Source organism: Acinetobacter entericus (assembly GCF_026168575.1).
GTDB lineage: Bacteria > Pseudomonadota > Gammaproteobacteria > Pseudomonadales > Moraxellaceae > Acinetobacter > Acinetobacter bouvetii.
On sequence record NZ_JAPEQW010000014.1, the window covers coordinates 57,672 to 98,267 of the forward strand.

The 40,596-nt window shown below is 44.2% G+C and carries 25 protein-coding genes and 2 pseudogenes; 20 read left to right on the forward strand and 7 right to left on the reverse strand.

Annotated features, from left to right (window positions below):
* Positions 1–53 precede the first annotated feature (53 nt).
* Positions 54–224, forward strand: a pseudogene (locus tag OKC24_RS20115) (phage integrase central domain-containing protein); the annotation flags it as partial.
* Between the two features lie 20 nt (positions 225–244).
* A pseudogene (locus OKC24_RS11980) lies at positions 245–379 on the forward strand (hypothetical protein); the annotation flags it as partial.
* A 65-nt stretch (positions 380–444) separates the two neighbouring features.
* Here OKC24_RS11980 and OKC24_RS11985 read toward each other — a convergent pair.
* From OKC24_RS11985 to OKC24_RS12000, 3 genes are all read right to left on the reverse strand, one after another.
* The gene (locus OKC24_RS11985; protein WP_131276978.1) at positions 445–1,854 is read right to left on the reverse strand and encodes an aminotransferase-like domain-containing protein; all 1,410 of its coding nucleotides are present in this window, start codon (positions 1,852–1,854) and stop codon (positions 445–447) included.
* Positions 1,855–2,063: 209 nt separating this feature from the next.
* Positions 2,064–3,068, reverse strand: coding sequence for a cytochrome d ubiquinol oxidase subunit II (gene cydB / locus OKC24_RS11995; protein WP_131276975.1), 1,005 nt, complete (start codon positions 3,066–3,068; stop codon positions 2,064–2,066).
* Between the two features lie 4 nt (positions 3,069–3,072).
* Positions 3,073–4,518 carry a cytochrome ubiquinol oxidase subunit I gene (locus OKC24_RS12000; protein WP_131276972.1) on the reverse strand — a complete coding sequence of 482 codons (1,446 nt, stop codon included), beginning with the start codon at positions 4,516–4,518 and terminating at the stop codon, positions 3,073–3,075.
* A 292-nt stretch (positions 4,519–4,810) separates the two neighbouring features.
* Here OKC24_RS12000 and OKC24_RS12005 point away from each other — a divergent pair, with 292 nt between their 5' ends.
* From OKC24_RS12005 to OKC24_RS12020, 4 genes are all read left to right on the forward strand, one after another.
* Positions 4,811–5,632, forward strand: coding sequence for a hypothetical protein (locus tag OKC24_RS12005; protein ID WP_131276969.1), 822 nt, complete (start codon positions 4,811–4,813; stop codon positions 5,630–5,632).
* A gap of 69 nt (positions 5,633–5,701) precedes the next feature.
* Entirely contained in the window at positions 5,702–7,354 is a 1,653-nt protein-coding gene (locus tag OKC24_RS12010; protein WP_131276967.1) for a nitrite/sulfite reductase, read from the forward strand.
* 1 nt (position 7,355) lies between these two features.
* Complete coding sequence (locus OKC24_RS12015) at positions 7,356–7,772, forward strand: CidA/LrgA family protein (protein WP_131276964.1); 417 nt, start codon at positions 7,356–7,358, stop codon at positions 7,770–7,772.
* Entirely contained in the window at positions 7,765–8,475 is a 711-nt protein-coding gene (locus OKC24_RS12020) for an LrgB family protein (protein ID WP_131276961.1), read from the forward strand. The genes OKC24_RS12015 and OKC24_RS12020 overlap by 8 nt, the downstream gene beginning before the upstream one ends.
* Before the next feature lie 80 nt (positions 8,476–8,555).
* Here OKC24_RS12020 and OKC24_RS12025 read toward each other — a convergent pair whose 3' ends face one another.
* Positions 8,556–8,744: a hypothetical protein gene (locus OKC24_RS12025; protein ID WP_131276958.1), complete on the reverse strand. Its 189-nt coding sequence runs from the start codon at positions 8,742–8,744 to the stop codon at positions 8,556–8,558.
* A 510-nt stretch (positions 8,745–9,254) separates the two neighbouring features.
* Between OKC24_RS12025 and OKC24_RS12030 the strand changes: the two genes are divergently transcribed.
* From OKC24_RS12030 to OKC24_RS12040, 3 genes are all read left to right on the forward strand, one after another.
* A complete protein-coding gene (locus tag OKC24_RS12030; protein WP_265465308.1) occupies positions 9,255–11,345 on the forward strand; it encodes a TonB-dependent siderophore receptor in 2,091 nt (696 codons plus the stop codon).
* A 112-nt stretch (positions 11,346–11,457) separates the two neighbouring features.
* Entirely contained in the window at positions 11,458–12,168 is a 711-nt protein-coding gene (locus OKC24_RS12035; protein ID WP_438800941.1) for a type 1 periplasmic-binding domain-containing protein, read from the forward strand.
* Between the two features lie 549 nt (positions 12,169–12,717).
* Complete coding sequence (locus tag OKC24_RS12040) at positions 12,718–23,535, forward strand: ESPR-type extended signal peptide-containing protein (RefSeq protein WP_265465311.1); 10,818 nt, start codon at positions 12,718–12,720, stop codon at positions 23,533–23,535.
* A 419-nt stretch (positions 23,536–23,954) separates the two neighbouring features.
* Here the strand turns inward: OKC24_RS12040 and OKC24_RS12045 are convergent, their stop codons facing one another.
* Positions 23,955–24,755 carry an undecaprenyl-diphosphate phosphatase gene (locus tag OKC24_RS12045; protein WP_265465314.1) on the reverse strand — a complete coding sequence of 267 codons (801 nt, stop codon included), beginning with the start codon at positions 24,753–24,755 and terminating at the stop codon, positions 23,955–23,957.
* Between the two features lie 449 nt (positions 24,756–25,204).
* On the opposite strand from OKC24_RS12045, the gene OKC24_RS12050 reads away from it, so the two are divergent.
* From OKC24_RS12050 to OKC24_RS12080, 7 genes are all read left to right on the forward strand, one after another.
* On the forward strand, positions 25,205–26,191 hold the full coding sequence (locus OKC24_RS12050) for a quinone oxidoreductase family protein (RefSeq protein ID WP_265465317.1): 987 nt from the start codon (positions 25,205–25,207) through the stop codon (positions 26,189–26,191).
* 13 nt (positions 26,192–26,204) lie between these two features.
* A complete protein-coding gene (locus OKC24_RS12055; RefSeq protein WP_005011126.1) occupies positions 26,205–27,053 on the forward strand; it encodes a TauD/TfdA dioxygenase family protein in 849 nt (282 codons plus the stop codon).
* Between the two features lie 58 nt (positions 27,054–27,111).
* Positions 27,112–28,161: a beta-keto acid cleavage family enzyme gene (locus tag OKC24_RS12060; protein WP_005011125.1), complete on the forward strand. Its 1,050-nt coding sequence runs from the start codon at positions 27,112–27,114 to the stop codon at positions 28,159–28,161.
* 130 nt (positions 28,162–28,291) lie between these two features.
* Positions 28,292–29,635, forward strand: coding sequence for an MFS transporter (locus tag OKC24_RS12065; RefSeq protein WP_130144880.1), 1,344 nt, complete (start codon positions 28,292–28,294; stop codon positions 29,633–29,635).
* Positions 29,632–30,288, forward strand: a complete 657-nt coding sequence (locus tag OKC24_RS12070) for a DsbA family oxidoreductase (RefSeq protein WP_265465323.1) — start codon at positions 29,632–29,634, stop codon at positions 30,286–30,288. Before OKC24_RS12065 ends, OKC24_RS12070 begins: the two co-directional genes overlap by 4 nt.
* On the forward strand, positions 30,285–30,611 hold the full coding sequence (locus tag OKC24_RS12075) for a Rieske (2Fe-2S) protein (RefSeq protein ID WP_265465326.1): 327 nt from the start codon (positions 30,285–30,287) through the stop codon (positions 30,609–30,611). The genes OKC24_RS12070 and OKC24_RS12075 overlap by 4 nt, the downstream gene beginning before the upstream one ends.
* Positions 30,604–31,632 (forward strand): YeiH family protein, encoded by a 1,029-nt coding sequence (locus OKC24_RS12080; RefSeq protein WP_265465329.1) that lies wholly within the window; start codon positions 30,604–30,606, stop codon positions 31,630–31,632. Before OKC24_RS12075 ends, OKC24_RS12080 begins: the two co-directional genes overlap by 8 nt.
* 137 nt (positions 31,633–31,769) lie before the next feature.
* On the opposite strand, the gene OKC24_RS12085 is transcribed toward OKC24_RS12080, so the two are convergent.
* Both OKC24_RS12085 and OKC24_RS12090 read right to left on the reverse strand, forming a co-directional pair.
* Entirely contained in the window at positions 31,770–32,774 is a 1,005-nt protein-coding gene (locus OKC24_RS12085; RefSeq protein ID WP_131276915.1) for an AraC family transcriptional regulator, read from the reverse strand.
* Positions 32,775–33,082: 308 nt separating this feature from the next.
* The gene (locus OKC24_RS12090) at positions 33,083–34,186 is read right to left on the reverse strand and encodes an OmpW/AlkL family protein (RefSeq protein ID WP_131276912.1); all 1,104 of its coding nucleotides are present in this window, start codon (positions 34,184–34,186) and stop codon (positions 33,083–33,085) included.
* 456 nt (positions 34,187–34,642) lie between these two features.
* Here OKC24_RS12090 and OKC24_RS12095 point away from each other — a divergent pair, with 456 nt between their 5' ends.
* From OKC24_RS12095 to OKC24_RS12110, 4 genes are all read left to right on the forward strand, one after another.
* Positions 34,643–35,230, forward strand: coding sequence for an RBBP9/YdeN family alpha/beta hydrolase (locus tag OKC24_RS12095; RefSeq protein ID WP_130144868.1), 588 nt, complete (start codon positions 34,643–34,645; stop codon positions 35,228–35,230).
* A 270-nt stretch (positions 35,231–35,500) separates the two neighbouring features.
* Positions 35,501–37,336, forward strand: coding sequence for a DUF1302 domain-containing protein (locus OKC24_RS12100; protein WP_265465336.1), 1,836 nt, complete (start codon positions 35,501–35,503; stop codon positions 37,334–37,336).
* 194 nt (positions 37,337–37,530) lie between these two features.
* The gene (locus OKC24_RS12105) at positions 37,531–38,556 is read left to right on the forward strand and encodes an AraC family transcriptional regulator (protein ID WP_131276906.1); all 1,026 of its coding nucleotides are present in this window, start codon (positions 37,531–37,533) and stop codon (positions 38,554–38,556) included.
* Positions 38,557–38,884: 328 nt separating this feature from the next.
* Complete coding sequence (locus OKC24_RS12110; RefSeq protein ID WP_130144862.1) at positions 38,885–40,522, forward strand: long-chain-fatty-acid--CoA ligase; 1,638 nt, start codon at positions 38,885–38,887, stop codon at positions 40,520–40,522.
* The last annotated feature ends 74 nt before the right edge of the window (positions 40,523–40,596 follow it).

Below are 40,596 nucleotides of genomic sequence, written 5' to 3' on the forward strand. Positions count from 1 at the left end.
CATTTAAATTAATAGCAGATGAATAGCGAAAGGCAAAAGAGTTCGAGTCAAGTATTCAACGTCGAAATAATTGTGTTTTGGGGACGTTATATGCTGCAATTGGTAATTATCAAATAGACAGTATTGCACCATCGCAAATTTTAGAAGTATGCCGACTGTATGAGCGGCAAAGAAAAATAGAGTCAGCAAAGCAAATGAGGAGTAAGGCCTCTCAAGTCTTTCGATATGCAAAGGCATTTAAACCGGCGGCAAGCGTATTTCTTATAGCGCGTGCTGTTGTAAAAGATAGTTTCAACTCGCTGCCTAAATTGGCTCTTTAATTGGTGATAATGCAGGCTTCCTCAACTTCGCAAAAATCAAAGGCTCACACACTGCCATGGTTTGTATGGCAATCGAGTTTAAAGCTGCAAGTATGATGATCTATCTGTTTAAACAAATTAGCTGTCAAGATCGTAATCCTATTTCTAAAATTTGTACGATCATTAGATCAAGTGCTTGAATGATGGTTTCATTCATTTCAAATGAACAATTGATACGGATGTGGTTCTGTTTTTTATTTTCACGATAAAAGAGAATACTTGGCGCGATACCAATATTGTTTTGGATCATGCTTTCGTAAATTCGGCTGCTGTCTGCTTCTTCAGGCAGTGTCACCCACAAAAAATAGCCTGATGGATAATAATGCACGGTGCAATTTTCGGGTAAGTTTTTGCTGAGGTATTGATAGTATTGATTTTTAAGCCGTTTTAAGGTTGTACGCAGGCCTTTTAAATGTTTTTCATAATGACGGTGTGAGAGGTAATCGACTAAAGCATTTTGAATAAATGAGTTTACAGAGATGGTGCTCATCAATTGTAGATGCTGTATATGTTCAGAAAATTTTCCCGCATAAACCCAACCGACACGGAAACCAGCCCCCAAAGTTTTGGAAAAAGAAGAACAGTGCAAGACCATGTTTTGTTGATCATAATACTTCATGGATAGAGGCCGTTTTTGATCATAATAAAGCTCTTCATAGACATCATCTTCAATCAAATAAATTTCATGCTGATGCAGCAATTTAGCCAATTCAAATTTAATCTCGTCACTGACTGTAAATCCAATCGGATTATGGCTGTTCAGCATCATTAAACAAACTTTAATTGGATAGCTTGTAATGGCTTTTTTAAAGGCCTCTATATCCAGCCCAAGTTCTGGGTGTTCTGGAATGGTAATGACCTTTAAGCCCAGATTTTCAGCTGCTTGCCAGGCTCCATAGAAAATCGTTTCTTGCAGCAGAATATAATCACCTGCCTGAGTCATGGCTCTTAAAGACAGATTTAAAGCATCCAGTCCGCCAGAGGTAATCACGATGTCAGAGGGATCGGTGGGAATGCCTTGCATGCAATAGCGTTGAGCGATCAGTTTTCTGAGCTCGTAGTTTCCCGGCGGTAAGCTCGGCATTTGCTCATAGCCGACGCGGTATTTTGCCTGTTGCGCCAAGGTTTGCATCAGCTTCGGAGAATAAAGCAGTTGGCTATCGGGAAAAGCGCTTCCTAAGGGAATAATTTTTTCAGATTGAATGGATTTTAAATAACGGAATACCAGTGAGTTAATTTCAATTTTGTCATTCACAATGACTTTTTTTGCAAGGGCAGCTTGAATAGGATTCTCTGCAACAAAGTAACCTAATTTTTCTTTTGAATAGATCAGTCCTTGAGCTTCCAGTTCCTGATAGGCATTCATGACTGTAATTAAGCTAAACCCTGAGATTTCGACTTGCTGCCTTAAAGAGGGAAGCTTCTCATGGGCTTTCCAAGCCCCTGTTTCAATCAGATGTTTTAGGCTTAAGGCGAGTTGTTCTGATTTATACATAAAGTGACATGCTCATATGAGAAAGGGATAGCAATGATTCCACTGCTATCCAAGGTTTTATCCAATATGCTTTTAATAGGCCAAGCTGAGCAGCAGTCTAAAAATTCCTGCAATTAAGCCTAGGGACAGGAAACCAAAACACCATAATAATATGAACCATGCCGCAGGATTCAAACGATTTTGTATTTTTTTCATCAGGGTCACCTTGCTTAATGATAGCCTTCATCACCGATACGCACTTTGTCACGGAATACCCAGTAGGACAAAAAGGTATAAACCAGAATAATCGGGATTAGAATGACAGCACCGATCAGTGCAAATCTCATACTTGATTCAGGAGCAGCAGCTTGCCAGATGGAAACAGCTGGCGGAATAATGTTGGGCCATAAACTAATCACAAAACCCGTAAAGGCTAGAAATACCAGACCCAGCGTTAAAACAAAGGGCTGCGCATCTTTTCGCTGCGCGCATGCTTTCAAAATAAGTCCAGAGCAGATCAGCACCAACACAGGTACAGGACTGAAATAGAACAGATTCGGTAAGCTAAACCAGCGCTGCGCAATTTCAGGATGGCTGATAGGTGTGTAGATACTGACGGCGCCAAAGACAATCAATAAGGTAATAATGAGCTTCGGCATCAGCGCATACATTTTCGCTTGTAAATCTGCCTCGGTTTTCATGATGAGCCATGCGCAGCCTAATGCGCTATACATGATAACCACACCCAAGCCTACAAACAAAGAGAATGGAGTCAGCCAGTCGAGTGAGCCGCCACTATAAATGCCATTTTGTGTTTCAATTCCTTGAATGTACGCGCCGAGAATTACCCCTTGGAAGAAGCTGGAGAAGAATGAACCCCAAATAAAGGCTTGATCCCATAGCGGCTTGCTGCGATGGGCTTTAAAGCGGAATTCGAAAGCCACGCCTCGGAAAATCAAAGCCACCACCATAAAAATGATGGGTAAATACAAGGCAGATAGCACGGTGGAATAGACCAGAGGAAAGGCTGCAAATAAACCTGCACCGCCTAAGACCATCCAGGTTTCGTTGCCATCCCAGACAGGGGCAACGGTATTCATCATCACGTCACGTTCTTGCTGGCCTTGAATAAACGGGAACAGTATGCCAATCCCGAGATCAAAGCCATCCATCACCACGTAAATCAATACGCCTAAGCCAACAATACCGACCCAGACCAATGTAATATCAATCATGATGCTACTCCTTATTTGCAGGGGTTTGGCTTGCTGAGCCATCAATTGCTTCATCGACAGCACTCAATGGCCGCATCGGAGTTTTAAAATGCCCAGGACCAGCAAGCTGCTGATCAAGGCTGTCTATATGTACAGGACCTGCCTTGATTAATTTCAGCATGTAATAGATACCTGTGCCGAAAACCACGGTATAGACCAGCACAAAAATAATCAGACTGAGACCGACTTGTTCTGCAGTCACGGTATGCGATAAACCGTGCTGGGTGCGAATCACGCCATAGACCACCCATGGCTGTCTGCCGACTTCCGTGGTCACCCAGCCTGCGAGTAAGGCGATATAGCCTGTAGGCCCCATAACGGCGGCAAACTTATGAAACCAGCGGCTTTCATATAACCGGTCTTGTTTACGCAGCCATAAAGCAGTCAGTGACATCAACACCATCAGCATGCCGAGCCCCACCATCACGCGGAAACTCCAGAACACGGTTGGAACAGGCGGGCGATCTTCAGGAGCGAAGTCTTTTAAGCCTGTGACTTTGCCATCCATGGAATGGGTTAAAATTAAGCTGCCTAAATTCGGGATGCCTAACTCAAAGGTATTACGCTCATTCTCCATATCGGGTAAAGCGAACAACAGTAAAGGCATACCATGATCATGATTGGTTTCCCAGTGACCTTCAATGGCAGCCAATTTAGCCGGTTGATGTTCAAGGGTATTCAGACCGTGCTGATCGCCAATCACCACTTGCAGGCAGGATGTGACGAGCACCATCCAAAGCCCCATGGAGAAGGATTTCTTGACTAATGCGTCGCGGCGGCCTTTGAATAAATGCCATGCAGCTGTACCCACAACCAATAAGGAAGATACAAGGAAAGCCGCGGTTGCCATATGAGCAAAGCGGTAGGGGAAGGATGGATTAAACACAATGGCCCACCAGTCAGAGGGGACAATAATGCCATTTTCGATGGCAAAGCCTTGCGGGGTCTGCATCCAACTGTTGGAGGATAAAATCCAGAACATGGAAATACAGGTGCCAATGGCGACCATCAAGGTCGCAAAAAAATGTGCCTTAGGGCCAACACGCCCCCAACCGAACAGCATGATGCCGAGAAAGCCGGCTTCAAGGAAAAAGGCGCTCAGCACTTCATAAGTCAGTAATGGACCAGTGACCGAACCGGCAATGCGAGAAAATTCACTCCAGTTGGTACCGAACTGATACGCCATGACAATGCCTGAAACCACACCCATGGCAAAGGCGACGGCAAAAATTTTAATCCAGTATTTGAACAAATCTTTATAAATCGGGTTTTGAGTGCGCAGCCATTTCCATTCCAGCAGCGCCAGAAAGCAGGCTAAGCCAATCGAAGTGGCGGGAAAGATGATGTGAAAAGAAACTGTAAAGGCAAATTGAATTCGAGCGAGTTCTAGTGCAGTCAATCCAAGGCTCATAGAAGCCTCCATTGCTGGCTGAGGCATCTAATCGCGGATAACCCAAGGCTAACTGGATAGGAGGTATAAAAAATGATAGATCGTTTCATTAAAACTACCCACTTTGAATAATTAGCCTGATTTTGCAGGACACAGAATTCAAGATGTAGGTACAAGAACGTGTCATATAAAATATAACAGGGAGTGTGGATAAAGGTGATCTGTTATATTTATACAGTACAATTCTGTAGCTACTGCTGATGTGAAAAAGAATTAAAAATAACAACTATAAATGGAGCTGGATGGTGCTGAAATGTTTGTTACAAAGAGTCTGAATAAAATTCCTGAGATTATTGAACAAGGTTTTTTGTCTGAAAAACTGAAACAGAAATTGATTCAGAAATTCGTCAATTTAGAAGCAACACTGCTGCGTGCAAAAGTGCTGCGCGAACTCTCCAAGGCGAAAGCAGATTATATTGTGCAGTCTGCGATTCAGAATGAGCAATCAAGTTTAGCCTATCTGTTTGCTCCATTTATTCTGGGAAATCTAAATCAAACGGCCATCTATCATAGCCAGGCAACAGCTCCTGTACTGAATCTATTAAGCCGATACTATCAGGCTGAGAAAAAGCAGCACTTAAAAATTGATGATGTGCTGGGAGCCTTAAATATTTATTTAGACCTGTATGATACCGACTTGGATGATGTTGACTTCTTTTATTATGCATTGCTGCATGCCTTATGCAGAGCAGATATTTCCCAGATTTTTTTAATTACGCACTTAAAGCTTGATAGTCAAAAAATTGCTGAAATTGAACAGTTTTTTAAAATTAAGATTAACTCTATTCATATTGATCCGTTAGACAAAATTATGGACAGTACTGAACTCAATATGCGCAAATTGTTCTTTAAAAACAAAGATCAGCAATATATCGATTTATGTGAAAAATTTTCCAAACTCAATGCACAGTTGCTATCTGTGAGTGGTCATTATAGTCAGGCTCAAGCCAAGCAACTGGTGGAGGATATGTTTTATGCAGAGCATATTTATGAAAAGTTATCGGTTTATGCCGAGTATATGCAGACCTGCCTACAACATGGCGGGTCCCGAAAGCAGGCAAATTTTTTAGCCTAATTTATATTTTTGATACTCCGTTCAAAACAGCTTTTCTTTTATATTGATGCATATACATAGGCCGCTCAAATGTTTTTATATACAGACTTTGATCAAAATTTATTAAACGAACGTGTCGCACAATTCCGCGATCAAACCCAGCGTTATTTAGAGGGGAAACTGACTGAAGAAGAATACCGTCCATTGCGATTGCAAAATGGTTTGTACATTCAACGCTATGCGCCCATGCTGCGTTTGGCAGTGCCTTATGGCTTAATGAATTCGAAGCAACTGCGGAAAGTGGCTGAGGTTGCGCAGAAGTATGACCGTGGTTATGCGCATATTTCAACGCGTCAAAATATTCAATTGAATTGGCCGCAGCTTGAAGATGTTCCTGATATTTTGCAGGAACTCGCTGCGGTACACATGCATTCTATTCAGACCAGCGGCAACTGTATTCGAAACACAACCACAGACCAGTATGCAGGTGTCATTGAAGGGGAGCTCACAGACCCGCGTCCCACCTGTGAATTGATTCGCCAGTGGAGTACCTTCCATCCTGAGTTTTCATTCCTACCACGTAAATTTAAAATTGCGGTTTGTGCACACCCTGAGCAAGACCGTGCTGCTACGACCTTTCATGATGTGGGAGTCTATGTGGTGGAAAATGAAGCAGGGGAGTTGGGCTATCAAATTAAAGTCGGTGGTGGGCTTGGGCGTACACCTTTAGCGGGACATGTTATTAAGCCATTTTTAGCCCGTGAAGATTTAATTGCTTATTTAGATGCCATCATGCGTGTCTATAATCTGCATGGCCGCCGTGATAATAAATACAAAGCGCGTATTAAAATTTTAGTGAAAGCCCTGACTCCAGCTGGCTTTGCGGAAAAAGTGGAAGCTGAGTTTGCACATACTCAGACTTTACTCAAAGTTCAGCCCAGTGTTTTAGCGCAAATGGATGCAGTATTTCGACCGTTTGCCTACGAACCTTTAGATGCAGAAAATTTTGAGGCTTTGTTCCAACAGTATCCGAAGTTTAAATACTGGTTCAATATCAATACCCATGCACATAAAGTAGCGGGCTACCGAATAGTCACAATCAGCTTGAAACGGGTGGGTGTGGCGCCGGGAGATATGACTTCTGATGAGATGCGTTTAATTGCCGATTTGGCTGACCAATATACCTTTGGTGAACTCCGAACCACGCATGAGCAAAATATTGCCTTAACTGATGTATGCCAAAAGGATCTGTTTGAACTGTGGCAAGTCTTGGATCGCGGCAATTTGGCCCGTGCGCATATTGGCTTTCTGACCGACATGATTTGCTGTCCAGGCGGCGACTTTTGCTCGCTGGCCAATGCCAAATCTATTCCAGTGTATGAAGCGATTGCCCGCCGTTTTGATGATCTGGATGCTTTATATCATTTAGGCAAGGTCGATCTGAACATTTCAGGCTGTATGAATGCGTGTGGGCATCACCATGTTGGCAATATTGGCATTTTAGGCGTTGATAAAAAAGGCGCTGAATATTACCAAATTAGCTTAGGCGGTAACTCAGATCATGATGCTTCCCTCGGTGATATTTTAGGTCCATCATTTCCTGCAGAAGATATTCCCGATGTGCTCGAAGAAATTCTAAATACTTATCTAGATCTGCGTTTGGAGCAAGAATCCTTTTTGGAAACCTACAAACGTGTCTCGATTCAGCCGTTTAAAGAGCGGGCTTATGCGGATATAAATTGAGATGTTGCATGACCGAAGTCGGCTGAAGAAGCTAAAAACTGCGAGCTGCCAAATCATCATTATTTTGGCTGTTTGGAGCTGTGCTTATGTCTTGCAAAAGCTGTTGAATTTGCCTGTGGCATCTGGGGTGCTTGGTTTTTTTCTGCTGTTGTTCTTACTTGAAATGAAGTGCTTGAAATTAGCCTGCGTTGAGCGCGGCGCCGATCTGTTACTGGCTGAACTGCTGCTATTTTTCATTCCGCCTGTGGTCGGCGTGATTCAATATCAGGATTTATTGATCGCCAGTGGTTGGAAAATTCTGCTGGTGATTTTAATCAGCACTGCTTTGGTGATGATGGTTTCTGTATATAGCGTGCGGTTGCTGTTAAAGCAGCCAGAGCTCAATCAAGAACCAAAACAGGAAGATCAGCATGACTGAATTCTGGGGGCTTTTTTACTTGGTTTGGACTGTGCTGTGCTATTTCATGGCAAAGCAGCTTTTTGTTCGAACACAAAAAATTTATTTATCGCCAATTATTGTCGTTCCTGTTTTGAGCATCGTGCTGATTTTTATGTTACATCATCAGTTTCAAAACTATTATCGCTATACCCGGTATTTGGTAGCGATGCTTGGTCCAATCACCGTAGCTTTTGCGATTCCTGTATTTCGCTATCGCAACATGATTCAGCAGCATTTTAAAGTGTTGCTCTTCAGCTCCAGTCTCGCCATGTTGGTGGGCATTTTCAGCAGTTGGTTTTTGGCGAGCCTGTTGGATTTTGATGACATCGTTAAAAATAGTTTGTTGGCGCGTTCCATTTCAATTCCCTTTGCTTTGGTGCTCACCGAAAAAGTGGGTGGCTCTATCAGCCTGATTCCGCTATTTACCGTAATTACAGGTTTGGTCGGCATGTTGCTGGGAGACCTCCTCTTGCTTTGGATGAAATATAAAAATCACCTTGCTTCGGGCGCGGCACTGGGCAATGCCGCACATGCTATGGGCATAGCTCGGGCTAGACAGCGGCATGACTTGGAAGGCGTCATTGCCAGCCTCTCAATGATTATTTCAGGAATCATTATGGTGCTATTTGCTCCCACAGTGATTGCGCTGACGAGGTACATCCTTGGTGCTCTATCGTTTTAAATCAATAAGGAATCGCAGATGAATCCGATGTCACATGCAAAGACAACTTTAAGTGCTAAAAGCTATTAAGTATTAATCAGTTAATTTTTTATTGCAGTACATGCTGTGAGCTCAGTTTTTCTGGCAGTCGGCCATTTTTCTGTTGATGCATAATCAGTCAATTCTAATTTAGTCGAAATCTGCCTGAAACAATCCTGTGCAGTAGGTGAGCCTTTTAAGTGAACAAGCGCGGGCTCGGCTGTGCCTTCCATATCAAAACGAATATTCATTCGGAAAACCCTTTGTCAGGAATGCTGTTATGCCGATTAGGTAGACAGTTGATTTCTAAGCCTCAGCCTAATCTTGCATTCGTCAACGGAGATGATCTGCTGTTCAGTATAAAGGTGATAGCGGGAGGGATTAATTTCTAAAAACTTATATATCTCCATGAAGACCATGCATAAATTCAGGGCGGAAATACTTTTCCTTCTAAGTACACACCTTTATTTAATCCTGATGAATTAACCTCATCACTGATCCTGAAGCGATCCTTCAATTTGCTGAGCTTGGTGCCATTTAAGTTTTATTTTTAATTGGCTTAGAAATGAAACTATCAAAACTATGGGGGTTAAGAAAATAAATATTCGGCCTAGGGCAGCATGAAACTGGGAATAGCTAGACTATTTTCTTTAAAATACTTCATAGACTCAATAAATATGGGTGATAAATAAAAATCATTATCAATTAGATTTTTATTTTTTTATACTGCGGCAGTTTATTTTCATTAATTGTGTAGCCAAATGCCATACAAATTCTCCCCGTTAAGTTTAGCAATATTAGCAACCATTAACGTGTCGGCTCATGCTCAGGCAACGGATACTGAAACGGCTCAAAGTTTACCGACGATAACAGTTCAGGCGCCAGCCGAACAAAAGGAAAATGAAGAGTATACTGCAAAAACCGCATCCTCTGTATTGCGTTCAAATGATCCTTTATTTGAAACTGCACAATCTATTAGTGTCGTAACGAGTGAGCAGATTCAAGAAAAACAGCTTAAAACTGTTGCCGAAGCTTTAGAAGGCGTTGCCGGTGTTACATCAGGTTCATATGGCCGCCGCGGCTGGGATGATTTTATCATTCGTGGCCAAATTTCGAGTGCGCAAACCTATGTTGATGGATTACGCGTACAAACTTCAACAAATGTCTTAAGATCTGAAGATATTAGTGGGTTGGATTCTATTCAAGTTGTGAAAGGCCCTACTTCTGTGGGTTTTGGTTTAGCTTTGCCAGGGGGGCTAGTGAATTTAACGACAAAGCGCCCTGAAGCGGAAACGTTTTATCGGACCAATTTAAGCTATGGCAGTTATGGGCTTAAAGAAGGTACATTTGATATTAACTATGCGCCAGATCAAACTGAAAAAGGGGCATTTCGTTTCGTTGGCCGTGTGTCTGATCAAGATGATCCGACAGATTATGTATATTTTAAAAATCAGTATTTAGCATCATCATATAATTTTGATTTAAATGATAAAAATGATCTTTCTGTGATTGCGAGCTATCAGCACAGAAAATATATTCGAAATCAGGGAATTCCGCAAAACTACCAAAATTATGGACGTAACTTCTTTATTGGAGAGCCTGATCGCTATTATGATGTGGACGTATATCGCGTAGGCAGCAATTTCACTCATTATTTTGATAATGATTGGATTTTTAAGCAGAATTTTGCTGTGACGAAAAATAGCAGCTGGAGTAACTCAGTTTTTGCGGCTTCTGGCGCAACTTTCCCAATTGTGAAACGGCAAGTCAATTATCAAGATAAGCAGGATACTAATTTTGCATTAGATAATTATCTGCAGCGGAGTTTTAAAACGGATCATATTGATTACGAGGTGACAGCCGGAGTTGATATGATGAAAGAGCGCAGTGACTACTATCAGCGTGTTGATAACGTAAACCCGATTGATGCTGATAACTTAGAGTATGGCATTAGCACTACGATGCAAGGCAAGCCGTCATGGAATTTGACCTATAATCAATATACGGGGCTTTATTTAAGAAATACCATTAAAATTGATGATCAATGGATTTTAGGCTTATCTGGACGCCATGATTGGACGCAAGTGAGTGTTGAAAACCAAATAAATAATACAACCGTACAAAACTCGGATAACGCATTTACGGGCAGTGCATCATTGATGTACCGCATCAATGATTTCTTTGCGCCCTATATTAGCTATTCAACTTCATTTATGCCTGTGACCGATACTGGCGCGAATAGTACATTACTTGACCCCGAAGAAGGTAAACAAACCGAAGTTGGTATGAAGTTTCAAGGAATTGACCAACGTTTACAAGGGTATATCGCTTACTACGATCTCACGCGCCGCAATGTTACAGAAAATGACTCAACTCTAGGCTATTCAATTCAAACCGGTGAGCAGCAAACTAAAGGCTACGAAGCAGAATTATCTGCAGCTCTGTCTGACCAATGGCATGTATCCGCTGCCTATAGCTATATTCCCACTGCTGAAGTCACCGAAAGCTTAACCAGCAGTGAGATTGGGAAGCGCATTAATCATGTCCCTAAAAATGCAGCATCATTGTCTAGCCAATATTATTTTAGCCCAGATAAACTGGGATGGAATATGGGGGCAGGAGTACGCCTTCAAGGGGAGCGAACAGCACAGCGTGGAACATATTTTGTCCATATGCCGAGTTATACGTTATTTGATGTGAATGCTGGTTACGATGCTCAACGTTGGGGCATGGGTTTAAGCATTAAAAATTTATTTGATAAAGATTATATTCAAGGTACAACACCCAATGCCCAGTTGCTCAGTTTTGGCAGCCCGCGCACTTTTCTCTTTAATGTGAAGTTTAAATATTAATCAGTTCTTGTTTTTCGTCCATTGAACATTTTGTAGTTAAATTTAACCATATATTTTTGAGGAACTTTGATTTGAACGATCAAAGTTCCGATGTCTTTTAAGGTATCACACAGTGAAAAAACTTTTTTTAATGCTGATTGCTTCACTGAGCTTAGGTTTTTTAGCAGCATCCATGAGTGCATTTGCAACTAAAGTGAGTACGCATATCGCATTAATTTCTCAGACAAACGGGCCATCATACGCAAATGATTTGGCCATAAAGGAGCACTTGGAAGCCTTGGGATATACCGTTCAAATATTAGACCAGCTCCAAGATCCAAAACAAATTAAACAAGTTGATGCAATTATTTTATCTTCAACAGTTGGATCAAAAAATTTAAAAGCAGGATGGCGGCAGTTAGAAATTCCATTAATGACATGGGAAAGTGATTATATTGATGATTTAGCCATGACGGGGAAGCGCTCAGGTCAGGATTTTGGTGAAGTCGACAAAGCTCGATATTTATGGCTTGTAAATGCGCCACACCGCTTATCTGCGAATTTACCTGCGGGCACGCTGAATGTTTATAAAAAACAGACCATGATGAATTGGGGGAAACCTGGATTAGGGGCTACGATCATTGCGACGGTCTACGGCGAACCTGAAAAAGCAGCAATTTGGGGATATGATAAAGGTGCAACTATGGATTATGAATCTTTAGCACCGGCTAAACGGCTGATGTTCTTTCTTCATAATGACACTTTTTCAGACTTGTCTTCAGATGGGGTTAAGTTATTCGATGCGAGTGTAAAGTGGCTGATGGCGCCGGAAAATTTAAAATGATGGAAATAGAGCTGCAAATGTTTAGCAATCGATGGAAGTTTAAAACCTCAATTCTGTATTAAATTTTTCAGGCTTTAAAGCCCTGTTAAAAGTATATGCGCAATTGATGGGATAAGCTCAGAAGCATTTAAGGTGAGGCAGCTTCAAAATGAGGCTGTCTTATATCTAAGATACTGAATGCAATCCAAAATTTACAACTTGGAACTGAGTGGAAAATAATTTATGAGCGAGGTTTTTTATCAAAAAATTTGAATTGATATGTTTTGTATTTATATGAATAGTAAAAAGAATAATAAATAATTGGTTGTGCCTAATACGTCCCTATTATCCCTATTTACAGTGATAGTAATCATTTTTATCGAATGATTTAATTGCCCGGTTAATCAAATCAATAAATTTATCTCTTATTTGTTAAATATTTTTAAATTTTCAATTCAAAGCTAGCAGTATGTATTTGATCGATTCTTGCAATGAGTGATATCAGGCAAAGCAATCATTTCATCAATATCTCGATAGTTAAGCATTGAAAATATTATTTTGGAGAAAATAATGAATCATGTTTACCGCATTATATGGAATGAAACTCTTGGGGCATGGGTTGCTGTTGCTGAGAATGTAAAAAGAAAAGGGAAAAGATCAACAAGTAAGACAGCTTTACAGTCAGCATTTTTGTTAGCACTGCCCGTGATTGGGTTGAATGCCTATGCTTATGATGCAGTTACAACATGCAAACCAACTTCAAATACCGCAATAAATTGTACAGACAGCAATAATTTTACACAGACAACCACGCTTGGTGCAGGTTCCTACAGTAACAGTGATAATAAAGCGATAGGTGCGAAAGCGAAAGCTGAAGATGGTAAAAATGGCAGAACGGGTGTGCTGTTTGTACCTCCAACTTCAGGTAAGCCTGGAGGGGATACTGGATTAACTTATGTTGCCGATGGTGGTGCCAGTATTGATGTACAAACTGGTGTTGTCGTCATGAAATTTAAAGCGACATCAGGCAGTGATACGTATATAAAAACAATTACTTTAACGCCAAAAGATAAACAGAAACTGACAGAATATACTGTTGTTGAAAGTACCCAGAAAAATTCAGATCCATCCGTCAATACGCCTGCCAGAACTGTGACTGCAACTGTTGCCTATGACCCATCTGATGAGGAAAAGTTTATAGTTAAGATTCCATCTTATGATTTAACAATGAATTTCTCACCAACAACAAAAGCTGAGGCTGCGAGTCCTGCTGCAATAAATGACAGTCTTAATGTCATTGTGAAAGGACAGGGGAAAAACCAGACAACAGTCAAAAATCATAATGGAATTGCGATTCAGGCTGTCAATGAGGGCGGTAAAGGCGGTAAGGGTGGATCATATTATTTAGGTGGAAAAGGTAAAGCTGGCGGTGCAGGTGGTGATGCTTCTGATGCTGTGCTTAATGTTTCAAATTTAAAAATTGAGACCACAGGTGAGTCGATTGGGCTATATGCAGTTTCCAGGGGAGGAACTGGCGGCGATGGCGGCGGATCATATGCTGCTGCAAATGCGCAGGGTGGAAATGGCAATCCAGGCGGTGAAGCAGGAAAGGCAGTTATTCAAACGGACAGTCTGGAAATTATTACTCATGGCAAAAATTCTGTAGGAGTTTTAGCTGTGAGTGAAGGAGGTCGTGGCGGAGATGCCGGCGGATCAGTCGGTATTGTTTCACATCAAGGAAAGGGAAGCAGTGCAGGAAAAGCAGGATCAGTTGAAATCTCAACTGATAAAAATACGACTATCGTTTCTAATGGTGATGAATCCACAGGAATTTTAGGGCAGTCAATTGGCGGTTCAGGGGGTAATAGTGGCTATGCTGTAGGGATTGCCGCGTTGGGAGGTTCCGGTGGTTCTGGTGGTGATGCGGATACAGTAATAATTAATAATAAATCCAGTATTACGATGAATGGCAAGAATGAGTCTTCAGCAATTATTGCTCAGTCATTAGGTGGTGGTGGTGGTAGTGGTAAGTTTGGTGCTGGTCTAGTCACTTTAGCAGCAGAAGGGAATGTTGGTGGCTATGGTGGAAAAGTTGTTGTGGATAATCAAGCCAGTCAGTTGATTACAAAGGGTTCATTTTCGTATGGAATCCTGGCTCAATCTATTGGTGGAGGTGGTGGTAATGGTGGTACAGCAATTGGTCTAGCAGCAATAGGCGCAGAAGGTGGGGAAGGTAACAAAGCGGATGCAGTAGAGGTCACCCAATCTGGAAATATCACTACAGGTTCTAAGGAGGCAACCAATTCATCTGCAATCCTTGCTCAGTCTATTGGTGGTGGTGGTGGTAATGGCAGTACGTCAGTGGGGGCAGGTCCAGTTTCATTAGCTATCGGTGGTAAAGGCGGTAAAGGTGGAGCTGCAGGTGCAGTAACTGTAGATATGCAGAGCGGCAAGCTGATTACATCTGGTACAGATTCTTCAGGGATTCGTGCTCAGTCCATTGGTGGCGGTGGTGGTAATGGCGGGGTGGCTGTATCAGCTGGTGCAGGAGTTGGTATAACGGCAAACATTGCTTTGGGGGGGAATGGTGCTGAGGGTGGTGTTGGTGGAGCAGTTAATGTAAAAGCACAGTCTGGGGCGATTGAAACATCGGGTGATTTATCAACAGGTGTTCTAGCTCAGTCGATAGGTGGCGGTGGTGGTAACGGTGGGATTACAGTTGCTGCAAGTGCAAGTTCGAGCTTAATCAGCGCAAATGTAGCTCTTGGTGGAGCAGGTGGCAAAGGCGGTAAAGCTTCGATTGTTGAGGTTGATAATGCGGCATTAATTACAACAACAGGAAATTCATCAACAGGAATTCTCGCACAATCTGTTGGTGGCGGTGGTGGTAATGGTGGTATTGCTGTAAGCGGAAGCATAGGTCCTTCTGTGTTGAATGCCAATATCGCTTTAGGTGGCAAAGGTGGGGCAGGTGGTCAGGCAGATACTGTAAAAATCATAAATAAAGCTCAAATTGTCACATCGGGAAGCAGTTCATCAGCAATCGTCAGTCAGTCGATTGGTGGTGCTGGGGGGAATGCTGGCGGTGCAGTCGCTGCTTCACTGGGCAGTGCAAATGCAGTAAATCTGGCCATTGGCGGTAAAGGTGGTGCAGGCGGAAAAGCAGGTGTTGCCAAAGTAGAAAATGATGCTGATTACATTGAAACCAATGGTGATAACTCATCAGCGATTGTTGCACAGTCGATTGGCGGTGATGGCGGTAATGGCGGCTTTGCCGGTGCTGCCGATATCATGGGCGGAAATTCAATTGGTCTAAGTTTTGGCGGTGCAGGCTCAGCAGGCGCTGAAGCAAATAATGCGATAGTGAACAGTACGGGTGAAATTGCAACCAGAGGCAATAACTCCTCTGCAATTGTTGCCCAGTCTATTGGCGGAACTGGCGGTAATGGCGGTCTGGCACTTGCTGTTAAGGCTGGAGGCAATGGTGTATTTGCCGCAAACGTGGCTCTAGGCGGTGCAGGCGGTGCAGGCGGTCAATCCAAAGATGTTTCAGTTACGGCAAATAAGTCAAAAAATTCAGTGCTAAATACAATCACTCTGTCAACGGAAGGGAATAATGCGATTGGCATATTGGCGCAATCGATTGGCGGCTCAGGCGGTAATGGCGGGTTTTCTGTAGCAGGAACGGCTTTGACAGGCGGTGGATATTCAGCTGGAGTGGCTTTAGGTGGTGGTGGCAGCACAGGGGGGACGTCTCAGAGTGTAGTTATTGAAACTGATCATAATATTGCCACAAACGGTGATGCCTCTACAGCCATTGTGGCTCAATCCATTGGCGGTGACGGTGGTAATGGTGGATTTGCTATCAGTGCAGGATTGGATGTCAAAGCGGCTTCAGCAAATGTAAGTCTCGGTGGCGGTGCAGGTGCTGGAGGAACTTCTGGTTCTGTTAATGTAGATTCATATGGTTCAATGATAACCAAAGGCTCAGGTTCAGCAGGAATTATTGCGCAGTCTTTGGGTGGTGACGGCGGTAATGGCGGTTTTGCTGTGTCTGGCGGGACTGCAATTGGTGGAACAGTGAGTGTCGGATTAGGTGGTTCTGGCGCTAAAGGTGGTAAGGCTAGTGCAGTCAGTGTAAAGGCTGGCACAAAGAAGAATGAGCAAATCACTAAAACTTCTGGTGAAAGCTCAACGGGAATACTTGCTCAGTCACTTGGCGGCTCTGGCGGCAATGGCGGTTTTTCAGTAGCTGCGGGTGCCAGTGCTAATTTATATCCGAGTGCCAGTGTAGGCGTCAGTCTGGGCGGAAAAGGTGGCAATGGTGGAACTGCTGGTTCTGTCACATTAGTTTCAAGCAATACAGTGATTACAGAAGGGAATCTTTCATCCGGTTTACAGGCACAGTCTATTGGTGGAGGTGGCGGTAATGGCGGCTTTTCAGTTGCAGGTTCCGCAGCATTGTCTTTAGAAGGTGCGGCGGGAGCAATTTCAGTCGCATTGGGTGGCGGGTCTGGTAAAGGCGGAAACTCAGGCAATGTAAAACTGAACAGTGATGGTGATATTGAAACTTCTGGTAATTCATCTCATGGTGTCGTTGCCCAGTCAATTGGCGGTGATGGAGGCACGGGCGGTTTTGCAGCAGGTTTAAGCCTGTCGGCTTCGCTCGAAGGCGCTCCTGCATTTTCAAGTGCTGTAACTGTTGGTGGCAATGGCGGAACGGGCGGTAAATCAGGTGAGGTCAAAGTCACTGTAGATAATGATATTGCCACGCATGGCAATAATTCATCCGGTATTATTGCGCAATCGATTGGCGGCTCTGGTGGCGATGGCGGTTTTTCAACGTCGGTTTCTCTGGCGCTCAGTGCTAAGCAAGCTATCAGCTTAGGAGCAAGCGTCGGCGGTAATGGCGGTGATGCGAACACAGCAAATACAGTGTCTGTGAATAACTCCGGAAGTATTGAAACTACTGGAAACTCGTCCTCAGCGATATTGGCTCAATCCATCAATGGCAGCGGCGGTAACGGAGGATTTGCTGCAAATCTGAGCGGAGCTTTTGCGCAGGAACTGGCTTTAAGCGCTTCAGTTTCTGTTGGCGGCAAGGGCGGAAATGCTGCCGGCTATAATGCTTCAACTAAAAAGAACTCAACTGCCCCGGTCAATAATGTTTCAGTTCGCAATATCGCTTCCATTGATGCAAATACTCCTGTATTAGACCAGGTACAATCAATTGCGACCGCAGGTTCGTATTCCAACGGCATTCTGGCTCAATCCATTGGCGGTAATGGCGGTAATGGCGGGTTATCAATTGCGGGTAGTATTGCAGGTTCATTAGACAGCACCGCAGCTGGAGTCAGTGTGAGTGTCGGCGGTCAAGGCGGTAATGGCGGACGCGCTGGAAACGTTGGAGTTGTAAATAAAAATTATGTCATTGCAACTGAAGGCGTAGGCTCCAGCGCGATTGTGGGTCAATCCATTGGCGGTGAGGGCGGCAATGGCGGCTTGTCAGTTGCAGCCAGCATTGCGGTCAATGCAAAAGCAGGCACAGGCAAGGCTTTGGCATTATCGGCAAGTGTTGGCGGCTTTGGAGGAAATGGCAATACTGCGGGTGAAGTCAGCATCGATTCTGATAACAGCCATATTTTAGCGGAAAGTAAACCAGATCAGCCCATTTATACAATCCTCACGGAAGGTTCTGATTCACAAGGTATACTGGCGCAATCCATTGGCGGCGGCGGCGGCAACGGTGGACTTTCCGGAAGCTTTGCTTTAAGTATTTCAAAAGACAATTCGGCACCGGCAGCATCAGTATCGATTGGCGGTTGGGGCGGCGACGGCAACACATCTGATACTGTTACGGTACATTCAATAGATAATATTGCCACATTCGGAAATGGATCGTCAGGCATCGCAGCCCAATCCATTGCGGGCGCTGGCGGTAATGGCGGATTTGGGCTATCGGTTGCGGCAAGTTCAAATTTGTCCGAAGATAAAAAGGCTCTAAGTGCATCAGTTGCTGTCGGTGGATTTGGTGGCAATGGTGATGCAGCTGGCAAGGCTAATGTCGATTCTGAAGGATTGATTAATACTTTTGGAAACTACAGTAATGGCGTATTAGCCCAATCCATCGGCGGCGGCGGCGGTAATGGTGGTATGGCAATGACAGTTGATGCATCACTGGCCAAAAACAGCATGGGCTTATCTGCAAGTGTTGGTGGCTGGGGCGGTACAGGTGGTACAGGAGGCGCTGTTGATGTTAAGCGTCTTGGTGATATTGCTACAGATGGCGCGCGCGCAGCGGGAATTTTAGCGCAATCGATTGGCGGTGGCGGCGGTAACGGCGGCAACAGTTATAGTGGTTCTGTATACATTGATAGTCCTAAAAATACGGATAAGGCGACCAATATAACCGCCTCAGTCGGCGGCTTTGGCGGCAGTGGCAATACAGCAGATATTGTGACAATCAACAGCATCGGTAATATCTTTACTTCGGGTATGTTATCCAGTGCTATTCAGGTCCAATCCATTGGCGGTGGGGGGGGTAACGGCGGCAATGCTAGCACCATGACTTTAAAACTTCAGTGTGGTGATTTGTGTAAGGACAGTTCATCGAGCAATACAGGTAACTCTAATAGCGGCAATACAGGTACATCAGGCGGCAGCAGTACTTCGGGTTCAAATTCTACTGCAGCCTCAACCGCGAAATCAGATACCAATATTTCTTTCAGTGTTGGTGGTTGGGGGGGGATCGGAAATGATGCCGATGATGTCAATGTCACCAGTTCAGGCATACTGGCAACCTCAGGTCGTGGTTCACACGGTATTTATGCTCAGTCCATCGGCGGTGGTGGTGGCGATGGTGGAGCTTCAATCGTTGAATCCAAGGTTTTTAACCTTACGAAGGATGGAACTAACCTATTAAATCCTTCAGATATTCAGTTAAACAATAATAAGTTGACCTTTGCCTTAGGTGTAGGCGGTTATAAAGGTGCGGCTGGTCAGTCTGGCGAGGTTCATGTTGAGCACGCTGGGGTTATTGTGACCGAAGGTGATAATGCCAAAGGTATTTTTGCACAGGCGATTGGCGGTGGTGGTGGTAATGGTGGTGATACTGAAGGTGCTACAGTCGGTGTTGGCGGCGGTGCTTTACAAGAAGAATTAGCTGTAGGTTTGAGCGAGTTGGCAGGTGTATTTGGCCAAACATGGGATACCAGCAGCTTAGAGGGTTCGGCTGGCGATGCTGGCTTAGTTAGTGTGATCACGAAGCAAACGCAGTTGGCTGGTGATATTCAAAACATCATTTATACCAAAGGCAATCGTGCAGATGCGATCTTTGCGCAGTCAGTGGGTGGCGGTGGTGGTGTAGGCGGTACAGCTTCAGCAAAACTGGCAATTGGTGGCGATGGTGGGACAGCGGGTAATGGCGGTAGAGTTATCGTAGCAAACGCATTATCCTTATTTACTGACGGGCTTTTCTCACGGGGTATTTTTGCTCAGTCAATCGGTGGCGGTGGCGGTACGGGTGGAGATGTTGAAAACAAAGCCACGGTCGGCATTGGTGGTTCTGGTAAAAATGCAGGCAATGCTGATACTGTAACTGTTGACAATGATGCAGGTATTCTGACCAAAGGTGATGGTTCTCAGGGGATTCTCGCGCAGTCCATTGGCGGTGGCGGTGGTACGGGCGGTTCTGTTGAGCAGGCAACCATAGCAATTGGTGGTGGTACTTTAGCGAATGTCCTGGATGAAATCAGTGATGCAAAAGTAAAAGGTATACCTGTATTTACCACGGCGACCGGTGGTGATGGTCAGGTTGTGACTGTCACTAACAGTGCCACTGGCACGATTGAGACACAGGGTGAACGTGCTGCTGCGATTCAGGCACAATCCATTGGTGGGGGCGGTGGTGTTGGTGGTAATGCATCAGGCTCAGTTTCAGTCGGAGGATTTGGTTCGGCAGCTGGTAATGGTCAGAATGTGATTCTGGGCAATGAAGGTATTTTACGGACCTTTGGTAAAAACTCATCGGCAATCGTAGCACAGTCCATCGGCGGTGGCGGTGGTGATGGTGGTTCCAGTGACGGTGGTGTGGATACTAAAGACAACACAACCAAAGAAGCGTTTATTTCTGTGGGTGGCAATGGTGCACATGCAGGTAATGCCGGGCAGGTTACTGTCACTAACTCATCAGAGTTGATTTATACAGAAGCAGAAAACTCCAAGGGAATACTGGTTCAATCTATTGGCGGCGGTGGCGGTCAGGGTGGTTCAAGCTATGGTATTGACATAGCAGGTACTATTGGTGGAGCAGCAAATACGGTCAAGGAAAAACTGGGATCCATTGGTTTAGGCAGTGGAGCAACAGCCAGTGTTATTTCCGCCATGACATCTGTCAGTGGTCTGGTCAGCACAGCTCAAGGCGTAATTTCTGCTCCATTGCAGGATTATTTTAATTCGATGAAAAATGCCATCGCAGGCGGAAATGCATCGGGCGTAACTGTTAAAAATACAGGAAAAGACGGGTTGATTATCACTAAGCACAATGGTGCAGATGCCATTGTTGCTCAGTCGATTGGCGGCGGTGGTGGTACATCGGGCAGTGCTTCAGGCATATTGATTGCAGGTGCAGCAACAGGTGCAGCAGGTAATGCAGGAACTGTTGGTGTTGAAAATCTAGGCGAGCTGTATACACTAGGCCAGCATGCAGCAGCAATTGTGGCGCAGTCGATCGGCGGCGGCGGCGGCTTAAGCAGCGGTTTGGATCAAACAGCAGTTTATGCTCAGCTTGGCGCTTCAAATGCTTCTGGTCTTGGTGATGCAGTCACTGTAACGAATGCTGGATTAATCTCGACAACAGGCCGTTTATCTCAAGGTATTATTGCTCAGTCTATCTCTGGCGGTGGCGGTTCAATTGGCTTGAGTGAGCAATTATCATTTGGTGGAACCAATACGGCGCAAAGCAATGCCTCAAATGTGACAGTTCATAACTCAGGTTATATTGAAACTGCAACGGATGGCTCATCTGCAATTATTGCGCAATCGATCGGCGGCGGCGGCGGTCTTGCTGCAGGTACGCAAAATGTACTGCAATCTGGGGCGGCTTCTGGCAATAGCGGAAATGTTTCCATTAACAATGTTGCAGCAGTAGGCGCTCAAACTGCTGGAATATACACCGCGGGTAATTTTGCACACGGTATTATGGCGCAGTCTATTGCAGGCGGCGGCGGTTATGCCAATCAGCTTGATGCTAATGGAAATGTCACAGGATTCTTTGCATTAAATGCAGGCGGTACAGGTATTGCAGGCAATGTAGATGTTGAACAGCTTGGAAATATTACAACGCAGGGTGAAGGCTCATATAGCATCTTTGCTCAAAGTTTGGGTTCTACCAACGGCAATATTAATATTAACGTTGGACAAGACAGTGTCTTGATTGGCGGTGAATCATCTGGTGCGGCAATTGGTTTATTTGATGGTCATACAAATACAGTGACCAATGCTGGTTACTTAACAGCACAAGGAGAAACTACAGGTTCCTATCTAGATGCAAATCGACAATTGGTTGAAAGCGGATGGTTAGACGGTAACGTGATTAATGCTGGTACAGGTAATGATGCCATTGTAAACAACGGCTTTATGACAGGTTCAATCTGGCTGGATGCAGGACAAAATAGCTTGACCAATTCGCTGAATGCATGGCTTGTTGCAGGTAAAATGATCCAGATGAATCTAGCTGGCGCATCGACTTTAGGTGAAGCTGTTAACTCTGGAAATTGGGCTGTAGGTGGTGTTAATCAAGTCGGCGCGACATATTTAGCGGGTAATTTTACTCAGGATAAGACTGGCGTGATGTATTGGGACTATGATTTAGACCGTTCATCTGTTCAGCCATCTGCTGTTCCAGTATTGCGCAGTCTAATGAGCACAGCTTCAACTTCTAGTCTTGGCGCATCGGATATTATGACTGTAACAGGCACTGCAACTTTAGGCGGTTCAGTCTCAGTGAATTTGCTGAACCCGAATCAAGTGACGCCAGGAACATTTGATCAAACGATTGTAAATGCTCAGAACGTTGTGGATACAGGGTTTACAGTGAATGCTGTTCCATCGGCAGTGGCCTTATTTAATAAAGTGGTGACCAATAATTCTTCCGCGATCCGTGCAAATATTGACTTTGCGCGAACTGAATTGAGTAAAAATGGGCAGAACTTGGGGCAAGCCATTAATGCAATTCAGTTAGATCAGACCAGTCCTGCATTTGGACCGGTTGCGGCTGCATTATTGTACCGTTCCGATATTGCGGCTTTGCAAACCGCTTATGATTCGATTAGCGGTGAAGGGAATGCTGCAATTTTACAAACAGCGTTTAATCATACTCAAGGTGTGATGAATGACATCTCTGTTCAATCAGACTATTGGCGTTCTCGTTCAAATTATGCGAAGAATAATAATGTCTATACAGTAATTTGTGACCAATCGACTGCAGACGGTGAGCAATGCATAGATGACAGCCAGTGGCGTGTTTGGATTAGTGGACAAAACGGAAAGCATACAATTAATAATGACACACGTTCAGGAACAGCAGATTATTCGGCTGACAGTTATAGAACGGTTGCAGGTTTAGATTATGCGATCAATAAAAACACTTTATTGGGTTTTGCCTTTGGTTCTTCAAAAACACAGTTTGATGTTGCTGACCGCGAAACCAGCGGTCTCGTAGAAAGCAATAGTTTGGCATTCTACGGCAGTAAAGATTTTGACAAGATGTATTTGAAAGGTGCTTTAAGCTATGACTGGCTTGATGCAGAGACCAGACGATTTGCATTTGTTGAAGGTTCAACTGCTCCTATTGTTCCAGTAGCAGGTGTTGCCAATAATTTACAGGCTGAATTTGACGGAAAAACGTTTAACGGACGCCTGGAAGCTGGCTATAAAACCAATTGGAAAAAGCTGAATATTACGCCATTTGCAGGTGTTCAGCTTTCATTCGCTAAGATTGATGCGGCCACTGAAACAGCAGCTGAAACGGATGATTTACTGGCATTGGCTTATAGCAAAAATGATGCTTATTCTGCCCCTGTATTTGTTGGCGCGCAGTTGGATACGATGTTCATGTTTAGCGAAGGCAGTATTCAGCCATATGCAAAACTGAGTTTTGCGCATGATTTCTCGACAAAGCGGGCAATGGAAGCCAGTTTTGTCTCTGCGCCAGGATATAAATTTGAAGTGCAAGGCGCCGTGCCAGATGCAAATACCATGGATGTCAATCTAGGTTTTAAAATGACATCGATTACCAACTTAGCATTTTATGGCCAATTTAATGGGCAATATTCAGAAAATGGCGCAAAAAATGAAGGCGGAACTTTAGGATTGGAAGTGCATTGGTAAGCTAAAAAGAGAGAAAACAATTCCAAGAACAGGCACTCAGGTGCCTATTTTTTATAGATACTGTAAAGCTTAAAAGCGCTTCGGCTACACTGCAGTAATGGATCAGCGGGAGCTGGAATTGGCTTTGCTGCATCCAGAATCTGAAGTTAATGTTTACCTAAATATTCGATATGAAATAAGAAGTTTTGATATAAGGTCTGTCTGATTCAGCGGAATTATTGAGTCAAACAATACATATATAGATTTCATGTAGTTGATTTTGAACGTGCCTTGTACTAAGTTTACCGGCTGGCAAGCACTGTTTCACAAGGCAATGAGATAGCCGGTGTTCGGCTATCTTTTGCTTTTTAAACGGCTTTTATATTAAATAGCGGTTAGCTGGCATTTAAATGTGTACAGTGAAGTTTTTCAAAACCCATCTATAAAAATACAATCAATAAAATTACACCCAATATTACCCGATACCAAGCAAATACTCTTAAGGTATGTTTTTCGACAAATTTAACCAAGGCTTTGACGACAAGCAAGGCCGCAATAAAGGCTGCGGCAAAACCGGCCGCAATATTCATCATATTGTCTGAGGATAAGACACTTGCATTTCGGATAAGGTCATAGGTGGCTGCGCCCAGCATGGTTGGCATGGCCAGAAAAAAAGAAAACTCTGTAGCCGCTTTGCGCGATAAACCGGAAAGCATGCCGCCAATAATGGTTGCGCCTGAACGGGAAGTGCCTGGAATCATGGCCAGGCATTGGGCAAAGCCGACAAGGATGGCTTGCTTGAACGTAATGTCCGTGGCTTCAACGGTTTTAGGTTTAAATTCTTTGGCTTCGACTGCAAAAATAATCAGTCCGCCTATGATAAGCGCACAAGCGACGACCAGCGGGCTAAATAAAACCTGCTTAATAAAATCGACAGCGAAGATCCCAATCACCACAGCAGGAAGAAAGGCCAAAAAGACATTAGCGGCAAAGCGTCTGGCATGCATATCGCCAGAGAAAAAGCCTTTAAGCAGATCTACAATTTTTTGCCGATATAGCCAGCACACGGCAAGAATGGCGCCCAGCTGAATAATCACTTCGAAAGCGCGCCCAGAATCCGATTGAAAATTGATAAGGTGGCCAAAGAGGATCAGATGCCCTGTACTCGAAATGGGCAAGAATTCGGTTAAACCTTCAATAAGCCCTAAGAACAAGGCTTTCAGCAGTTCAAGATTGTGCATAAATAAAAGAATGAAATGATTAAAAATTGGCATCTTTTTTAAGGCATTTTGCATGTTTTATAAATAGGGATAAGACAAATTTTTACGCAAAGTGCTTTATTTTTGATTTTAAGGCTGCGGATGCCGGTCATTTCCGCAAGCAGTGCACTTAGGTCTGAACAGCATTGATCTGCAGCAATACAGCTTTATGCAATGAAAGGGAAAGAAGCCATCTTGCGCCAAACCTCAATGAATCTCTGTTGCGCATCTTCTGTGAATTTCTGAGTAATTAAATTTAAACAAGAAAAATGCTAAATCTTTAATTTGTAATTAGATATACGAAATTAGCAAATAGCCGTGTCGCAAAATGCTAAGCCGGTGTCGTGATATGTAAAGTGGCCTGTCTTCTGAGTGATGTAGTTTTGCTGAATAGCTTATTGGCACTGAATAAAAATCAGCAGGGATAGAAGATGACTTTAAATCAAGCAGTACGGTTCAATGAAGCAGGCGCGCCAGATGTGATGTATCTTGAAGATATTGAAGTCGGCGAACCGGCAGCGGGGCAGGTTCGCGTACGCCATGTTGCGGTTGGGCTGAATTATGCAGATACCTATTTCCGTGACGGCACTTACAAGATTGCGCTGCCGAATGGCATGGGGGTAGAAGCTTCGGGAGTTGTCGATGCCGTTGGTGAAGGCGTCAGCAATGTTCAGGTCGGCGACCGTGTCACCTATACGGGTTTTATCAATACGCTTGGCGCGTACAGTACAGCAAGATTGGTTGATGCCAATGTACTCATCAAATTGCCGGAAGGCATTTCCTGTGAAACTGCGGCGGCGATGACCATGCGCGGTTTAACTTCAGCTTATTTGATGCGCCGCATTTATGACTTTAAAAAGGGCGACACGATTTTATTGCATGCCGCGGCTGGCGGTGTCGGGCTGATTGTTTCTCAATGGGCAAAACTGCTGGGATTAACCGTCATTGGCACCACGTCTTCTGAAGAAAAAGCGGCGATTGCCCGCGCTCATGGCTGTGATCATGTCATTAATTACAGTCATGAAAATGTAGCTGAATGCGTACGCGAATTGACGAATGGTGTCGGTGTCAATGTGGTGTTTGACAGTGTCGGCAAAGACACCTTTATGTCTTCACTTGACTCTCTTAAACGCCGCGGCTTATTGGTTTGCGTAGGTACGGCATCAGGGCCGATTCCAGATTTCAATCCGGTTTTGCTGGCCATAAAAGGGTCACTCTTTATTACCCGTCCTGCCTTGGCAGACTACATTGCAGACCCTGCAGAAAAACAGGCACTGGCTGATGAGATATTCGGCCATGTCAGCAGCGGGCGCATCAAGATTGAAATTAATCAGCGTTATGCACTCAAAGATGCAGTTCAGGCACACCGTGATTTAGAAGCGCGTAAAACGACAGGATCATCAATTTTTGTAATTTGAAAAGGATTTTCATATGCAGGTTGAAAAATTAAGCTGCCATATTGGGGCAGAAATAAGCGGCATAAATTTAGCAGATGCGATTCATGATGATGATTTATTTGCAGAAATCCGCAGTAATTTACTGCAGCACCGTGTTGTGTTTTTAAGAGACCAGCATATTACACGTGCAGAACATGTGGCATTTGCGGAACGTTTTGGACAACTGGAAGATCATCCCGCTGTAGGCAGCCATCCGGAACATCCGGGGCTGGTGCAGATTTATAAAAGTCCGGATAGCCCAATCGACCGTTATGAGAATGCCTGGCATAGCGATGCGAGCTGGCGCAAAGTCCCGCCGATGGGGTGTGTCTTGCGCTGTATTGAATGCCCAACTGTCGGCGGCGATACCATGTGGACCAATATGGTGATGGCATATGAAAACTTGCCTGAGCATATTAAAGAAAAAATTGCTGACCTGCGCGCTTATCATAGCATTGAAGCAAGTTTTGGCGCAGCCATGCCTATTGAAAAGCGTCTGGCTTTAAAAGCGCAATTTCCCGATGCAGAACACCGGGTTGTTCGCACCCATCCGGAAACAGGCGAGAAAATTCTGTATGTGAATGCCTTCACCACACATCTGAGTAATTTTCATACCAAAGAACATGTGCGCTATGGACAGGATGCCAATCCCGGCGCATCGGAACTGCTGCGCTATTTGATTACTCAGGCGTATATCCCAGAGTATCAGGTGCGCTGGCGCTGGAAGCCGAACAGTATTGCCATTTGGGACAACCGCAGCACGCAGCATTATGCCGTAATGGACTATCCGGCATGCCACCGCAAAATGGAGCGTGCCGGCATTATTGGCGATGCGACGTACTAAGTTTGCAATAACTCACATTTATTAATTTCACAATTGAAAAAAACATTAGGAGCTGCATATGCAATTCTTTGACGATTCTTTGCACCCGGAAAATATGGAAAAAGTGGTGATTACGGTTGCGCCATATGGCCCGGAATGGATGCCACAGGATTTTCCTGAAGATATTCCTGTCACGATGGAAGAGCAGATTCAAAAAGCCGTGGAATGCTATGACGCTGGGGCTTCTGTGCTGCATTTGCATGTGCGTGAACTGGATGGCAAAGGCTCAAAACGCTTATCAAAATTTAATGAGCTGATTGCAGGCGTGCGTAAAGCTGTACCTGACATGATTATTCAGGTGGGCGGTTCAATTTCTTTTGCGCCTGAAAGTGATGGTGAAGCTGCACTTTGGCTAAGCGATGACACCCGTCATAAATTGGCGGAACTTGATCCGAAACCTGACCAAGTGACTGTTGCCGTCAACACCACGCAAATGAATATTATGGAACTTCTGTATCCTGAGTATTTAAAAGGCACATCTTTAGAGCATCCTGCAATTCAGGCCGCTTACGCAGAAATGACGGTGCCGGCAGGCCCTGAATGGTTAATTGAGCATCTTAAGCGCTTAGCTGCAAATGGCATTCAGCCGCATTTCCAGCTGACGGGCATGCATGGCCTGGAAACCTTGGAGCGGCTGGTGCGCAAAGGCTTATATAAAGGCCCAATGAATATTACTTGGATTGGTATTGGCGGCGGTTTTGATGGTCCTAATCCGTTCAACTTCTTTAATTTCGTTCACCGTGTTCCTGATGGCTGCACCTTGACCTCTGAATCGCTGTTAAAGAATGTTTTGCCGCTGAATACCATTTCAATGGCAATGGGACTGCATGCGCGTGTGGGGAATGAAGACACGATTATTGATCATAAAGGTGAGCGTTTTTCCTCTGTTGAGCAAATCAAGCAAACCGTCCGTATTGCCCATGAATTAGGCCGTGAAGTGGCCAATGGTCAAGAAGCCCGTGAAATTTACCGTATTGGTGTACAGTACGGCAGCATTGAAGAAACATTGCTGGCCAATGGCATGGCACCAAACCGTAAACCGGGCCAAAAGGGCGTACCGCAGCGCTAGTCAAACTGACTTAAGCAAGAAGGATTTTTGAACTTGAGTCAGCAAAGAACGGAAGAATTAGGCTGCAGATGACTGCGTAATTCTTCCGCCGCTCAATCAAGAAGATAGAATAAAAATACAAGGAGGTTATATGGGTGCACATGAGTATTCTGCTCCTGCGACTGGCATAGATACATCTATCGGCATTCCCCGCCGTTATGCATGGATTGTTTTTGCGTTGACATTTGGCCTGCTGATTTCTGACTATATGTCCCGTCAGGTGCTGAATGCAGTCTTTCCATTGATCAAAAATGAGTGGGCGCTGACAGACAGCCAGCTGGGTTTACTCAGCGGCATTGTGGCCTTGATGGTTGGTTTACTGACATTGCCTTTATCGATTTTGGCAGACCGTTTCGGCAAAGTAAAAAGCTTAACGCTGATGGCTGTGTTATGGAGTTTAGCGACTTTAGGCTGTGCAATTGCAGAGAGCTATGAACATATGCTGTTTGCCCGTTTTTTAGTTGGTGTAGGTGAGGCGGCTTACGGCAGTGTGGGTATTGCCGTGGTGGTTGCAGTTTTCCCTCGGGATATGCGCGCAACTTTAGCAAGCTCATTTATGGCGGGCGGCGTGTTCGGCTCATTTTTAGGCATGGCGCTCGGCGGTGTGCTGGCTGAGCATTTGGGCTGGCGCTGGGCATTTGGCGGCATGGCAATATTTGGCCTGATACTGGCACTGTTATATCCAATTTTAGTGAAAGAAAAAAAAATTGGTTCAACTCAGAAAATATTAAATGCAAAGCAAAAAAATCCATCGGCAGCCAATCCGCTCAGAACGATCTATTCAAGCCGGTCTGTGGTCGCAACTTATATTGCCAGCGGCTTACAGCTGTTTGTTGGCGGTACGGTCATTGTTTGGTTCCCCAGCTATCTTAACCGCTATTACGGAATGGCGACGGATAAAGCGGGGGTCATGGCGGCAGTCATTATCTTAAGCAGTGCGGTAGGCACTATTTTGTGCGGCATGTTATGTGACCGCTTGGGTAAAGACCGTCCGGATCGCAAGGTCACACTGGCGATTGCATATTGCCTGCTTGGATGCCTGTTATTGATGATTGCATTTGCTATGCCGGCGGGCCATGCGCAATTAATCATGATTGCTATAGGCATGTTTATCGTCCTTGGCACGAATGGCCCTTCAAGCGCGATGGTTGCGAATTTGACGCATAATTCGGTGCACAGTACGGCATTTGCGACCTTAACATTGGCGAATAACTTCTTAGGTTTGGCTTTGGGGCCTTTAGTGGTGGGCAAACTGTCAGATGCCATTGGTTTGCACAATGCATTTCAAATCATGCCTGCGATGAGTATTGTGGCGGCGGCGGTATTCTTTTACGCCAAACGCCATTATTTACGTGATGTGGCACGCTTTCATCTTCAAGTGGCTGCAGAGCAGCATGCGTTTCCGAATCAGCCGGCTAAAACAGGTGACCAATGATGCAAGCCAAGATTAGTGTTGAAGTTTTTTTTGATTTTATCTGTCCTTGGTGCTTGATTGGAAAGCGTCAGCTGCACGCTGCGATTGAGAAATTGAAGCAAACCCATCCGCAGATACAAGTAGCGATAAAATGGCGCGGCGTTCAGCTGCTGCCGTCCATCCCTGTGGATGGCATACCGTTTAAAGCATTTTATTTGCAGCGCTTAGGTACGACCACTGCAGTGCGAATGCGGCAGGAGCAAGTGCGCCAGGCGGCTAAAGCAGTCGGTGTGGACATCGACTTTGAACGGATTCCGCGCATGCCGAATACAGCAAAGGCGCATAGCTTGCTCAGCAATGCACTCCAGTTGGCTGCTCCTAGCCAATACGACCTTCTGCTTGAAGGAATCTTTTCCGCTTATTTTCATCATTCTGAAAACATCTCAGATCCTGCCGTATTGCAGAAAATCGCAACGTATTGCGGTTATGCGGAAGCGCCGATTAAAGCGCTTTTGGATGAGCCGAATACCCCGTTTATTTCTGTAAATACCGGTGGAAAGGGCGTTCCTTATTTTGTGTTTGACGGGGCATTCGCTCTGGCTGGCGCACAGCCTGCCGAGATGCTCTATCAGGCCCTGCTTGAAGCATTTGAGGCGCAAGGAGCTGAAGTATGAAGAGCCGTTTTGAAGTGCCCCAAGGGAAAATCCCTGCATCAGGCGGCCGGACTTTTTTGCAAATTGGTGAGCAGTCGATTGCGCTCTTTAATGTAGAAAACCAACTGTATGCGATTAATGACAGCTGTCCTCATCAGGGCGCATCGCTATTTAGCGGAAAATTGCATGGTTGCATGATTCAGTGCTGCGCCCATGGCCTGCGATTTAATCTGGCGGATGGCTGCATGGTGAATTCCACGCTGCTGAAAGTGGCCACATATGCGGTAGAACAGGCGGGTGAGCAGGTTTGCATTGTGCTGGATTCTGGAGCGAAGCATGAATAATTCTAAGCAGATTGAATTAAACGCATTCTTGGCTTTAGGCCAGCGTATTCGAGAACTCGCTCCCGGTTTTTCAGTCAGCCTGGTGGTTGCCGCGGCAGCGACTTTTCTTTCAGAACATTATACCGCGCCGGTGATGCTGTTCGCACTGCTGCTCGGGATGGGATTAAGCTTTTTAGCCACGGACGGGCCGTGTAAAGTGGGTATTGAATTTACTGCGCGTACTGTGATGCGCATTGGCATCGCCTTTTTGGGGATGCGGATTACTTTAGAGCAAATTACCGCTTTAGGCTGGCAGCCGATTGTTTTAGTCATCACACTCATTATCGTGACCATTTCTGTCTCTGTGATTGCAGCAAAACTGATGGGTTTTCAGCGTTTATTCGGCATGTTGACGGGCGGCGCAACAGCAATTTGCGGCGCTTCAGCGGCATTAGCCTTGTCAGTGGCTTTACCCAATCATCCGCAAAAAGAAAAAGCCACATTGTTTACCGTGATAGGCGTATCCGCACTGTCAACTTTAGCGATGATTATTTACCCGATGATTGCCAAATGGCTGGAGCTGTCGCCGCAAGCCGCCGGTATTTTTTTAGGCGCCACCATTCATGATGTGGCGCAGGTTGTCGGCGCTGGCTACAGCATGTCTACGGAAACAGGGGACACGGCCACAGTTGTCAAGCTGATGCGTGTCGCGATGCTGTTGCCGGTCATTGTTTGCGCTGCCATGATCACACGGATACAGGGTGTGGAAAGTACTGGAAAACGTCCGCCGCTGCTGCCGTGGTTTGCAGTCGGCTTTTTATTGCTGGCCTGTATCAATAGCACAGGCTGGGTGCCGGTGATGGTGCAAGGCGGCGTCAATGAATTATCACGCTGGTGTTTAGTGATTTCCATCAGTGCATTAGGGATGAAAACTCAATTGAAAGAGCTGGCAACTGTAGGCATAAAACCTATTCTCTTGATGTTGGGCGAAAGTATTTTTCTAGTTTGTTTGGTATTAGCAGTGATGCATTGGCTGTTTTAAAAATGCTCGATTTCATTTTTTAGATTTATTTAGCCAAAAGGCCTTTGTTCAACAAAGGTCTTTTATTTTACAGGATAGCCAACGCTGTTCATGACGTCCAAGATGCTTATTGTTTTGCGTACAATTCATTTCAGGCATCAATATGCTTGTTGCCGCCAAGCCGTTGGAGAAATCCCAAATTGGCTAATAAACCATCGGGTAAATGAGCTTGGCATAGAATAGCCTAAAATGTCTGAGACTTGTCCCAACGAGTAGTTCATATTTTGCAGATAGCGGAAGACTAAAGCCCGACGCACATCGTTGGTTAAAATACTAAAACTGGTTTGAGATGCTTCTAATCTGCGCTGTAATGTCCGGACATTGATTCCATGTAAATGTGCTACTTGATCAATCGTGGCGCGACCCATCGGCAGCAATAAGTAGATGCTTTTACGGATATCAAAAATGATGGAAGATTCATTTTCATTTTGCAGCAGATCAATCTCAAGATAGCGCTTCGCATGATCGGCCATGGCTGTGTTGGCTTGTGGGTTGGCTTTATCCAGTTCAGCCGTGGTGCAGACAATACCGTTGAATTCGCTGCCAAACTCTAAAGAACAGCCGAAGATCCGCTGGTGAATAGCCAAATTTTGTGGTGCGTTATGAGTGAAATGTGCGCCCAGAGGACGCCACTTTTGCGAAAGCAGCATGGCACAAAAACGATGGGTCACACCCAAAGCTAATTCAATGGCTTGGCGGCTGTATTCGCTCGATGCGCCAACAACTTCCAAATGAATAATCACCGTATTCCCAGCTTCTTCGATATACATCTCAAGCGCATTGTTAATGAAATTTCTATACATAACAATTGTTTGTAATGCATCACGTAAAGTGTGCTGATAACTTAACAGCAGACTTAACTCACCAAAGTCGGCTATTTGGCGCTGTTCCGCCATAAGCAGCCCGAATACTTCGCAGCCGCTTATTTCAGCAGATTGTTCTAACAGCGCGATGGCTTTGTCGACAGGGATACGTTGTTTCGGGTCATTTAGCTGCGCAGGATTAAGTCCTGCATTAGAAAGCAAATAATAAGGATTGAAATTGAATTGTTGGCTAACATTCAAATAATTTTTGAGCACGGCCGTATGGGCAAGTGGAATCACTTTAAGCTCCCTATTTTTGCTTCAGTCGTCCTGACTGAACTTATTTTTAAGCAATATCCAGTACTATAAAAGTATCAGTTTTCGCACTTATATAATGCATTTTTTTGATTAAAATAGGCTTTATTTTATCAAGAAACCATTCAGATTTGAAAATGACTAATTCTTATATCAAATAAGAATTAGCCTTTAAACAAAATGCGGTGATTTGAGTCTCAAACGAGAGCATTTTCAGAGATTACTTTGGGGGGGGCCAAAGTGGCCAATCTGAGTTTGATGTTTCATATGAGAGGTTCAGTATTTTCTACCACTTAGAAACGATAGCCAACCCCGACATAAGTCACTAATGGGTCGAGATCAATTTTGGTGGTGGACTTAATTAATTGTCGGCCTGTAGATGTGTCAGTGACAGTCACAGTTGCGACGTTATTAAAGTTAGGCATATAGCTGAGTGAACCCGTACTAAACCAACGTTCGGTAAAGTCATAAGTAAAGCCTGCGGTTAGCACAGGTGCAAAGGCATCACTGGTTTTGACTTTCACCTCAGGGGTCGCTGTAGAGCTGCCTTTGCCGCCATGCAGTGCTTCACCTGCGCGGCCATTCAAAATATTATCAATCATGTAACCCGCTTGGATCAGATCTTCTTCAACACCGCCATTGAGCTTTAATTTATTGAAATGTCCATGCACCACGCCCGCGCCTACAAATGGGCGGAATTTATTTTTACCCGAAGTGCCGAAGTGGTATTTTGCTGTGACTGCAGGTGTCCACGCAGTTACTTCAGCCACCGTGCCATGCGCACCAAGGTCTGTAATTAAAGTGTCTTTGAGCAGCTCTAAACCATCAAAATAGGTGGGTGGAGAATATTGAGGTAAATGGGATGAATCAGAGGTCGATAAAGCCGTTGCACGAATTTCCCCCACACCTTTAATATCCACTTTCGGTGGAATGCCACCAACCAACTCTAAAGACACATTGTCATTGACAAAATAACTTAAAGTTAAGCCCAGCGTGTCGGTGTCTTCCGCTTCCATTCCACCTGCGGCGGTATAGTCCGAAATACCAGAAATATCAGCTCTAGCACCTTTCATAAGTAAATCTGGAACTTTAAAATTTGGATCTTTTTGCCCAGCTTTGACATATCGATCGAACATTAATCGGCCCATAGCATCCTTCAACTGGCCGCCATTGAGTGCATATTTTCCAAGATCCGCTCCCCATAAGGATCCGACACCATAGCTACCGCCTTCTTCAACAGCAGTGGTGACATGGGTGGAGTTGGCTTTCCCCTGAGGCATGACATGCATCCAACCTGCACTGACTGCCCAGCGTTTAAAGTTGGTAGAATCCGCATAAGCACAATTTACTGACAATAGGCATGCAAAAGGCACGACTATTTTACAGATTTGACTCATTTTAATTTCCTTTTCATTTGCTATTTTTTTTTTATGGTTTCAGCGGATCCTTTCTGAAACGCAAGCGTATTATTGAGTTAGTTATTTTTTTAAGCAATCGGCAAAATTTGAATAAAAACATGAAATGTGTTGCATAAATTAAACCATTTAATTTACAAAATTGATTGAAATCAAATANATTATTGAGTTAGTTATTTTTTTAAGCAATCGGCAAAATTTGAATAAAAACATGAAATGTGTTGCATAAATTAAACCATTTAATTTACAAAATTGATTGAAATCAAATACTTAAATTATTTATGGGGTGCATTCTAAAATGTTATAGATTTGATGATTTGTCATCAAATGATAAGCGAATGTCGCCCTATGTATATCGAAATGGCGACCATCCCTCTATGTTGGATACAACAATGCGCCGCATTGATTAAAAAGCATCAGGCTTAAATAGGTGTATCCATGGAAAAAATATTTACACAGGCAACAGTCCTCATTATTCCGGGTTTGCGCGACCATGTTGCTGCACATTGGCAAACATTGCTTGAGTCGAAACTCGTAAAAGTTCGTGCTGTCCCGCCAGCAGAAACGGACAAATTGAATTGCGCAAACCGCGTTGCACGCATTGAAGCCGAGCTGAAGAAAATTGAAGGGCCAGTGATTTTGGTGGCGCATAGCGCAGGTGTGTTGATGGCTGTGCATTGGGCTGCATTGCATCAGCATGATATTCAAGGGGCCTTGCTCGTTACACCACCTGACTTGGCGCAGAGTTGGCCTGAAAATTATCCAAGTCCTGATATTCTTAAAAACGAAGGCTGGAGTCCATTACCGACCCAAAAACTGCCATTTCCAAGCATTGTGGTGGCGAGTACCAATGATCATTTAGCGCAATATCAAGCCGTTGAAGCAATGGCAGAGATATGGGGCAGTCAGTTGGTCAATGCAGGTGCTGTAGGGCATTTGAACCCAGCTGCGGGTTTTGGCAATTGGCCACAGGCGGAGCAATTGATCTTGCAGTTGGATGCATTGGAAATAGAGCAAGTTTCTTAGTTGAGACACAGATTTCATCTTTGAATTTCAATCTCGAAAAATCAATCTATGCAAATGACCTAAAAACCAATTTGAACATTTTAAAACAGCTAATTTAAATCCCGAGCCAAAGGATGGCTTTACAGAATAAATAGAGATTTGGAGTGACGATGTTGAGTTTAAAGAAACATTCTTTGTGAAAGATAACGGTGTAATAGCCAGTAATCTTCAGTATTTGTATTGAAATAAAACACATTACTTAAAAATAAATCATATCGATATGGAGATGGTATGGTCAGTCAATTTGTGTCTTTAAACAGACAAAAGCATCATATTTTATTGATAAAAAAAACGGTTCTTTGTTTAAGCCTTGCTTTGGCAATCTCGGAGGTTTCAGCAGCGAGTTTTGATCTCAATGAAGAATGGAAGCTTGAAACCAAAACCGCACTTAGCTTAGGGACAAACTGGAGTACTCAAGAGGCGTCTAGTTCACTGGTCTATAAACCCGATGCAAACCATATTGGGAAAGAGGGCCATAGCATTGACATCAATGGTGATGACGGTCACGTGAACTTTAATGAAGGCGATGTGATTTCACAAGTGGTGAAAGGCTTTACCGAGCTGAATTTAAAAGGAAAACAGCAGGGCGCAGTGGTCAGTGCGAAGTATTGGTATGACCATGCTTATGAAACAGGTGAAGGCGATTTAAAAGCTTTTGATGATTCGGCGTGGCCTCGACTGGCGAAATTTAAAGGCATTGACCTTTGGGATGCCTATGTTTGGAAAAATTTTGCTTTAGATAATGGGCAAAGTGCCAATATTAAACTGGGCAAGCATACCTTGCAGTGGGGCAAGTCACAGTTCTTCCAAAATGGCCTCAATAGTGTCAGCGCTTTTGATTATGCTGCGATGAACCGTCCCGGCGGTGATGCACGAGAACGTGTGATTCCAACCGAAATGTTTTCCTTTGAAGCTGGGGTCAATGAACATTTAAAATTTGAAGGTTTCTATCAGTTTAAGTTTAGACCGTCTGTGGTCGATGGCTGCGGGACATTCTTTGCTATTTCAGACTTTGTGCCAGAAAACTGCGGGCCGATCGTCATTACTGTGATGCCGGGCGATAAACTTACCGATACGGCTTTAGAAAGCAAATCTTATATCCCGCGTAGTGAAAGCCGTTATGCCAAAAACAGCGGACAGTATGGTTTTTCCTTAAAGCAAACATTGTCCAAGTTAAACAATGCTGAATTCGGGCTGTATTTTGCAAATTATCATAATCGAACCGCGAATTTTGACGGGACGGCCGTCACTGCGGCAGGGCCAGCAAACTTTAGTACCGCGCAGTTTTTCTCGATTTATCCTGAAGACATCAAAATGTATGGACTTAGCTTGGCAGGCAAAGTTGGTACAACCTCTGTGTTTAGTGAATTAACGCATAAACCCAACCAGCCTTTGCAGTTTAATGGGACAGATATTGTCTATGCACAGGTCTTAGACAAAAATACGCCGCTGACCGATGCAGGAACATCGGCAGAGTTTGGGCAATATTTACAAGGTTATGCCCGTGCGCCCGTGACCCAGCTTTCACTCGGTGCAGGTAATAGTCTAACGAATATCCTCGGAGCCAATACCTTTACTTGGGCTGCCGAATTGGCGGTGAATCATATCGGTGAAATTGGCAATCACCGTTTTGGCCGTGTCGGTGCTTTTGGACGTAGTGAGTTGTCATCGGGTGCGTATGATCCAGAAACCAAAGCCAACCAATGTACCCCTTATGGAACGGCGCATCTGTCCAATGATGAAATTGACCGCTTAAATGAACGCTTCTGTAATACCGAAGGGTTTTTTACAGAATGGTCATACGGATACCGTTTGCGCGGTGCTTTAGTCTATAAAGATTTGCTGACTGCAACCGTGATTACCCCGAGTGTGCTGTTCCGTCATGATGTCGATGGCTTTAGCCAAAACTTTCAGGAAGGTCAAATGAGTGTTGCCGCAGCAGTCTCTGTGACATACCGCCAACGATATACTGCAGAAATGGCCTATACCAGTTTCTTTGGTTCAAATGACTTCAGCACCATCGATGACCGAGATTCTGCCTCGCTTGCATTCAAAGTGAATTTTTAAAAAGGCCTAGAATATTTGTTTCCAAGTAAAGATTCGGCTCATCTAAATCATGGTCTAAACAGACCATGATTCGTTGCATTTGCATTGGACAGCAATGCAAATTTTGAAAGCATATTTGAATGATTAAATATTCAAAATGAAGAGGGATATCAAGCCGTCATGTGCTGAATATATCGACACATATAGAGGGAACTATGCACAGCATCGATTTAATTAGACAGCCACAATCCAATCCTATTGGTATTTTGAACCTGATTGCCAACTATTTAGAAGAACACAGTTTCGATGCGCGTACTGTATTTGAACATTTTGGGATTCAGCGCGAAGATTTAAAGAACAATTTATTGCCGATTTCTCTACAAACACAGGGCAGTATTTTTCAAGCCGTTGAAGCATTAACGGGCTGTGATCATTTGGGTTTAGTCATTGGAAAAAAGGCCCAATTTTCAAATATTGGACCATTACGTTTTCTGGTGCTGAATGCCGCAACCATGCGGGATGCGATGCAGAGCCTCTTTCAATACGGCAGCATGTGGTACAGAGGGCAAAAGCTAGATTTGAAAGAAGATGATGGTTATGCACGTATTTGCATGCATATCGATGGCGGCATTCCCGGAAAAGAACAATATCAAACTGCGTATTTGGTTGCGATGGTGTCTATTATCGAGCTGATTTTGGGTAAATCTTGGCGTCCAGCCTTGGTGCGCATCTCTTACCCAAAGCCGAAGTGCGCGCATCTGTACGAAAAAGCATTTGGCTGTCCTGTGTGGTTTAGCCAGTCACAGCACGAAATTTTATTTCCGCAGGAACAGCTCGATCAAAAAAGAGCAGGGCATGACCGTCAGTTGGATCAATTTTTGCGTCAGCATTTGTCTGAACTGCAAAGCCATGATCGTATTGATCTGATTGGTCAGATTTGTAAAATCATTGAGGAATTATTGCCGCACCGAAGCTGTAATGTCGAACGTGTGGCTGAATATTTTTCAATTCACCGTTTTACTTTGTACCGTTATTTGAATAAACATCAGACCAGTTTCGACGCTTTGCTTGAAGCCACGCGCAAGAAAATTGCAGCGGAGCTGCTTAAAAATAAAAATCTGATGATTATTGATGTGGCAAATCAAGTCGGCTATGACGACCAAGCCAATTTCACCCGCGCATTTAAACGCTGGTACGGCATAACTCCGGGACGCTGGCGCCGTGCCTATATCGCGGCATAAATTGACTGGTATTTTATTTCCGCTTTTACGCCACGCTTTTATTTCAATACATCTGCGGTCAAATCACTCTATATTTTTGTGTTTTAAAATCGCATTTTATGGGGAATATAAAATATGAATGAGTTATTTTTTTAATTAAATCAATAAAAACAATAGATTGATAATTAGTGAAAGTTTTTCATCCCGATGTGACGAAATGACAAAAAATATCTTCTAAATGACAAAAATAGAAAAATAAAAGTGGGTAATTTAAGAATAAATGACAGCTGAAGAGCAGTCGATGGATATGAATAAATTAGTCTAAACAATGTGAATAGGGATGTTTCAGATGATCGGAAATATGATGTTTCAGCCGCTGCTGATCAGCAGCCTTATTGAGCATGCTGCGCTGTATCATGCAGATACAGCAATTATCTCTAAAAATACAGATGGCTCCATGACCGAAACGGCTTGGGGACAAATTGCCAAAAATTCTAAGCGTTTTGCCAATGTTTTGCAGTCTTTGGGTTTAACCGTGAGTGACCGGGTTGCTACGATTGCGTGGAATAACCATCGTCATTTAGAAAGCTGGTATGGCATCTCAGGCAGCGGCTTAGTCTGTCATACCATTAATCCAAGGCTTTTTCCTGAACAGCATAAATATATTGTGAATGATGCCAATGACAAAGTTCTGATTTTCGATAAAACATTCTTGAATTTAGTGCTTTCTATTAAAGATGCGATTCCGTATGTTGAGCATTTCATTTGCCTTGATGCCTATGATGAAGACATTTTACAGGCCTTTCCTGAAGTGCTGTTCTATGACGACTTAATTACACAGCACAGTGAGCATTTTGAATGGCCTGAATTGGATGAGACTAAGGCCAGCTCACTCTGCTACACCTCGGGCACAACGGGGAATCCAAAAGGCGTTTTATACAGCCATCGCTCGACAGTACTGCATAGCTATGCAGCCAGTCTGCCGGACTCATTCCATTTTTCAGCCCAAGACCGCATATTGCCTGTCGTTCCCATGTTTCATGTCAATGCGTGGGGAACGCCATATTCCGCTGCAATGGTCGGCTGCAGCATGGTGTTGCCAGGGCCAATGCTGGATGGCGAAAGTTTAGTGCAACTGATTGATCAATATAAAGTCACCAATGCATTGGGGGTGCCGACGATTTGGCAAGGCTTATTAAAGGCGGCCTATCAGTCCGGCAGTAAACTTGAAAGTTTAGTCCGCAACGTGGTGGGCGGCGCAGCTTGTCCGCCGAATATGCTGAAAGCATTTAAAGACGATTTTCAATGCGAAACCATCCATGCGTGGGGCATGACCGAAACCAGCCCTTTAGGCGCAGTCAATCAGCTGAAAGCAAAGCATGCCGCGCTGGCTGAGTCAGAAAAATTTAAACTCCGATTTGCACAGGGCCGTCCGCCTTATGGTGTCAGCCTGCGTGTCTGCCAAGAAGAAAAAGGCACAGCTGAATCTGCGCGTGACGGACAGTTGCCGGGCCATTTGCAAATTAAAGGTCACTGGATTGTTGAATCCTATTTTGATCAGTTTAATCATGCTTTAACGCAAGATGGCTGGTTTGATACGGGTGATATTGCAACCTTAGATCAGGACGGCTATATGCAAATCAGCGACCGATCTAAAGACCTGATCAAATCAGGCGGTGAGTGGATTTCATCGGTTGAGCTGGAAAATATTGCCATCGCCCATCCTGAACTGGATATGGTTGCTGTTATAGCTGCAGCACATCCCAAATGGGATGAAAGGCCGATTTTAATTGCAAAAAAATCTGCTGCAAGCAGCTTATCCGAAGCAGAAATCTTAGACTTCTATGCAAATAAAATTGCGAAATGGCAAATTCCAGACAAAGTGGTTTTTGTTGATGCAATGCCTGTCGGCGGTACAGGAAAAATTCTGAAAAAAGATTTGCGTGAAGCGTACGGTTCAATTTTATTGGCTGCTGTTCCTGCTTAACTTTTTATTTCATTCACCTCGGATATTCATGGAAAGGAATATGACACAACAAACGTCTGCAGGCTTAAGATTTA

Excerpts from the sequence above, each read along its gene's own strand:
- OKC24_RS12015 (WP_131276964.1), top strand. The coding sequence starts at position 7,356 with ATGTTGCATGACCGAAGTCGGCTGAAGAAGCTAAAAACTGCGAGCTGC.
- OKC24_RS12080 (WP_265465329.1), top strand. The coding sequence starts at position 30,604 with ATGAATAATTCTAAGCAGATTGAATTAAACGCATTCTTGGCTTTAGGC.
- OKC24_RS12005 (WP_131276969.1), top strand. The coding sequence starts at position 4,811 with ATGTTTGTTACAAAGAGTCTGAATAAAATTCCTGAGATTATTGAACAA.
- OKC24_RS12025 (WP_131276958.1), bottom strand. The coding sequence starts at position 8,744 with ATGAATATTCGTTTTGATATGGAAGGCACAGCCGAGCCCGCGCTTGTT.
- OKC24_RS11985 (WP_131276978.1), bottom strand. The coding sequence starts at position 1,854 with ATGTATAAATCAGAACAACTCGCCTTAAGCCTAAAACATCTGATTGAA.
- OKC24_RS12055 (WP_005011126.1), top strand. The coding sequence starts at position 26,205 with ATGCAGGTTGAAAAATTAAGCTGCCATATTGGGGCAGAAATAAGCGGC.
- OKC24_RS12095 (WP_130144868.1), top strand. The coding sequence starts at position 34,643 with ATGGAAAAAATATTTACACAGGCAACAGTCCTCATTATTCCGGGTTTG.
- OKC24_RS12100 (WP_265465336.1), top strand. The coding sequence starts at position 35,501 with ATGGTCAGTCAATTTGTGTCTTTAAACAGACAAAAGCATCATATTTTA.
- OKC24_RS12070 (WP_265465323.1), top strand. The coding sequence starts at position 29,632 with ATGATGCAAGCCAAGATTAGTGTTGAAGTTTTTTTTGATTTTATCTGT.
- OKC24_RS12030 (WP_265465308.1), top strand. The coding sequence starts at position 9,255 with ATGCCATACAAATTCTCCCCGTTAAGTTTAGCAATATTAGCAACCATT.
- OKC24_RS12010 (WP_131276967.1), top strand. The coding sequence starts at position 5,702 with ATGTTTTTATATACAGACTTTGATCAAAATTTATTAAACGAACGTGTC.
- cydB (WP_131276975.1), bottom strand. The coding sequence starts at position 3,068 with ATGATTGATATTACATTGGTCTGGGTCGGTATTGTTGGCTTAGGCGTA.
- OKC24_RS12050 (WP_265465317.1), top strand. The coding sequence starts at position 25,205 with ATGACTTTAAATCAAGCAGTACGGTTCAATGAAGCAGGCGCGCCAGAT.
- OKC24_RS12075 (WP_265465326.1), top strand. The coding sequence starts at position 30,285 with ATGAAGAGCCGTTTTGAAGTGCCCCAAGGGAAAATCCCTGCATCAGGC.
- OKC24_RS12110 (WP_130144862.1), top strand. The coding sequence starts at position 38,885 with ATGATCGGAAATATGATGTTTCAGCCGCTGCTGATCAGCAGCCTTATT.
- OKC24_RS12000 (WP_131276972.1), bottom strand. The coding sequence starts at position 4,518 with ATGAGCCTTGGATTGACTGCACTAGAACTCGCTCGAATTCAATTTGCC.
- OKC24_RS12090 (WP_131276912.1), bottom strand. The coding sequence starts at position 34,186 with ATGAGTCAAATCTGTAAAATAGTCGTGCCTTTTGCATGCCTATTGTCA.
- OKC24_RS12060 (WP_005011125.1), top strand. The coding sequence starts at position 27,112 with ATGCAATTCTTTGACGATTCTTTGCACCCGGAAAATATGGAAAAAGTG.
- OKC24_RS12020 (WP_131276961.1), top strand. The coding sequence starts at position 7,765 with ATGACTGAATTCTGGGGGCTTTTTTACTTGGTTTGGACTGTGCTGTGC.
- OKC24_RS12065 (WP_130144880.1), top strand. The coding sequence starts at position 28,292 with ATGGGTGCACATGAGTATTCTGCTCCTGCGACTGGCATAGATACATCT.
- OKC24_RS12040 (WP_265465311.1), top strand. The coding sequence starts at position 12,718 with ATGAATCATGTTTACCGCATTATATGGAATGAAACTCTTGGGGCATGG.
- OKC24_RS12105 (WP_131276906.1), top strand. The coding sequence starts at position 37,531 with ATGCACAGCATCGATTTAATTAGACAGCCACAATCCAATCCTATTGGT.
- OKC24_RS12045 (WP_265465314.1), bottom strand. The coding sequence starts at position 24,755 with ATGCACAATCTTGAACTGCTGAAAGCCTTGTTCTTAGGGCTTATTGAA.